Source organism: Pseudomonas sp. Marseille-Q8238 (assembly GCF_965111915.1).
Genome location: NZ_CBCOPI010000001.1, coordinates 1,424,886 through 1,480,673, shown reverse-complemented (window position 1 = coordinate 1,480,673; position 55,788 = coordinate 1,424,886). Strand labels below are relative to the sequence as shown.

The following is a 55,788-nucleotide window of genomic DNA, read 5'->3' as shown; positions in this document are numbered from 1 at the left end:
CCAGAAACTGTTCGTCTTGGTAGACCACATTGGCGGGCATTTGGCCGGCAGCGATGGCACAGAACACACAACTCATGGGCACCCCTTGGGCAACAGGCTGAGCATCTCGGCAGGCATGGACAGCCACCGGGACTTATAGGCGGGGCTCGATACGCAGGCGACGGTCGCCATTGCCATCAATGCGGGTATCGGTCTGCTGGCCGTCGTTGCGCGCCATCAGGTCGCGCAGCGTCGGTTCATCCTCGACGGTGGCAGTCGGCGTCTCGCCCTTGCGCGCGCGCCACCAGCGTTCCACCGGCCAGCGCAGGGCAGCGAAAATCAGCCACACGGAGAAGGCAATCAGCATATACAGCGACAGATCAGCCACCGCACGCCAGGCGTTGTTGCCAACCTTGAACAGCAGGTCCAGCGCCGTGACTGCAATGGCCGGGGCAAACAGCTCGCGAGCCGGGTCGACGATGGTCGGGGTCAGCAGCAATACCGCCACCAGCACCCGCAGTGGTTCGCGCAGCCAGCGCCAGATCCAGCTGGTGAGACGAAACCACACCAGCAGGCAGCCGAGCGCAGCAATGGCATAAGCGCCCCAGGCAAGCAGATAGTCTTGTTCAGTCATGCGTTCATGGCTTGGCCGGTAAATGGGCGCTTATGATAGCGGCTTTTGCGCAACCCGGCGCGCCCGCCGTCAAGCCCTCAACCCCGCGAGATTACCGATGCCCAATGCCCCGATCGCCCGTCGTGATGCCGCCACCGACCCGTACCAGTGGCTGGAACAGCGCGACACCGCAGAGGTACTCGACTACCTGAAGGCCGAAAACACCTACCTGGAAGAACAACTGGCCGGGCAACGTGAACTGCGCGAAACCCTGTTCCAGGAGATCAAGGGGCGTATCCGCGAAACCGACCTATCACTACCCACGCCGTGGGGCCCCTGGCTGTACTACCAGCGCACCACCGCAGGCGACGAATACCCGCGCCACTATCGCAGCCCACGCCCGACAGACGGCTCGCTGCGAGTGGATGAAAACGCCGAGCAGCTCCTGCTCGACCCCAATGCCCTGGCCGGCGGCGAGTACCTGTCGCTTGGCGCTTTCAGCATCAGCCCTGACCACAATCTGCTGGGCTACAGCCTGGACACTTCGGGCGACGAAACCTATGACCTATTCGTCAAGGACCTCAGTACGGGCGCCATCACCGCCCTGCCCTTCGACGACTGCGACGGCAGCCTGACCTGGGCCAACGACAGCCGCACGCTGTTCTTCGCCACCCTCGACGATACCCATCGCCCCTACCGCCTGCACCGTTTCCACCTTGGTGAAACAGCCGCCCAGCAGGTATTCGAGGAAACCGACGGGCGCTTCTTCCTTACCTGCTACCGCTCCAGCTCGGAACGGCAACTGATCCTCCTGCTCGGTAGCAAAACCACCAGCGAGAACTGGGTGCTGGACGCCGACCTGCCACAAGGTGACTTCGCCTGCCTGGCAGCGCGCGAAGACGACCATGACTACCACGTCGACCATGGCCTGCTCGATGGCGCCTGGTGCTGGTTCATCCGCAGCAACCAGAGCGGCATCAACTTCGCCCTCTACAGCCTGGCCGAAGGCGCCGGCGGCCGCGAACAGTGGCGCGAACTGATCGGCCATGACCCGCAGCGCATGCTCGAAGGCATCACCCTCAACCGCGATGCATTCATCCTCAGCCTGCGCGAAGGGGGTCTGCCGGTAATCGACGTGCATGGCCGCGATGCCTCCCCCTACACCGTGCAACTGCCCGATGCCGCCTACAGCCTGTACGTGCAGGACAGCCTGGAGTTCGACAGCCCGGTCATCCGCCTACGCTATGAAGCCCTCAACCGTCCGGCGCAGGTACGCCAACTCGATCTGCGCAGCGGCGCCCAGCAGGTGCTCAAGCAGACTCCGGTGGAAGGCCCGTTCGATCCAGACGCCTTCGAAAGCCGGCGCCTGTGGGCCACTGCGGCAGATGGCACCCAGGTGCCGGTCAGCCTTGTAGCGCGCCGCGACGTACTCGCCAGTCAGCAGCCTGCACCGCTCTACCTCTATGGCTATGGCGCCTATGGCGAGAGCCTTGATCCGTGGTTCTCCCATGCCCGCCTGAGCCTGCTCGAACGCGGCTATATCTTCGCCATTGCCCATGTACGCGGCGGCGGCGAACTCGGCGAAGCCTGGTACCGCGCCGGCAAGCTGGAGCACAAACAAAACACCTTCGACGACTTCATCGCCTGCGCCGAGCACCTGATCGGAGAAGGCCTGACAAAGCCGAGCCAGCTCGCCATCAGTGGTGGCAGCGCCGGTGGATTGCTGATCGGCGCGGTACTCAACCAGCGTCCGGAGCTGTTCGCCGCGGCCATCGCCGAAGTGCCCTTCGTCGACGTGCTCAACACCATGCAGAACCCCGACCTGCCACTGACCGTCACCGAATACGATGAATGGGGCGATCCCAACCAGCCCGAGGTCCATGCGCGCATCAAAGGCTACGCGCCCTATGAAAACGTGCGCGCCCAAGCCTACCCGGCCATTCTTGCGGTGGCCGGCTACAACGACAGCCGTGTGCAGTACTGGGAGGCAGCCAAATGGGTGGCCAAGCTGCGCGCTACGCGCACCGACAGCAACCTGCTGCTACTCAAGACCGACCTCGGCGCCGGCCACGGCGGCATGAGCGGGCGCTATCAGGCCTTGAAAGACGTAGCCCTGGAATACGCCTTCGTCTTCAAGGTACTGGGAAGCGATACACGGCCCTGAATCCGCCCCGCATCGGGTGAAAACGGGCGCTTCGGAGCAGCCCTGCACGCCCATCTTGGCAAGTCGGCTCGGCGCGTTTATTGTCCCGACCTTGCCAAGACCGCTTGGCAACCACCAACCGCTCTGCGCGCCTATTTTCTGCACAAGGGATTTCCAGAATGCCTGGCTACCGCCACCTGCTTCTCCTTGCCCTCGCCGTGAGCCTGCCGGGCCACGCTCAGGTCTACAAATGGGTAGATGCCAACGGCCAGACGCACTTTGGCAGCCAACCGCCCACGCCTGAGCAGCCATTGGAAGAAGTAGAGTTGCGCTCAGGCTATCAAGGCACGCCGGTCCCCGAGCCGACCTTTTCCACGCCCAATGCTGGTGGTGAATCACGTGGCAGCGAGAGCGCCTCGCAAGAGGCTCCGCCCTCGGCCCGTACCATGTGCGGGGAAGCCGTACGCTGGACTGCCATCGACATTCCCAACCTCAAGGAAATCGGTCAGCAACGCCAGAAAGACGGCAAGATCACCCGCGAGCAGTATCGGCAGGTCGAAAAAGCGCTGAACCAGGTCAAGTCGTCGATTACCGTCTCCGACTGCATGGCCAGCAAGGGCAAGGACCGCGAGCGCTACGAATGCCTGTCTCGGGGCGCGGGCATCATGGTGTGCTCCGGCGCCATGGAAGCCGCCCTCAAGGAAGCCTTCAAGGGACTCTAGCGCTCCGGCTGCGCCTTTTGTCGCTCCCGATTACGGCGCAACTGCTCTTCAAGCGCGGGGATCGGCGGGTCCGGGCGCGTTTCTCGCACGTTTGGCTGTACTCGCCGTTGCTGGCCAGTATCGAGTAGCGGTGGGCTGTCACGCGGTACGCCGAGCGGCCTGACCTGCGGCAGCACATAAGGCTGCGGCGTGGCATTTCCCGGCGCGACCGGTTGTGGCGAGCGCAGCAATTCCTGGGCAGACACCACCTGCACCAAGGACGCCCCTGCCAGCAACAGTGCCAATCGGATAAAACCCATCGTGGGCCTCCATGAACAAGCAGCTTTCGTTCTATTCTGGCAACGTATCCACCCAAGCGTTCGTCATCCGATAACAGGTTCTGTCATGAGTACCAGCAACAACCCCTATTACCTGTCCGCCCAGGCCGAAGAAGGCTACCGGCAGAAAGCCCTGAAAATGTATCCCCACGTCTGTGGCCGCTGTGCCCGCGAGTTCTCCGGCAAGCGCCTGAGCGAACTGACCGTGCACCACCGCGACCACAATCACCACAACAACCCGGCCGACGGTTCCAACTGGGAGTTGCTGTGCCTGTTCTGTCATGACAACGAACACTCGCGCTACACCGATCAGCAGTACTTCGCCGAAGGCTCCACCGCCAGCCCCCAGGCCGCCAAGTCGACGTACAAAGCCTTTGGCGACCTGGCCAGCCTGCTGAAAAAGGACTAGAAAAAGGGCCGCTGCCGTATAATCGCGTCTTTTTTGCGAGTGCGACCGTGGCCAACAAACGCTATGCCTGCATCGGCCTGTTCAATCCCAAGTCGCCGGAGAATGTAGGCTCCATCATGCGCGCGGCGGGTTGCTATGGCGTCAGCTCGGTGTTCTACACCGGCACCCGCTACGACCGCGCCAAGGACTTCGTCACCGACACCAAGAAGGTCCACCAGGACATTCCCCTGATCAATATCGACGACCTGCGCAAAATCCTGCCGCTGGGCTGCACCCCGGTAGCGGTGGAACTGGTCGACGATGCCCGTGCCCTGCCCACCTACACCCACCCTGATCGGGCGCTGTACATCTTCGGTCCGGAAGACGGCTCGCTGAACCAGGAGATTCTCGACTGGTGTGGCGATGAGGTGGTGTACATCCCTACCCGGGGCTGCATGAACCTGGCCGCCACGGTCAACGTGGTGCTCTACGACCGCCTGGCCAAGGGCAACAACACCCGGTCGGGGCCGCTTTTCTAGAGCCGTTCCTGACCGGCGGCTCGCTTGCAGGGTGCACCCTGCGCATGAGCAGCCCGTACAGTGCCTCGGTGCGTAACTGCAATCCACCCGGCTCAGCGCAGTAGCTTGCTGTCCAGCACGGCGGATGACCGACCCATCACGTTTTCGCTGATGCTGATGAAGTCCCGGGTGCTGACCTTGTCCATGCGCATCAGGCCGCGGGTGACATCGTCCAGCGAGCGCTGATTGTCGGTTGCCTTGCGAATTTCCCGGTCCAGTTCCTGCAACAGCAGCACGGCACGCGCGGTGGTCGCACCCGTAGAGTTTTCCGTGCGCAGGGTGTCGACCTTCTTGCTCCAGCGAATCAGCTTCTTGCGTACCGCCTGGTAACGGTCCTCGCTCATACCGCCAGCGCGGCGCACCAGCTCGATGGCGTAGTACTCGGCCATGCCTTCGCTGATCCAGTCGCTCCTGTCGGTATCGCGCACCCGGCTGAACACATGGACCAGTTCGTGCACCAGGGAGCTGGTGCCGTTCTCGCTGACCAACGGCCGCGCACTGTGCATGAACAATGAATTGGACGCCGATAGGCCACCGCGCCACATCGGATCGCCCGCGCCGACGATCAGCAGCTTGGCCGGATCGCGCGGGAACACCGCCTGCACCTCCGGCCAGATGAAGGTCAACAATGTGAGCATGTCCATCCGGCGCATGCCCTCGCCCACCGGGGCGGCTACCGTGACATCGGTATTACCGAGCTGGGCGCGGCGGCTGCCGATCTTGCCGGCTACTATCCAGCCGGTAGGCCGGTCGAACAGGCGCGACGGGGTGTCGATCCGGAAGCGGTTCTTGCCAATGCGCGGCCAGCCGGTTTCGACGCTTTTCCAGCCCTTCGGCAGCTCGAACTGCAGACGTGCGACCAGGTCGACGCCGTCTTCCTTATTAAGGTGCGCACTCGGCACCAGGTCATCCCCACGCAAGAGCGCCCAGTCCGGGGTCATGCGCGCATCGTAGCCCCCAGACTCGCGCGGATGGCTGACCCGAACCTTGTAGGTGAGCTTCGCCACGCCCTTGCCCGGCACCCAGGTGCCACGCTGAGCACTATCCAGCTGCCAGGTGCCAGTCGCCGTGGCGAAGTCACTGTAGTAGCCCTTGTCACCCAGGTCGAAACGCAGGCTGCGCACCACCTCGCCTCGCTCCAGCACCAGGCTGACCTCGGCCTGGTCACTGTCCGGCAGAAAGCGCACCTGATAATCCAGATCGACTTTGCGGGCCGCCCATGCAGGGCTGCTCAGGCACAGCAACAGGGCGCACAGCAACAGGTTGAGGCGAGCGGACATTACGTTGGCTCCATGCGTTAACGGATATCGGCCTTTGACCGGCGTAAAGCGGGATCGCTCAACCGGCGCGGAAAATCAGGTAATCCTCCCAATCGTCCTCGGCCACGCTGCTTTCGCTGAGCATGCGACCGGATTGGGAAATGCGTTCATGGTGAACCGCGTCGCGATCACCGCACACCAGATGGTGCCAGAGTGGCAGGTCCTTGCCTTCACTGACCAGGCGGTAACCGCAGGTTGGCGGCAGCCAGCGGAATTCGTCGGCCTGCGCCGGGGTGAGCTGGATGCAGTCGGGCACCTGTTGACGGCGGTTGGCGTAGTCGCTGCACTGACAGGTCTTCAGGTCCAGCAGTTTGCAGGCGATGCGTGTGTAATAAACACTGCCATCATCCTCGTCTTCGAGCTTCTGCAGACAGCACAGACCGCACCCGTCGCACAGCGACTCCCACTCGTCCTGATCGAGCTGGGCGAGGGTCTTGCGTTTCCAGAAGGGTTCGACCTTGGCAGCCATGGCACACATACGAGGTAATAAAGGCCGGCAGTCTAGCCGCAAGCCCTCAACGGGCCAAGCGCTGGCAGACGAGCTAATACCCGCGACTGAAATCCACCTGTCCACGCAGGACTTCCCCGCGCTGCCAACGTCCCAGGTTATCGAGGAACAGGGCCACCATGGCCGTCGGATCGGTCGGCGCCGAGGTGTGCCCGGTCAGCAACAGGCGCGGCGCATCCCAGAACGGGTGGCCAGGCGGTAGCGGCTCCTGCCGGCAGACGTCGATCACCGCGCCAGCCAACTGCCCTTGCCGCAGCGCAGCGACCAGCGCCTCGTCGACCACCGCAACGCCGCGGCCCACGTTGATGAACAAGGCATCGGCCTTCATCCGCGCGAACAGCGCGGCGTCATATACATCCTGCGTGGCCGGGGTATCCGGCAGCAGGTTGACCAGTACATCGGCCCAGGCGGCCTGCTCGGCCAGCGCCGGCATGCCATGCACGTCGGCAAAGGGCTCCAGTGCACGAGGCTCACGGGCGATGCCATGCAATACCACACCGAATGGCGCGAGAAACGCAGCGATCTGCCGACCGATCTCGCCCGCTCCCACCAGCAGCACCTTGAGCCCGCGCAGCGTACCGGGAAGCCGCTCGTCCCAATTCTCGGCAACCTGGCTGGCCAGGCGACCAAGCACCTGGCGCTGATGTGCCAGCAGATAGGTGAGCACGTACTCCGCCATGACCTGGCCAAACACGCCCACGGCACGACTCAGGCGATAGTCGGTTGGCAGATCGGATGCCAGCAACGGTGTGATACCCGCCCAGGTCGACTGCAGCCAGTCGGGCTTCAGGCCCTGGCGCAGCAGGGGAGCCAGCACATCGGGCTGCCCCAGCCAGATGTCGCAGGTCGCTGCCTGCTGGAGATCATCCAGCCACTGCACCTGCGGTGCCGCTGCCTGCAACAGATGCAGGTAGCGAGACGACTCCTGCTCGGCAATCAGGACACGGGTCATACCGGGTCGTTGCGGCGCAGCAGCTCTTCCGGCAGGTGCTCGATGTAATCATCCTCGGGAGGCGGCATCTGCAGGTGGTAACCCTGCTTGTCGAGGTTCTCCAGCACCTGGTGGATATCCTCGCGGGCGAGTGGTTTCTCCGGCGTCAGCACCAGGCTGAACGCCAATTGCGGCGGACCGAAGGCAGCCAGCAGGCCCTCGGGTACGCGCTTGAGCTCGTCGCTCTTGAGCACGTAGAGGTACATCTCGTTCTTGCGCGGGCTGCGGTAGATCGAACAGATTTTCTTCATGTCAGGCTTCCAGGGCGGCCAGCAGGGCCTCGCCCATCAGAGTACGGCGCCAGCCCTTGAGGTTGTCCGGCAACTGGTAAGGGCCATCCGGGTAACCGCTCTTGAGCAGGGCTTCGAGGGATTTCTTGCGCAGCATCAGTTCCGGGGCGATTTGCAGGCGTTCGGCTTCGCGCTGGCCGACCGCACGCAGCTTCTTCAGCAATACGGTGGACTCCAGTGGCAACGGCTGCGGCAGTGCTTCCGGCCACTGCGCCGGAGGCAGGGCGCCGGCTTCGCGGATCAGTTGCAGCAGAGTCTCGCCATCCTGGCGCACGGTCTTCGGGTGCATCTCTTCGATCCGCGCCAGATCCACCAGGTTGTCCGGCTGGGTACGTGCCAACGGCCAGAGCGAGTGTTCGCGAATGATGCGGTTGCGTGGCTGGTTGCGCTCGCGGGCCTGACGCTCGCGCCACGCACACAGGGCGCGCAGCACGGCGAGTTGCTGGCGCGACAGCTTCCAGGCCAGCTTGGCCTCGCGATAGGCCTCGTCCGGGTCGATCTCGCGGCGCAGGTTGGCCACCAGTTCGGCGCCATCTTCCAGCACCCAGGCCTGTTTGTCCGCCGACAGCCTGGGCTGCAGCACGCGGTATACCTCAGCCAGGTGCTGGGCATCCTCGGCGGCATAGCTGATCTGGGTCGGCGACAACGGGCGCTGCAACCAGTCCGAACGCGTCTCGCCCTTGGGCAGCTCGATATCAAGCACCGCCTGTACCAGCCGCGAGTAACCCATGGAGAAACCGAGGTTGAGGTAACCGGCCGCCAATTGGGTGTCGAATAACGGCACCGGCAGGCTGCCGGTCAGACGCAGGAACACTTCCAGGTCCTCGCTGCAGGCGTGCAGCACCTTGACCACGTTGGGATCTTCCAACAGGTCGGCGAACGGCGACCAGTCACGGATCTCCAGCGGATCGATGAGAAATGCCCGTTCGCCGTCGCCCACCTGGACCAGGCCGGCGATCGGATAGAAGGTATCGACCCGCATGAACTCGGTATCGAGGGCAACGAACGGCAGGCGCCGCCAGTCGGTGCAATGACGGGCCAGGCTGGCGTCGTCGAGAATCCAGTGAATGTCGATAGCCACGCGGTACTCCTTGGGCAATGCCGCGCAGTATATATCGCCAGCAGCCCTGACCATGCACCTTGCGTCACTCCTGCCCCATGTGGCGTGCACATGGGGTGGCGTGACTGACCTTAGACCAACTGCTCGCGCAGCCGCTGCACCAGCGCGGCGGAGCTGGCCTGCATCGGTGGACGCAGCCCATCGCTGATCAGCCCCTGCAAGGCCAGCAGGCTCTTTACCGGCGCCGGATTAGGCTCGGCGAACATCAGCCGGATCAGCGGCAGCAGTTGATAGAAGATCGCCCGCGCTGCCTGCAGCTCGCCGGCGGCAACACACTCCACCAATCGCACGAACTGTTCCGGCTGAACATGCGCCGAAGCGGCAATCGCCCCGCTGCCGCCCAGGCACAGGGTGGTGAACAGCTGAGCGTCCTCGCCTGCCAGGACGTCCAGCAGACCTTCGGCAAGCAGCGCCTGGGTCTTGTCGGGGTCGCCGCCACAATCCTTGATCGCCACCACACGCGGGTGCCCGGCCAGCTCGCGCAGGGTTTCCAGCTCCAGGCGTGCGCCGGTGCGGTAAGGAATGTCGTAGATAATCAGCGGCACGCTGGCGGCCTCGGCAATGGCACCGAACCAGGTCAGCAACCCTTGCTGCGAGGGACGAATGTAGTACGGCGCGGCGACGAGCAACCCGGCCAGGGGGCGGCGCTGTATTTCACGCTGCTGGGCCAGTACCTCATCGAGGTTGTTGCCCGCCAGGCCCATTACCAGGCGTTCGCCGGGTACCCATTCGAGCAAGGCATCGAGTATCGCCAACTGCTCGCCCTTGCTCAGGGCTGCCGCCTCACCGGTCGAGCCGCAAACCACCAGGCCGGCGACACCCGCCGCGAACATGCGCTCGGCCACACGACGTAGTGCGGCGAAATCAACCGCGCCATCGGCAGTGAACGGCGTGACCAGCGGAACCCAGACTCCAGAAAACACAGGCATTGCATATCTCCTTCAGGCTGACCGTAAACGTCACCGTCGGAGGGATGCAGGGAGTTGTCGTGCAAGAAAGGTTCGACCTTCGCGCCTACTGTCCTGTCAGCCCATCTGACGGGACAGCGCGCCCCGGTCAAATGAGCGACTGTTTCTTCGATTTACCTGCACCAGCGCCACGCACCAGCGCCTGGGCCAGAAAGGCCAGGTCGAGGGTCGATGAGTGGGCAGTGGCGGGCATGTACAACTCGGGGAAAACACGTGATGAAGGCCTGAATACTGCGAAAGCCGTACCACGCTTGTCAACCACGCTGACGTGAAACCTGTGTCATTCAGCAAACCTGCAATCCTGGCATTAGCCGTCTGCGGCTGCTAAAACCCCAGTCAAACAAAAAACGAGCCTTCACAGGCACCACACACGGGGAACCTTCCATGAAAAAACTGCTGGGCCTGCTCGGCCTGTTGATCGCGCTGGCGGTCATCTACCTCGCCATCACCCCAAGCCCTGTCGACCCCGCCGCCTGGAAACCACCTGTAGCGCCCCTGCTGACTGGCGTCCTGGAACCCAATGACACGCTGATGAAGGCCGAACTGCTGGGCCGTGGCGAAATCCATGGCCCGGAAGACACCGCCGTCGACGCCCAGGGACGCGTTTATGCCGGCCTGCATGATGGCCGCATCGTGCGTATCGATGCCGAAGACAATGTCGAGACGTTCGCTGAAACCGGCGGTCGCCCACTGGGCCTGGATTTCGATGCCCAGGGCAACCTGATCGTCGCCGACGCGTACAAGGGCCTGCTGCGCATCGACCCGCAAGGCAAGACCGAAGTGCTCACTACCAGCGCCGACGGCATCCCCTTCGCCTTCACCGACGACCTCGACATCGCCAGCGACGGGCGCATCTACTTCAGTGATGCCTCGAGCAAGTTCCAGCAACCGGAGTACCTGCTCGACCTCTTCGAAGGTCGCCCCCATGGCCGCCTGCTGCGCTACGACCCGGCCACCGGCAAGACCGAAACCTTGCTCAAGGACCTGTACTTCGCCAACGGCATCGCGCTGTCGCAGAATGAGGACTTCGTCCTGGTCAACGAAACCTACCGCTACCGCATCACCCGCTACTGGCTCAAGGGCGACAAGGCCGGCACCCACGATGTGTTCATCGACAACCTGCCGGGCATGCCCGACAACCTCCAGGGAGACCGTGCCGGTACTTTCTGGGTGGCCCTGCCAACGCCACGCAATCCCGCTGCCGACTTCCTGCAGGACAAGCCTTTCCTCAAGGCCCAACTGACCAAGCTGCCCCAGTGGATGTGGCCGAAACCGCAGGCCTATGGCTTCGTCATCGCCCTCGACGAGCAGGGCCAGATCGTCCGCAGCCTGCATGACACCAGCGGTAGCCACCTGCGCATGATCACCTCGGCCAAGCCGGTAGGCGACTTCCTCTACCTGGGCAGTCTGGACAACGACCGCATCGGCAAGCTGAAGATTCACTGAGTGCCTGAGCCAGGCGATGCGTCTGCATCGCCTGGCAAGTTCAATCCACCGCGTGCACCCAAAGCGCTCGCGGCAAAACCTCCACCCGCCTCAAACAGCCGGCATCGGCGCCGAAGCCATTGCTGCCGACGCCGGTTCGCCCAGCAACGCCTGCATGCGTGAACGCACTTCGGCCATCAGCTCCGGCAGTTGCTCGGCACTGTACTTGCTGGCATCGATGGGTTCGCCCACGTGCAGCTCCACCGGCTGGCCCAGGTTGAAACGCCAGGTGCGAGCCGGCAGCACATGATGAATGCCACGGAAGGCAATCGGCACGATCAGCGCCCGGGTATCCAGGGCCAGATGGAAGCAACCCTTCTTGAACGGCTGCAACTGCCCATCCTTCGAGCGGGTGCCCTCGGGCGCCGCCCACAGGACGATGCCGCTTTCCATCATCTGCCGGGCGACTTCCAGGTCCTGGCGCGCCTGCTGGGGATGGTGGCGGTCGATGGAGGGGAACTCGGCCTTGCGGATCGTCGCGCCGAACAGCGGAATCCGGAACAGCTCCTTCTTCGACAGCATGCGGATCGAACCCGGCAACGCGGCGAACGTAGCCGGGATGTCGTAATGACTGGCATGGCTGCTGAGCAGGATGTAGCGCCGCCCGTCGTTGAATGCCGGCACCGCGCCATGCACGCTCAAACGCATGCGCACCAGCCGCAGCAACAGGCCCGACCAGGTACGCGTATAACGGTCGATATGCGCACGCTGCAGGCGCCCGCACGCGGAGCGCAGCAGGATCAGCACACAGAAATATTGGGTCACCAGCAGCGTCCCCAGTACCACGCCAACACGGCGGGCCAGGTTGGCGCTCTCTATGGCTGGATGCAGGCTCAGCATGGGAACTCCTTGTGGGGTGCGCCACGCTGAACCGGGGCACCCTTCTCGTACTGTAAAAAATGGGGTGATCATTGAACCCTGTTCCGTATCGTCCATCCACGGACGACCACGTTGCAAGCGTTCACAGGGCGCTGGCACTACCGACACGCACCGCTCGCCAGACACCGGGCAGGTTCTTATGATGCCCAGAGCCAGGCAATCGACACAGGAGTTCTCATGCCACTCGCTCAACTGCTCACCGCCACCGAACTGCACGCTCGCCTGGGCCAGCCCGATCTGGTCATCCTCGACTGCCGCTTCGCCCTCGATGACCCGGGGCTCGGTGCCCGCAGCTATGGGCAAGGGCATATTCCCAGCGCTCACTTCGCCGATCTCGAGCGCGACCTTTCCGCCCCCGTACGCAAGGGCGTGACTGGGCGGCATCCCCTGCCGGAGGTGCCCCTGCTGATCGAGAAACTGAAGGATTGGGGCATCGGCGCCGACTCCACCATCGTGCTCTACGATGATGGCCCCGGCGCCTTTGCCGCACGCGCCTGGTGGCTATTGGCGTGGCTGGGCAAGCGGGACGGCGTGTTCCTGCTCGATGGGGGTCTCAAGGCCTGGAAAGACGCGGGCCTGCCGCTCGATGAAGCCATTCCGTCAACACAGCGCGGCACGTTCAGCGGCCAACCCGACCCGTCCCTGTTGCTGAGCGCCGAGCAGTTGCAACAACGCCTGAATACCCCTGCGCTGACCCTGCTCGATGCCCGCGCTCTGCCGCGCTTTCGGGGTGAAGTGGAACCGCTGGACCCGGTTGCTGGGCACATTCCCGGCGCCCAATGCGCAGTATTCACCGACAACCTCGGCAGCGATGGGCATTTCCTGCCCGCCGACCAATTGCGTCAACGCTTTGCGGCGCTGCTGGGTGGCAAGCCGGTGGAGCACCTGGTGGCCTATTGTGGCTCCGGCGTGACGGCCTGCCACAACCTGTTCGCCCTGAGCCTTGCGGGCTATCCGCTGGCGCCGTTGTATGCGGGTTCCTGGAGCGAATGGATTACCGATGCCACACGCCCGGTGGCAACCGGAGACTGAGGGGCTCGAACAGCTGTGCAGAACCTGGGCTCTGCACGCCGTTTGGCACTTCATGTGCGGGTCGCTTTCGAGCGCCCTGTACAGCATCCGCCTCCGTCCGCGCGGTGCGCAGGGCGCCCCCTGACGTAATAAGGCTATCCCCTTGCTGATGGCAGGTGCACCCTGCTCCCTGCCACACGGGTGGCAGATTCTCGTCCCGTCGGAAGAAACGGTGGAGGACAGTCAGCAACCCTGGAGGCTGCGCAGCCGCTTTGGCGTCAGCCCCAGGTAGCGGCGCATGGCGGTGGTCAGCGCACTCTGGCTGGAAAAGCCGCACTCTTCGGCAATCCGCACCAGCGGTAGCGGGGTTTCGCGCAGCAGCCGCGCGGCGCGATCGAGGCGGGCTTTCAACAGGTATTGGTGGGGCGTGAAGCCCACGCTGTCCTTGAACTGCGCATGGAAATGGCTGGGACTGAGGCAGGCAACCTGTGCCAACTCGATCACCGTGATGCGCCGGGCCAGGTGCTCGGCGATGTAACGGTCCAGCTTTTCGATATCCAGCACGCCGCCGACTGGCTGTGCCTGCTCGCCAAACAGGCGCAGGTGCAGGGCACGAAGCAAGACACCACCCAGCGCGCGCGCCAGATGAGGGTCACTGCCGTAGCGCGCCAGTTCGGCACCGGCGTAGCTCAGCAGGTTCTGGAAGTCGGCATCCAGCGCGGGGAAGCGTGGATTCTCGAACAGTTGCTCAAGTAGAAGCAGATCCTCGGGAGACGTGCCCTGCTCGTCCAGATCGAGAATCAGCATGCGGTTGTCGCCCATACCGGCGAACTGGTGTTCCGCATCGCCCGGCACCAGACAGGCGCGCATGCGACAAACCTCGCCACCATTGCCGTTGACCTCGAATTCCGCACGGCCAGCCAGCGACATGACCAACTGGTGGAAGTCGTGGGCGTGTTCATGGGCCTGGGTATCGAGGCGCGCGAGGCGGGCTTTGAGCATGCTGTCTTCTGAGCAAATTTTGCGCACTTTACTGCAATCCTCCCAAGCCTGCCCAACCGAGCCGCCGGACGGACACGGCCTGCAAAAAGTTGGAGGATTGAAATCACCGCCGTGGCGTCCCATTAAAGGAAGAGGAATTGAGCCAAGGTGCCCCATGAGCGAAGACAACACCGCCGAATTCATCGAAGCGCAGGCCAGCAGCCTCGCTCTACCCGGCCAGACACTGCCGGACAAGCTGTACATCATCCCGATCCACAACCGTCCGTTCTTCCCCGCGCAGGTGCTGCCGGTGATCGTCAATGAAGAGCACTGGGCGGAAACCCTGGAGCTGGTCAGCAATACCGATCATCACAGCCTGGCGCTGTTCTACGTCGACCAACCGGTGACCGATCCGCGTCACTTCGACACTGCGAGCCTGCCGGAGCACGGCACCCTGGTACGCATCCACCACGCCAGCCGTGGCGACGGCAAGCTGCAGTTCGTTGCCCAGGGCCTCAATCGCGTGCGCATCCGTGGCTGGCTCAAGCGCCACCGTCCACCCTACCTCGCCGAAGTGGAATACCCACAGAACGCCGACGACAGCCGTGACGAGGTCAAGGCCTACGGCATGGCGCTGATCAATGCGATCAAGGAACTGTTGCCGCTCAATCCGCTGTACAGCGAAGAGCTGAAGAATTACCTGAACCGTTTCAGCCCCAACCAGCCCTCGCCGCTGACCGACTTCGCCGCCGCGCTGACCACCGCAGCGCCCAAGGACCTGCAGGAAGTGCTCGACACCGTGCCCATCCTGCAGCGCATGGAGAAGGTGCTGCCGATGCTGCGCAAAGAGGTCGAAGTCGCGCGTCTGCAGAGTGAGCTGTCCGCCGAGGTCAACCGCAAGATCGGCGATCACCAGCGCGAGTTCTTCCTCAAGGAACAGCTGAAGATCATCCAGCAGGAACTGGGCATCACCAAGGACGACCGCAGCGCCGATGCCGACGAATTCCGCGCGCGCCTGCAGGGCCGTACGCTGCCGGCGCAGGCGCAGAAACGTATCGACGAGGAACTGGCCAAACTGGCGATCCTGGAAACCGGCTCGCCGGAATACGCCGTGACACGCAATTACCTGGACTGGGCCAGCAGCGTGCCGTGGGGCCTCTTCGGCGCAGACAAGCTCGACCTCGGCCATGCCCGCCAGGTGCTCGACAGCCAGCACGCCGGCCTCGACGACGTGAAGAGCCGCATCCTCGAATTCCTCGCCGTGGGGGCCTTCAAGGGCGAGATCGCCGGCTCCATCGTGCTGTTGGTCGGCCCACCCGGCGTGGGCAAGACCAGCATCGGCAAGTCCATCGCCGAATCCCTCGGCCGGCCGTTCTACCGTTTCAGCGTCGGCGGCATGCGCGACGAGGCGGAGATCAAGGGCCACCGCCGTACCTACATCGGTGCCATGCCCGGCAAGCTGGTGCAGGCGCTGAAGGATGTCGAGGTGATGAACCCGGTGATCATGCTCGACGAGATCGACAAGATGGGCAGCAGCTTCCAGGGCGACCCCGCCTCGGCCCTGCTGGAAACCCTGGACCCGGAACAGAACGCCGAATTCCTCGACCATTACCTCGACCTGCGCCTGGACCTGTCCAAGGTGCTGTTCGTCTGCACCGCCAATACCCTCGACTCCATCCCCGGCCCGTTGCTCGACCGCATGGAAGTGATCCGCCTGTCCGGCTACATCACCGAGGAAAAACTGGCCATCGCCAAGCGCCACCTGTGGCCCAAGCAGTTGGAGAAGGCCGGCGTGCCGAAGAACCGCCTGGCCATCAGCGACGCTGCCCTACGCCTGGTGATCGAAGGCTACGCCCGCGAGGCCGGCGTGCGCCAACTGGAGAAGCAGTTGGGCAAGCTGGTGCGCAAGGTCGTGGTCAAGCTGCTGGAAGACCCGCAGGCGAAGATCAAGATCACACCCAAGGACCTGGAGAGCTACCTGGGCATGCCGCATTTCCGTACCGAGCAGGTGTTGTCCGGCATCGGCGTGATCACTGGCCTGGCCTGGACCAGCATGGGCGGCGCCACCCTGCCTATCGAGGCCACACGCATCCACACCCTCAATCGCGGCTTCAAGCTCACCGGCCAACTCGGCGAGGTGATGAAGGAATCGGCAGAAATCGCCTACAGCTACATCAGCTCGCACCTGAAGACCTTCAAGGGCGACCCGACCTTCTTCGACCAGGCCTTCGTCCACCTGCACGTACCGGACGGCGCCACACCGAAGGATGGCCCCAGCGCCGGGGTAACCATGGCCAGCGCCTTGCTCTCCCTGGCGCGCAACCAGGCCCCGAAGAAAGGCGTGGCGATGACCGGCGAGCTGTCGCTGACCGGACAGGTGATGCCGATTGGTGGTGTGCGTGAAAAGGTAATCGCCGCCCGCCGGCAGAAAATCCACGAGTTGATCCTGCCGGAAGCCAACCGCGGCGACTTCACTGAGCTGCCGGAGTACCTCAAGGAAGGTCTCACCGTGCATTTCGCCAAACGCTTCGCCGACGTGGCCAAGGTGCTGTTCCCGTAGTACGGCCTGACGAGCCCTTTTGCTCGTCGGTCTCCAGCGGCCGGCAATCAGTCCTTCGCGAGCAGGACGCGCTCCCCCGGCAAACGCTTGTGGGAGCGCGCCACGCGCGCGAAATGAGCGATGCAAGGCTTTGTCACGGCAGAGCCCAGCCGGCTATGCTGCCGGCATTCGCCAGATACAGGAGTTGACCATGACCATCACCCCCCGCCTGCTGCTGCCCGCTGCTCTGGTCCTGCTCGGCGCCTGCGCCCAGCAGCCGCCGAGCAGCGTGACCGTGCAGGAAAAACAGCTGGGCCACTGCCCATTGCAGCTGCATGCCGGACAGACACTGACCATCAGCCTGCCGAGCAACCCGACCACCGGCTATCGTTGGGCCGTGGTCGATGCGGCGCCCAGCGTATTGCGCAGCCTCGGGCCAGAGGTCTACAGCCCCGAGCAGAGCGGTGAGGTGGTCGGCAGCGGCGGCAAGTCGACCTGGCGCTACCGTGTGCTGCAGGCCGGCAGCGGCCGCCTGCTGATGCATTACCAGCAGCCCTGGCAGACCGACGTGGCACCGGCGCAAAGCATCGACTGCCAACTCGTCGTGCAATGACGGTTGGGTCGCGCCGGCCACTTGGATAAAATGCCGGCCTTTTCGCCAGACCGCCCGGAATTGCCGTGAGCCAACAACCCGACCGCCTCTTCGCCCAGCCCCTCGCCGAACCGCAGGACTTTGTGTTCAACGAGGACGTGGTGCGCGTGTTTCCCGACATGATCAAGCGCTCGGCGCCCGGTTACCCGACCATCGTCGAGAACATCGGCGTGCTCGCCGCCCAGTTTGCCCAGCCCCACTCCACCCTGTACGACCTCGGCAGCTCGCTGGGCGCGGTGACCCAGGCCCTGCGCCGGCATGTGCGCCAGGATGATTGCCGGGTCATCGCCGTGGACAACTCGGCAGCCATGGTCGAGCGCTGCCGCGAATACATGAACGCCCAGGACTCGATGTTTCAGGAGCTGCTGCCGGTCGAGGTGATCGAGGCCGACATCCTCGCCCTGGAGTTCCAGCCCGCCTCGCTGGTGGCACTGAACTTCACCCTGCAGTTCATCCCGCCGGAGCAGCGTCTCGGCCTGTTGACCCGTATCCGCCAGGCGCTGCTGCCGGGCGGTGCGCTGATTCTCTCGGAAAAACTGCGCTTCGAGGACGAGCAGCAACACGCCCTGCTCACCGACCTGCATATCGCCTTCAAGCGGGCCAACGGCTACAGCGACCTGGAGATTGCGCAGAAACGCAGCGCCATCGAGAACGTGATGAAGCCGGACAGCCTCGAGCAACACCGCGAACGCCTGCTCACGGCCGGTTTCAGCCAGGTCGTGCCGTGGTTCCAGTGCATCAACTTCGCCTCGCTGATTGCCCTGCCATGAGTAGCGGCCAGCTGCAAACCCGTGCGCTGCACCTCGACGCCTTGCAACGAACCCTGGCAGGTACGCCCTTGCAAGCCTGGGGCGCCGACCTGCCCCGGCAGATCGACGCCAAGCTGGAGATCGGCCACGGCGACCTGCAGCGTTGGTACGCCGCGGTACAGGCCCTGCCTGACCTGGCCGTCGAACAGCAGGACCTGGTCGACCACTTGCGCCTTGACGGGCCCTGCGACGAAACCACGCGCGCCACGCTGAAAAGCGCCCTGCAAGGGTTGATTCCCTGGCGCAAGGGGCCTTTCGACCTGTTCGGCGTGCATGTCGACACCGAGTGGCGCTCGGACTGGAAGTGGCAACGCGTCGCCGCGCATCTGGATCTGCGCGGCAAGCGCGTGCTGGATGTCGGCTGCGGCAATGGCTACTACCTGTGGCGCATGCTGGGAGCCGGCGCGGGCAGCGTGGTCGGCGTCGACCCCAACTGGCTGTTCCTCAACCAGTTCCTCGCGGTGAAACGCTACCTGCCCGACCTGCCTGCCTGGCACTTGCCGCTGGCCCTGGAAGAGCTGCCACCCAAGCTGGAAGGCTTCGACACGGTGTTTTCCATGGGCGTGCTTTACCACCGCCGCTCCCCGGTGGACCACCTGCTGGACCTGAAGGATTGCCTGCTCAAGGGTGGCGAACTGGTGCTGGAAACATTGGTAGTCGAGGGCGATGCCCAGCAGGTGCTGGTGCCCGAGGATCGCTATGCGCAGATGCGCAATGTCTGGTTCCTGCCCTCGGTGCCGGCACTGGAGCTGTGGTTGCGCCGTGCCGGGTTCATCAACGTGCGCTGCGTGGATGTATCGGTCACCAGCATCGAAGAGCAGCGCAGCACCGAGTGGATGCGCTTCCAGTCACTGCCCGAGTTCCTCGACCCGAACGACCACAGCCGCACCGTCGAAGGCCTGCCCGCGCCAATGCGCGCCGTGCTGGTGGCACGCAAGCCGTAGGCCTTAATGCGCGCCGCGAAATGTCACGGCGCGCATGACCTCACACCAGCTCGATACGGTCGTCGTGAATGACGATCTTGCCCTGTTTGAACAACCCGCCGATGGCCTTCTTGAACGTGCCCTTGCTGACGCCAAAGGCCTGGGCGATGACTTCGGGCGGGCTCTTGTCGCTGAGTGCCAGGCTGCCGCCCTGCTCGCGCAGGCGAGCCAGGATCTGCTCGCCCAGGCTGCCTGTTGCTTCCTGGCCAACCGGTTGCAGGCTGAGGCTGATCTTGCCGTCGGCACGCAGCTCCTTGATGAAGCCTTTCTCCTGCATGCCATTGCGCAGGAACTTGAACACTTCGTTCTTGTGGATCAGCCCCCAATGCTGGCCATTGATAATGGCCTTGAAGCCCATGTCGGTTTTCTCCACCACCAGCAGGTCTACGGCCTGCCCCACGGCATAGCGTGGTGGCATCTTGTCCAGGTAGCGATCCAGGCGTGCGGTGGCAGTGATGCGTTTGGTGCGTTTATCCAGGTACACGTGGACCACGCAGTAATCGCCCACCTGCAACGGACGCTTCTCTTCCGAATGCGGCAGCAGCAGATCCTTGGGTAGGCCCCAGTCGAGGAACAGGCCGATCCGGTTGATTTCGACGACCTTGAGGCTGGCGAAGCCGCCCACCTGGACCTTGGGCTTTTCCGTGGTGGCGATCACCCGGTCTTCGCTGTCCAGGTAAACGAATACGTTCAGCCAATCACCGATCTCGTGGGGTTCGCCCTTGGGCACGTAACGATTGGGCAGGAGGATCTCGCCGTCGGCATCGCCGTCCAGATAAAGACCGAAGTCGGTCTCCTTGACCACCTGCAATGAGTTGTAGCGCCCGATCAGAGCCATGTTCACCACCTTGTCTGCAAGGTTGCCATTCTACCCGTTGCCGCCGTTTGCCGCTGCCGCGACGACGCATGCGTTACAACCTGCAGCCATTCAGTGCTGGCGCCTTGCACATCCTTGTTTCAGAATCATGACAAGCCGCGACCCCGGCTCTCCCACCCAGTCTTAGGTTCTGTACGAAAAGTGCCTGCGCTCGGTGATGCATCGTTAAAAATCGATTCGGAATGCTCATTTACTACTCGTAAATTCCGCTTCCTCACCGCTTTTTGCCTTGCCTGACCTTCGCTCGGCGACTTTTCGTACAGAACCTAGTTACATGGATTCTCACTGCCTGATCTCAGGAGTTCCTGTGCGCAGCTCCACTCGCTGGTCGTTGTCCCCTGTCGCATCGCTTGCTGCGCTCAGCCTGTTGTTCATCGCATTGCCCATGGCCAGCCGTTACGGGCTTGGCTGGTCCGATGTTTCCGGTTATCTCTCCGACCTCGCCATCGGCAGTCTGCTGGTGCTGCTCAGCTATCGCCGGCCGTGGCTGGCCATCCCGCTGATGCTGGCATGGGCCGTGATGCTACTGGGCAGCGCGGAACTGGTAACAGCCGTTGGCCGCCTGCCGGAGCCGGGCGACCTGAAATACCTGACCGACCCGCAATTTCTCAGCCACTCGACCAGCGGCGCCGGCATTACCTATCCGTTGCTTGCAGCAGGCCTGGGTATTGGCACATTGGCCTGCCTGCTGACCGGACGCCGGCGCTGGCGAGCACTGCCGCGCTACAGCTACGCCCTGCCCGTGGTACTGCTGCTCGCCCATGCCACCGACCAATACCTTGCGCCCAGCGAGGCAGACCAGTGGAAGCAGTTCAACCTGCCGCACAAGCTGTTGGCCGAAAGCAGCAACGCGGCGCAACTGACCCTGGAGAACTGGCTGGACGGTGATACCGCAACCCCGCCGGACATTCGCGGCCTGGCACAGCTCGACCTCGACGGCACGTCCCTGCTGGCCAATGGAGGCAAGGCGCGCAACGTGTTGATCATCGCGATGGAAGGCATTCCCGGCGCCTATATCGCCGGTAACCGCGAAGCGCTGCACAGCAGCTATGACGAAGACCTGATGCCGCGCCTGAGCCAGTGGGCCGAACGCAGCATGTCCACACCCGACTACGTACTGCACGCCCACCAGACCATTCGCGGCCTGTACGCGATGCTGTGCGGCGACTACGACAAGCTCAACTCGGGCACGCCCAAGGGTGTCGAGCTGCTCAACAACCAGACCCGTAACGAGCAATGCCTGCCCGCGCAACTGCGCTCGCAGGGGTTCAGCACGCACTTTCTGCAGGGTGCCGGGCTGCGTTTCATGGCCAAGGACCAGATCATGCCGCACATGGGTTTCCAGCAAACCCATGGCCGCGAATGGTTCCGCAACAAACCCTATGTGGAATTCCCCTGGGGCATGGACGACAAGGCGTATTTTGAAGGCGCGCTCGGCTACGTGAAGCAGCTGCGCCAGAAGAAACAACCGTGGATGCTGACCCTGCTCACGGTCGGCACCCACCAGCCCTACTCCGCGCCACGCGACTACCTCGAGCGCTATTCAAGCCCCAAGCTGGCAGCAATCAGCTACCTGGACGATGCCATCGCCGACTTCCTTGCCGGCCTGGAGAAACAGGGTGCTTTGAAAGACACCCTGGTTATCCTCACCTCCGACGAATCCCACGGCATCGAGAATGTCCGCCTGGCCTCGGCCTGGGGGTTCAACCTGGTCCTGGCGCCGGATCAAGCCGCGCTACCCGGCATCAAGACCGGCGTTTACGGGCATGTTGACCTGGCGGCCTCGGTGCTCGACTACTTTGCCCTGCCCGTGCCGGACAACATCAGCGGTCGCTCACTGTTTCGCGACTACAGCACGCCACGCCAGATCATCTCCTACACCAACGGCTTGCTGCGCCAGCATGACGGCAAGGTTCTCACCGAGTGCAACTTCCAGCAGGTCTGCCGACGCTACAGCAGCACCGGTTTCATCGCCGACAGCGCGCCTTACATTGGCCGCATCAGCGGCAAGCAGGCACGTCTGGTCAGCCAGAAAGCGGACTTGCTCGACCAATCGATCAGCGGCGGCCAGATCGGCCAGCGCTATCAGTTCGCCAACCGCGAACGCATCGACCTCAAAACGGACGACAGCAATGACTGGGCCGACAACCTGATCGGCGCGCAGTACCTGGAAATGCCCAAGGGCACCCGAACCCGCGTGACCCTGAAGATCGATGCCCTGCGCATGGATCACCAGGGCGCCGTGCTGCACCTGAAAACCAAGGAGTTCGATCGCGACGTGACGCTGGCTATTCCCGAGTTGCCAGCCCTGAAACGTGGGCAGAGCATCGAGCTGAGCTTCGACTTCGACAACCTCGAAACCCGCAAGGCATTCTCCTTCCACCTGACCGGCAAGGGGCGGGGCAGTATCCGCATCAGCGACTTCAGCGTGATCACCGAGCCGCTACCCCTGGAGCTGGTTGCGACCCAGACCGACGAGAGCGGGGAAACGTTGCTGCCGTAACCCACAAGTACCGGCGGCTTCTCCTGTTCCAGGTGTGCAGGCGCGGGCCCGAACATCCAGCGCGCCTCACGACCTCGCGGCCATGGGCCGATCCCACGGAAGCCCTGTCGAACCGACCTTTCATGGCTGACACGGCCAAACCTGGACGCTGCCAGCAGACCGTCAGGGCTTGAGCCCCAGGCGCAGCAATTTGCCATTGCGCTCGTCGGTCAGCACATACAGGTAGCCGTCCGGCCCCTGGCGCACATCGCGGATGCGCCAGCCCTGCTTCGTCAGCAAGCGTTCCTCGTGTACCACCTTGTCACCCTCGAGCTGCAGACGGATCAAGGACTGGTCCGCCAGGGCACCGACGAACAGGCTCTTCTGCCAGGCGGGAAAACGCTCGGCGGAATAGAACGCCATGCCACTCACGCCCGGCGACTTCTTCCACACATGGTGAGGTGCTTCGGTGCCCGGCACGGTTTCGCCCTTGGCCTCGGGAATCGGCAGCATGCTGTAGTTGATGCCGTGGGTCGCCAGTGGCCAGCCATAGTTCTTGCCGGGCTGGGGAATGTTGATCTCGTCACCACCCCGTGGGCCATGCTCATGCAGCCACAGCTGGCCACTCTGTGGATTGATCGCCGCGCCCTGCACGTTGCGATGACCGTAGGAGTAGATTTCGCCACGCGCCTCGTCCTTGCCCACGAATGGGTTGTCTGGCGGGATGCTGCCATCGGGGAAGACCCGCACCAGCTTGCCCTGCAGCTTGTCCAGATCCTGTGAGGCGGCACGTTGGCCGTTTTCGCCCAAGGTAATGAACAGGTGTCCACTGCGGTCGAAAATCAGGCGCGAACCGAAGTGTTGCCCCGTGGAAAGCTTGGGTTGCTGGCGGAAGATCACCTGAAAGTCCTCCAGCCTGCTCTTGTCCTCGCTCAAGCGGCCACGGCCGACGGCGGTTCCCGCCTTGTCGCCGTCGGCATCCGCCTCGGCATAGCTCAGGTAGACCAGGCGATCCTTGGCAAAATCCGGAGACAGCTGCACATCGAGCAGCCCGCCCTGACTGCGGGCGAACACGGCCGGGACACCCTTTATCGCGGCAGACAATTGCCCCTCCCCGCTCAGCCAGCGCAAGCGCCCGGGCCGTTCGGTGATCAGACTACCCTGCCCCTCCGGCAGGAACGCCACGCCCCACGGATTCTCCAGCCCGTCCACCACCTGCTCCACCTGCAGCGCCCCCAGCTCGCTGGGCTCCTCACTCGCGTGGGCCAGCAAGGGCAAGCTCAACAACAGGCCACACAGCCCGGCACGCATTCGATCATGGCTCATGAAATTCTCCTTGCGGTTCATGCACACGCTCATCGCGCGTGCCGTTCGACGTCAGACAATCTTGTAGCGCAATCCCGCGATACTCGGCTGTACGGGTACAATCGCCGATCATTTCATTTTGTGACGACCGACCATGAGCGAAGCCGAACGCCTGTCCAAACGCCTGACACAACTGCTGCCCTGTTCGCGGCGGGAGTCGGAGCTGTACATCGAGGGTGGCTGGGTCACCGTCGACGGCAAGGTGATCGAGGAACCGCAACACAAGGTACGTGACGAAAAGATCGAACTGCTGCCCGGCGCGGTCGCGCAAACCCTGCCGCCGGTGACCATCCTGCTGCACAAGCCGGCCGGCATCGGCTGCGGCCTGGGCGCCAACTCAGCGATGCAACTGCTGACCCTGGCCAACCGCGCCAGTGACGACGCCAGTGGTATCCGTCCATTGCAACGCCACTTCCAGCGCCTCGACATGCTCACCCCGCTGGAAACCGATTCCAGCGGCCTGGTGGTCTTCAGCCAGGGACGCAGCATGATTCGCCTGTTCAAGGACGACGGACAGACGCTCGAACACGAATACCTGGTCGAAGTCAGCGGCCAGATCATCGAACACGGCCTCAAGCGTATCGCCCATGGCCTCGGCTACAAGGGCACCATCCTGCCGCCGTGCAAGGTCAGTTGGCAGAACGAGACCCGCCTGCGCTTTGCCCTCAAGGCCGTGCAGCCGGGGCAGTTGCGCTTCATGTGCGAAAGCGTCGGCCTGCAGGTCGTCAGCATCCGCCGCCTGCGTATCGGCCGGCTGGCCATGGCCAAGCTGCCGGTCGGCCAGTGGCGGTACCTGACCCAGCACGAGCGCTTCTGAGTCGAAAGGAAAGCACGAGGGCCCATCACTCGGACGTATGCCAAGCAATTACTCCGCAACCGGTCGGACCGGGCTAGACTCCATGACCTTACTGCCCATGGAGAACTGACATGCTCAAAGCCGAATACCAGCGTCGCGGCCCGGTGCCGCAGGACGTCATCGAAGCTGTCGACCTGACCCTGCCGGTGCTGCAAGCCGGCCAGGTGCTGATCAAGGTTCTGGCTGCACCGATCAACCCCTCCGATGTTCTCACTCTGACCGGGGAATACGGCATGCTGCCGCCGCTGCCGGCGATTGGCGGCAATGAAGGTGTCGGCCGGGTCGAGGAGCTGGGCGAAGGCGTCAGCAAACTCAAGGTCGGCCAGAATGTGCTGCTGCCGGTCGGTAGCGGTACCTGGGTCACTCACCTGATCGCCGATGTCGACAAGCTGATCCCGCTGCCGGATGCCGACCCACAGCAACTGGCCATGCTCACCGTCAACCCGCCGACCGCCTCCCTGCTGCTCAGCGAATTCGTCGACCTCAAGCCGGGGGACTGGGTAATCCAGAACGCCGCCAACTCCGGCGTCGGCAGCTACCTGATTCAGTTGGCGAAGATCCGCGGTTTCAAGACCGTCAACGTGGTACGCCGCGAATCAGCCGCCGAAGCCGTGCGTGCCGAAGGGGGCGACGTGGTATTGGTGGATGGCCCCGATCTGCACAAGCGCGTGCGCGAAGCGACCGGGAGCGCCCCGATCCTGCTGGCCATCGACGCCGTGGCCGGTACCGGCACCGAGCACCTGGCCAACTGCCTGAGCGACGGCGGCGTGCTGGTCAACTACGGCCGCATGAGTGGCCAGCCCTGCCAGATCACGCCCAGCGCGTTCGTCTTCCGCGACATCACCATGCGCGGCTTCTGGCTGGCCAAGTGGTTCCGCACCGCCAGCCAGGCCGATCAGTTCCGCGTGTTTGGTGAGTTGATCCAACTGATTGCTGCTGGCCGCCTGAAAGCCCGCATCGGCGCGACCTACAACATCACGCAGATCAAGGAAGCCGTGGCCGCAGCCGCCAGTGGTGAGCGTGACGGCAAGATCGTGCTGGTGCCCTGACCGGGCAGGCAGTGATGCAGGAGCCTGGGCGGGCTCCTGCATGTCAGTCACTCGGCAGTCGGCTTCTTGCGCTTGAGCGGCGCCATGCCGTCCTGGCTCACCACCGCTGAGGGCGCGTTGTTCGGCCGAGCGGTTGGCTTGCGCTTCGGTGCGGCCTTGGCAGTGGCTTTCTTGCCATCCTTGCCGACCACCTTTTTCTTCTTCACACCCGCGGCCTTACCCGACGCCTTGACGTTCTTCGGCCCCTGGTAGCTGCCCTTGAGCTCCTTGATGACGCGGCGCTCGAAATGCTGCTTCAGGTAGCGCTCGATACTCGACATCAGGTTCCAGTCGTTGTGGCAGATGAGCGAGATCGCCAACCCTTCACCACCGGCACGGCCAGTACGCCCGATGCGGTGCACGTACTCGTCACCGGAACGCGGCATGTCGAAGTTGATGACCAGGTCCAGGCCTTCCACGTCCAGGCCACGCGCGGCCACGTCGGTCGCGACGAGAATCTTGGTGCCACCCTGGCGCAGACGCTCGATGGCCAGCTTGCGGTCCTTCTGATCCTTCTCGCCGTGCAGTACGAACACCTTGAACTCGTCTGCCACCAGATGCCCATACAAGCGGTCGGCCTGGGCTCGGGTATTGGTGAAGATGATCGCCTTCTGATAGGTCTCGTGGGTCAGCAGCCACTGCACCAGGCGCTCTTTGTGCACCGGATCGTCGGCCGTGATGATCTGCTGGCGGGTTTTCTCGTTCAGCTCGCTGACGCTGTTGAGCTTCAGGTGCACCGGGTTACGCAACACCTTGCCAACCACGTCGCGCAGGCCCGCGCCGCCGCTGGTGGCGGAGAACAGCAGGGTCTGCTGGCGATTGGCACATTCCTGGGTGAGGCGTTCGAGGTCTTCGGCGAACCCCATGTCGAGCATGCGGTCCGCTTCGTCGAGGATCAGCACCTGCACCGCCTTGAGGCTCAAGGTGCCGGCATTCAGGTGTTCGATCAGACGCCCTGGCGTGGCGATCAGCACATCCGGCAGCTTGCGCAGCAACGCGGCCTGGACCTTGAAGTCCTCGCCACCGGTGACCAGCCCGGACTTGATGAAGGTGAACTGCGAGAAGCGCTCGACTTCCTTCAGCGTCTGCTGCGCCAGTTCACGGGTCGGCAGCAGGATCAGCGAACGAATTTCCACCCGCGGCTTGGCGTCGCCGATCAGGCGATTGAGCAACGGCAGGAGGAAAGCCGCGGTCTTGCCGCTGCCAGTCTGCGCCACCACCCGCAGGTCGTGCCCTTCCAGCGCCGGCGGAATCGCCGCCTGCTGCACCGGAGTCGGCTCGGTGAAGTTGAGCTCGGTCACGGCCTTGAGCAGGCGTTCATGCAGGGCGAATTGGGAGAACACGGGGCTTACCTCGACAGAATCAGCAAAACAGCTGCATAGGTTACCGGTTCTGCCGGGCAAAAGCCCGATTGGCAATAGCAGAACAATCCGAACGTCAAGCCAGGATGCCTGGCCGGAGCAGAGATCACTCACCAGGTGATGACCAATACGTATGCTCCCGGTAGAAGCTCGACGCCACAATCTCACTAGCCCTGTGTTGGTAATCCTAAGAATGGCTCAGCCGATCTATCCAGCTTCCTGATTACGCTATCCGTGACACCGAACACTTCGACAATTACGCAATACCCGAAACGAAGACCCAAACCCTGACAGCCTGGACAATACGTCACCATCCCCAAAGATGGTGCGCCGCTCAAACTCGACCCATACGGTCAATTCCGGGACACTATTCCCACTGTTACTTTCCGCCGCTCACGCCTGACAACCAATGTATTCCGATGGTATTCAACCTTCAGGGGGGCAATACGGCCGCTCTGCTGGGTACCAGGCTCTATCCACGCAATGACAGGACGAGCAGCCAGTTTCTTAAATTGAATTAGCCCACTCATCCAGCTGGAGACCTTGTAATGACCCTGCACGCTACCAATCCAACATGGCGCCGCTATTTGATCGCCCTGGTACAAACCGCCGGCCTCTTGGCCTTGCGCGCGCTTCTCGTTGTACTCGGCTTGGTGGTCGTACCTCTTGCTCTCCCCTTCCGTCGCACCGATGAATCAACGCGACAACCTTTCACAGCCAGCAATGGGGATTGGGTGTTGGTGACCCTGCCACAATGGGCTTGGTTGTGGAGCAATGATCGTGACGGTGCAGTGGGTGATAAAAGAGGCTGGTGGCACACCAATGCCCCATTTGGTCTGGGAGCCCACCATTGGCTTTCGATGCTGATCTGGCTCGCATTCCGCAATCCAGCAAACAATGCCCGATTCACCCGATTGATGGGATGCCCCGTTACAGAATGCGATTTCGAGTTCTGGGGCGATGAAGTCGTCAAGGATAGAGTCGGTCAAGGCGGCCGGCGCTTCTTGGTGGCTACCCATCGGAATACCGGCAGGCGCTATAGCGGGCTGTACTGGGTAAAAACATGGAGCAGCAAACGAGCACTGGTCGTACAGATTGGCTTCAAAGGCGAACCATCCGACTGGGCCGAAGATTACAGTAACGATCCGAGTCGCCAGTGGAAGGGACTGACCTTTGAGGTCAACCCCTGGAAAAACATTGCCTGAGCATTTCAAAACATAGACTAGCGGCCCGCAGGGCCGCATATTCCTGAGGATTACCTCACCTCCCGTCAGACAGCTACTCAAGCTCACCGCCACGCCGGTAGAATGCGCGCCGTCGTTCAATACCGGACGCCATGGGTTCCCTAACCCCATCCATCAAAAAGGCACGACCATGATTCTGCTCCCCGAGCCGCGCCAGCGCATGGCGTTGGCTGTGCTTATCGCATTCCACATTCTGATCATCATCGCCAGCAACTACCTGGTGCAGTTACCGATCATCCTGTTCGGCTGGCACACCACCTGGGGCGCGTTCAGTTTCCCGTTCATCTTCCTCGCCACCGACCTCACCGTGCGCCTGCTCGGCAAACATCAGGCGCGCCAGGTCATCGCGCGGGTCATGCTGCCTGCGCTGCTGGCGTCCTATGTGGTCTCGGTGCTGTTCCAGGAAGGGGTCTTCCATGGCCTGGAAGCGCTGGGCCAGTTCAACGAGATCGTGCTGCGTATCTCGATTGCCAGCTTCCTCGCCTATACGGTCGGGCAATTCCTCGATATCCAGGTCTTCGACCGCTTGCGCCGCCTGCGCCAGTGGTGGGTCGCACCGACGCTGGCGACAGTCGTCGGCAGCTTGGTGGATACTTTCGTGTTCTTTTCGGTCGCCTTCTGGCACAGCAGCGACCCGTTCATGGCCGAACACTGGGTGGAGATCGCCACCGTCGACTACGGCGTCAAGCTAGCCGTCAGCCTGCTGCTGTTCGTGCCGCTGTACGGCGTGCTGCTCAATGCCATCCTGCGCGTGCTTGCGGGCCGGGAGAAGGCCGCAGCCTGAAGCGATCTTTAGCCAAGGATGGTCACCACAAGCTGGTTGGCCATCCTTCGCTGATCGTTCCCACGCTCTGCGTGGGGATGCCGCCTGTGGCGCTCTGCGCCGCGCTTTTGGAGTAGGCCGCACGGTCGCGGACGCGGAGCGTCCTGGGGTGCGTTCCCACGCGGAGCGTGGGAACGATCAAATCAAAAGCAACTAGCGCCCCTTACTTCACCTCGAACGACAGCGTCGCCACATGGGTCACGCTGTCGTACTGCTTGCCGTCCACTGTCGCCGAGCCGTTGATCTGCGCGGCAACTTCCAGCACATAACGGCCGGGGAATGGCGTATCCAGCGCCACGCTGCCATCGGCTGCCGGTTTGAGCACGCGCGACCATTCTGCCGAGGTATGCACGTTGACCTGCGAGGCCGACACCACGGTGCCTTTCCAATGCAGCTTGAACACATTGCCGCCTGACTCGATGGGCACCAGTTCCAGGTCGTTCTGCGCCTTGGTCTCGCTACGCCCTTCACGTGCCTCGTAGATGGTCAGCGCCGTACCGTCGGGTTTCTTCGCCAGTAGACGCAGGTCACCAGTCACGACTTGCGGCACGCCATAGGCATCGCCCGAAGGTGCCAGCGTCTGAAACTTGCCCCCAGCCAGGCGCAACTGAGGCTCCAATAACGTGGACAGGCTCAGGCGTTCGCTTGGCTGGAAATCACTGAGATACGCCTTCCCCGGCTGGTCGGCGCTACGCTCGATCCACAAGTAATCGGCCTGTGCCAAAGACGCGCTACCCAGCGCCAGCACGGCCACCAGGGCATGACGGGAGGAACATGAAAACATGGGGATTCCTTTCTGTGGGGTTACGAAAAGCCCGGTGAAAATACATCGTTCATCTTTAAAGACGAATGAGTTGGGAAAAACCTGCATCAGTGATGCGTTTTTCTGAGCGGCCGCCCTGGCGGCTACACCACAGCCCGTTGCAGGCGATGCGAACAATGGCGCCCGGTCATTTCTGCCCTTAATCGTTGCAAAAATTCGTCTCCATTCCCGGTAAGCCCATGATTTACCTATTCTTGACAGTTCTTACCCCACCCTTACCCAACACCGGCAACTCGCTCTCTATAGTGGGCACCCTCCCACTTCGCCACAGTGCATGCCGATGTCCAGATTTCGCCCCCGCTACCTATTGCCCGCCGTCATCGCCCTCGCCATCGGTGCCTATGCCATCAAGACCTGGGTACTCCCGGCGCCTGCCAACACGGGCCTGCTGACGGCCGAGGTGCGCAAAGCCGATATCGAGCAGACCGTCATCGCCACCGGCACGCTGGAGGCTTTCAAGCAGGTCAGCGTCGGTGCTCAGGTCTCCGGACAGATCACCCGGTTGCATGTCGATTTCGGTGATCAGGTCAAACAGGGCGACCCGATTGCCGAGATCGACTCGCTGACGCGCCAGAACGACCTGGCCAACGCCAAGGCCTCTCTCGCCAATGTCAGGGCTCAGCGTGCGGTACAGGCTGCGACGCTGAAGAAGGTCCAGCTCGCCTTCGCCCGGCAGAAGGCGATGCTCGCGCAGAACGCCAGTTCTCGCGAAGACTACGAAAATGCCGAGGCCGACCTGGCCACCGCCAAGGCCCAGGTCGCCGCCCTTGACGCCCAGATCCAGCAGGCGCAGATCCAGGTTTCCACCGCCGAAGTGGACCTCGGCTACACGCGCATCACCGCGCCCATCGATGGCACCGTGGTCGGCGTGGTGGTCAAGGAAGGTCAGACGGTGAACTCGGCGCAGTCGGCACCGACCATCGTCAAGGTCGCCCAGCTCGATCAGATGACCGTGCGCGCGGAAATCTCCGAGGCCGACGTGGTCAACCTCAAGCCCGGCCTGCCGGTGTACTTCACCATCCTCGGCGAGCCGGGCAAGCGCTACAACGCCACCCTGCGCATGATCGAACCGGCTCCCGACTCGATCAACACCAGCGACAGCGGCACCAGCAGCTCATCCACCAGCAGCTCGACCGATACGGCCGTCTATTACATCGGCGTGTTCGACGTGCCGAACCCGGATGGCAAGCTGCGCATCGCCATGACCACCGAAGTGAACATCGTGCTCGACAGCGCCAAGGGCGTGCCGAGCCTGCCGGTCTCCGCCCTTGGCACCGCCAATCGTGATGGCAGCTACACCGTGCGGGTGCTGAAAGGCGGCAAGGTCGAACCACGGGATATCCGCACCGGGCTGGAAAACTCGATCAACGCCCAGGTGCTCGATGGCCTGCAGGTCGGCGACAAGGTGGTGCTGGGTGACGCCGCGGCGGGGTCCTCCACGACCGTGCGCATGCGCGGCGGGCCGATGAGGCTCTGACATGGCACTTCTCGAACTGCGCGGCCTGCGCCGCGAATTCCCGGCGGGCGAACAGACCATCGCCGTGCTCAAGGACATCGACCTGAGCATCGAGCAAGGCGAGATGGTCGCCATCATCGGCGCCTCTGGCTCGGGCAAGTCGACCCTGATGAACGTCCTCGGCTGCCTCGACCGTCCCAGCGCCGGGACCTACAAGGTCGCGGGTCGCGAAACCGGCAGCCTGATCCCTGATGAGCTGGCCGAGCTGCGCCGCGAATACTTCGGTTTCATCTTCCAGCGCTACCACCTGCTGGCCGATCTGGACGCCGTGGGCAATGTGGAAATCCCTGCCATCTATGCCGGCAAGGACGCCGCCAGCCGCCACCAGCGCGCCGAGGCCCTGTTGCAGCGCCTGGGCCTGGGCGAACGCCTCGGCCACAAGCCGAGCCAGCTTTCCGGTGGCCAGCAGCAACGCGTGTCCATCGCCCGGGCGTTGATGAATGGTGGTCAGGTGATTCTTGCCGACGAACCCACCGGCGCCCTCGACAGCCACAGCGGCGAAGAGATGCTCAAGCTGCTGCGCGAGCTGCATGCCGCCGGGCATACGGTGATCATCGTCACCCACGACATGAAGGTGGCGGAAACAGCCGACCGCCTGATCGAGATCAGCGACGGCTGCATCATTGCCGACCGCCGCCTGCGCGACGGTGATGAAGCGGTGCGCGCCCTCGACGAGCCAGCTCCCGCACGCGGAGCCAATGCGCTGCGCGCCAGCTTCGGCCAGTTCCGCGAAGCCTTTCGCATGGCCTTGCTGGCGATGCTGTCGCACAAGCTGCGCACCTTTCTGACCATGCTCGGCATCATCATCGGCATTGCCTCGGTGGTCTCGGTGGTGGCACTCGGTCAGGGTTCGCAACAGCAGATCCTGCAGAACATCAGTGCCATCGGCACCAACACCATCGACATCTACCCCGGCAGTGGCTTCGGTGACCGCCGCTCGGCACGCATCCAGACCCTGGTACCCGCCGATGCTGAGGCGTTGGCCGGCCAGGACTTCGTCGATAGTGTCACGCCCTCGGTGTCCAGCTCCGGCACCCTGCGCTACCGGGAGCAGGCCCTGTCCGTATCCATGAGTGGCGTCGGCGAGCAGTTCTTCCGCGCCAAGGGCTATACCTTCGCCCAGGGGCGCGCGTTCGACACCAAGGCCGTGCGTGAGTCGGCGCAGAGCGCGGTGATCGACAACAACACCTACAAGAAACTGTTCACCGGTAAACGGGCGCTCGGCCAAGTGATCTTGCTAGGCAACGTACCGGTACGCATCGTCGGTGTGCTCGAGCCGATCCAGAGCAACTTCGGTGGCAGCGAGCAGCTACGTGTGTACCTGCCGTACACGGCCGTGATGAACCGCATGCTCGGCCAGTCGTACCTGGAAAGTATCACCGTGCGGGTCGACGACAGCGTCTCCAGCGATGCCGCCGAGCAGGGCATTATCCGCCTGCTCAAGCGTCGCCACGGAGTGCAGGACTTCTTCGTGATGAACACCGATACCATCCGCCAGACCATCGAGAAAACCAGCCAGACCATGACCCTGCTGATCTCGGCCATCGCCCTGATCTCGCTGCTGGTCGGCGGCATCGGCGTGATGAACATCATGCTGGTGTCGGTTACCGAGCGCACCCGCGAGATCGGCGTGCGCATGGCGGTCGGTGCGCGGCAGAGCGACATCCTTCGCCAGTTCCTAATCGAGGCGGTGCTGGTGTGCCTGATCGGCGGTGCGCTTGGCGTGCTCTCGGCATTGGCTTTTGGTGCGGTCTTCAGCCGTCTCACCAGCGAGTTCAACCTGATCTTCTCCGCCGGTTCCATCGTCGCCGCGTTCCTTTGCTCCACGGTCATCGGCCTGGTGTTCGGCTACCTGCCGGCCCGCAACGCCGCCCGCCTGGACCCCGTCGATGCCCTTTCCCGAGAATAGAACCGTGACCCGATTTTCCCTCAAACCTCTCCCCCTGCTGGTTCTTGCCCTGGCGCTCGGCGGCTGCGGCTCGCTGATCAGCACGCCTTATCAGCAGCCAGCCGTCAACGTGCCGGCGAACTGGCAGCAACTCGCCGCACAACAGGCCGGCAGCAGTGCCGACTGGTGGAAAGCCTTCGGCGATCCGCAGCTCGATCGCCTGGTGGAACAGGCGCTGGCGCGGAACAACAACCTCGGCAGTACCTTGCTCAACACCCGCCGCGCCCGCCTGCTCGCTGGCCTGGCCCGCGATGCCCAGTGGCCGCAGACCAGCAGCGGCCTCAGCGCCGACCGCACCCGCGCCCTGCGAGGCGAAGGCAGCACCGCCCACAGCTATTCACTGACCGGCTCGGTGCGCTGGGAAGCAGATCTGTGGAACCGCCTCGGCAGCGCCACCGACGCCGCCGAGCTGGAAGCCCTGGCCACCGAACAGGATTACGCCGCCACGCGCCTGTCGCTGATCGGTACCGTCGCCACCCTGTACTGGCAGATCGCTTATCTCAACGAACGCCTTGCCGCCAGTGCCGCCAGCATCGGCTATGCCCGGCAGACCCTGGCGCTGGTTCAGGTGCAGTACGACGCCGGCAAGGCCTCCTCGCTGGAGCTGGCCGAAGCGCGACAGAGCCTGGAAAGCCAGCTCGCCAGCGAAGTGGACCTGCGCCAGCAGCGGGTGGAGCAACGCAACGCCCTGGGGGTTCTGTTCGATGGCGCCACGCCGGTGGAGATGGACGAACCCCGGAGCCTGGTCCAGACCAGCCTGCCGCCCGTCGACGCCGGGCTGCCTGCCTCACTGCTGGCAAGGCGTCCCGACCTGCGCGCTGCCGAACTGCGCCTGCGCAGTTCGTTGAAGAATGTCGACGCCACCCGCGCCAGCTACTACCCGGACCTCAGCCTCACCGGCACCCTCGGCTATTCCAGCGACGCCCTGGGCAACCTGCTGCGCAACCCGGTCGGCGCCCTGGGGGCGGGAATCACCCTGCCCTTCCTGCAGTACCGGCAGATGCAGTTGAACATCGATGTATCGAAGACCGACTACGAGCTGGCCGTGACCCGTTTTCGCCAGACGCTCTACGAAGCCCTGGTCGACGTGGAGAACAACCTCGCCGGACGCCGCCACTACGCCGAACAGGCAGGCATGCGCACGCGCGCGCTGGAGGCGGCGCAGGAGGCCGAACGCATCTACCGCATCCGCTACCAGTCCGGTGCCGAAACGCTGCAGTCCTGGCTCAATGCCCAGGAAACCCGGCGTAGCGCGGAAATCACCCTGGCCGAGAACCACCTCAACCAGTTGCTCAATTTCATCACCCTCAACCAGGCACTGGGCGGCGATGCGCAGGTGCCGGAAGGCTGATAGCGGAGCCAGCAAAACGCGCGCAAATGTCTCGAGCACGTGAGGGGCGTTGGCGTCTCGAGAGGATGGCGGTGCGAGGCAGTTGCAGACATCGCTACGGTGGGCTGAAGCCCACCCTACAAATACTGCACCCCGCGTAGGGTGGGCTTTAGCCCACCAATCGGCGCGTCATGAAACGCAAAGTCGAGCGTCCGCAACTGCCTTAAAGAAGCCTGTTTGAAATACATTCCCATCGCATTCAATGCTTAAAAAGCCCCGAGCAAGCAGGCCTATTGCAGCCGTTCGGTCAGCAGTGATAACGAGGTCGCCACTCGTCGGAGAATGCTTCTCATGGTGAACTCATGTCGTCTTTGCACAGTCCGTGAACGAGGCGCGAGGAACAGGCGCTTCGTTTTTTAGTGTCCGAGGTGCTGTTTTCAGAATGGACTCACGGCGCCCTGGAATCTTTCAGGTCATCTGTGTGAATAAACTATTGCTCTCACTGTTCATCGGTGGCGCGCTTTGCCTGGGCGTCACCAGCGAAGTCAACGCCTCCTTCCGTGTCCACCTCGCCAATGGCGAAATTCGTGACATCACCCCAGCCAAGATCGAAGCCAGCCCGACCCAGGAAGTCCTGGGACGCGCCATGAGCGCACTCGGCAAGCCCTATCGCTGGGGCGGCGCCAGCCCCAAGCGGGGTTTCGACTGCAGCGGCCTGGTCAAATATGCCTTCGACGATGTCGAGGATCTCGACCTGCCACGCACCTCGCGCGAACTGTCGCGCATCGACGGGCCGAAAGTCGCCCGTAATGACCTGGAGCCCGGAGACCTGTTGTTCTTCAAGGTCCGCAGCCGCACTGTCGATCACGTAGCAATCTACCTGGGCGAGGACCGTTTCATTCACGCCCCGCGTCGTGGCAGCAACGTACGCATCGACAAACTCGATAACAGCTACTGGCAGAAGCGCTTCCAGTTGGCACGGCGCGTCATCCCCAACCCGGAAATAGTCGCCAATAACTGAGCCTGCAGCGGGGCACGACTCGTGCCCCGCTGCAGGCTCACGTGACGATGCTCTAGAGCAGGCTCAGGCAACCTTGGCCAACTGTGCACGGGCGGCACTCAGGCCTTTTTCCTGGAACTCGGCCCCCATGTTCAACCCTTCGGCATGGATGAAGGTCACGTCGTGAATGCCGACGAAAGCCAGCGCCTGGCGCAGGTAGGGTTCCTGATGATCCAGCGCACCGCCCACATACAGGCCACCGCGCGCGGTCAGCACATAGGCGCGCTTACCGACCAGCAGGCCTTGCGGACCGGTCTCGGTGTATTTGAAGGTCACCCCGGCACGCAGCACGTGATCGAGCCAGGCTTTCAGTGTGCTGGGAATGGCGAAGTTGTACATCGGCGCAGCCAGGACCAGGACATCAGCGGCAACCAGCTCGGCTGTGAGGAGGTCGGAGCGAGCGGCGGCCGCCTTCTCCACGGCGCTCTGCTGGTCGGCAGGCTTCATCCAGCCACCCAGCAGGTCGCTGTCCAGATGCGGCACCTGTTCGGCGGCCAGATCACGGACCTTGATCGAGTCTTGCGGATTGGCAGCCTGCCAGGTGGCAATGAAGTCGGCCGTCAGTTGGCGGGAGACGGAACCTTCGGTGCGGGCGCTGCTTTCGATAACCAGGACATGGGACATGACGAATTCCTCCATCGGGATGTTGTGCGTCGATGGAGGCAGGTTATGGTGACATTGATCGATAAAAAAGCGTAAAAAATCACCTATATCAATCGACTAATTTGATTTATCAACAACCCCGCATTAGGCTGTTCGCCGTAGCCTGATTACTTCTGCACGCAGGTCAGGCTGATGCGCAGCTTGATGATGTTGCGGGCGAATTTCACCGTCAGGTTACTGGTCTGCCCTGGCGCCAGTTCGGTCCTGCGGGTACGCGGCGCTTCTGGGCCATTGCGGAAGATCGCCGTGCAGCTGGCAGCCTGGCGCCCATAGTTGTAGAGCATGATGGAACCGATATCGCTGTCCACGTCCTGGCCGGTTGCCGACACTTCAGCGCCGTTGAGCTGCTTTTCCACTTCGATGGGATAAGCAAAAGCCGTCAGGGGCAACAGGGCGATCACGGCTATACAGAGTTTTTTCATTGGGCAGTCTCCTTCGAGGGACGACCAGAGTAGAGAAGAGGAAGCGACGATGAAAGCGCCCCGTGTCACGCTGGATCAATGGCGTACGTTGCAGGCGGTGGTCGACAACGGGGGTTTCGCCCAGGCGGCCGAGGCCCTGCATCGCTCCCAATCCTCGGTGAGCTATACGGTGGCACGCATGCAGGAGCAGCTCGGCGTGCCGCTGCTGCGCATCGACGGACGCAAGGCCGTGCTCACTGAGGCCGGTGACGTGCTATTGCGCCGCTCGCGGCAACTGGTCAAGCAGGCCAGCCAGTTGGAAGACCTCGCCCACCACATGGAACAAGGCTGGGAGGCCGAGGTACGCCTGGTGGTGGATGCCGCCTACCCCACCGCACATATCGTCCGCGTGCTCTCCGCCTTCATGCCACAGAGCCGTGGCTGTCGCGTGCGCCTGCGCGAGGAAGTGCTCTCCGGTGTCGAGGAAGTCCTGCTGGAAGGCACGGCCGACCTGGCCATCAGCGGCCTGACCATTACCGGGCACCTGGGTATCGAACTCAGCGCCGTGGATTTCGTCGCCGTGGCCCACCCGGAACACGCCCTGCATCGCCTGCAACGTCCCCTGACCTTCCAGGACCTGGAGGGCCAGATGCAGGTGGTCACCCGGGATTCCGGTCGCAAACAGCCCCGTGACGTCGGCTGGCTCGGTGCCGAACAGCGCTGGACGGTAGGCAGCCTGCCCACCGCCCGCACCTTCGTCAGCAGCGGCCTGGGCTTCGCCTGGCTGCCCCGTCACCTGATCTGTCGCGAGCTCAAGGAAGGCCTGCTCAAGCCCCTGCCCCTGGACCAGGGCGGCAGCCGTTCGCCGCACTTCTACCTATACAGCAACAAGGACCGCGTACTCGGCCCCGCCACACAGATTCTCATCGAGCTGATCAAGAACTTCGATACCGCACCACTCGACGCGCCCTTCGCTGCACCGCTCTCGGCCAACTGAGGATTTCGTCATGTCGTATTTCGAACACGCCGGCTGCCAGATCTATTACGAGGATTACGGCCAGGGCGAACCCATCCTCCTGGTGCACGGGCTCGGTTCCAGCACGCGGGACTGGGAATACCAGGTGCCAGCCCTCAGCGCCGGGCGCAGGGTGCTGGCCATCGACGTACGCGGCCACGGCCGCTCCGGCAAACCGAAGGAGGCCTACAGCATGCAGGCCTTCGCCGGCGACGTGGCAGCGCTGATCGAACACCTCGGCCTGCCGCACGTGCACCTGGTCGGCATCTCCATGGGCGGCATGATCGGCTTCCAGCTCGGTGTCGATCGCCCGGAATTGTTGAAAAGCCTGACCATCGTCAACAGCGCGCCGGAAGTGGTGGCCAGAACCCTCAACGAGCGCTGGCAACTGCTCAAACGCTGGACCCTGGCTCGCCTGTGCAGCCTGGAAACCATCGGCAAGGCCCTGGGCCAGAACATGTTCCCGCGCCCGGAACAGGGCGAACTGCGCGCCAAGGTCGAACAACGCTGGCCGGAGAACGACAAGCGCGCCTACCTCGCCAGCCTCGACGCGATCATCAACTGGAGCGTGCGGGAACGCCTGCACGTCATCACCTGTCCTACCCTGGTGGTCACCGCCGACCGTGACTACACCTCCGTGGACTACAAGAAGAGCTACCTGGGCGAACTGCCCAACGCCCGCCTGGTGGTGATCGAGAAATCACGCCACGCCACCCCGATGGATCAACCCGAACGCTTCAACAGCACCCTGATCGAGTTTCTCGATACCGTCGACAACACCTGAGCCACAACAACAAGGACTTACCATGCTTAAACGACTTGCCCTCGCCGCCTTTGGCCTGCTGCTGACCGCCAACCTGTTTGCCGCCACGCCGAGCGAGAAACCTCACGTCCTGCTCACCACCAGCCTGGGCGAGATCGAAATCGAACTGGAAGCCGACCGGGCGCCGATCAGCGTGCGCAACTTCCTCGGCTATGTGGATGCCGGCTTCTACAACGGCACCCAGTTCCACCGCGTGATCCCGGGGTTCATGGTCCAGGGCGGCGGCTTCACCGCCAGCATGGACGAGAAGGAAACCGAGAAGCCGATCCGCAACGAGGCCGACAATGGCCTGCACAACGTACGCGGCACCCTGGCCATGGCCCGCACCCGCGACGTCGACTCGGCCACTAGCCAGTTCTTCATCAACCACAACGACAACGCCTTCCTCGACCATGGCGGCCGTGACTTCGGTTATGCCGTGTTCGCCAAAGTCGTGCGCGGCATGGATGTGGTCGACAAGATCGCCCAGGTGCCGACCGGCAACCGTGGCATGCACCAGAACGTACCGCGCGAGCCAGTCCTGATCATTTCCGCCAAACGCCTCTGACGCTTGTACCCCATCGCCCCCAACTGCCAGCCCGGCAGTCGGGGGCTGACCGTTTTCTCTCTTCAGGCAGATAGTCCGCCATGTTGTTTCGCCGCTTCGAAGCTCTGATCGACGCCTTCAAACCCAGCCCGGACGTCGAGCCCCCGCAAGGCATCGTGCGCTTCTATCTCCACTATGCGCGCCAAGTCTGGCCGTTGATGCTCGCCGTCCTGGTGATCGGCTTCTTCGCCGCGCTGATCGAAGTGGCCCTGTTCAGTTTTCTCGGGCAACTGATCGACATGACCCAGGCCACGCCGGCCAACGAATTCTTTGCCCAGCACCGCAACGAATTGCTGTGGATGCTGCTGGTGGCACTGGTCTTGCGCCCGTTGCTGTTCGGCCTGCACGACCTGCTCAACCACCAGGCCATCAGCCCCGGGCTGACCAACCTGATCCGCTGGCAGAACCACCGCTACGTGCTGCGCCAGAGCCTGAGCTTCTTCCAGAATGATTTCGCCGGGCGTATCGCCCAGCGAGTGATGCAGACCGGCCCATCGTTGCGCGATTCGGCCATGCAGATCATCGATGCGTTGTGGCACGTAGCGGTCTACGCCGGCAGTGCCCTGTACCTGTTCGCCGAGGCCGACTTGCGCCTGGTGATTCCGCTGTCCGTCTGGATCGTCTGCTACTGCACCGCGCTCTGGTATTTCGTACCGCGCATCAAGAACCGCTCGGCAGCCGCCTCGGCAGCCCGCTCCAAGGTCATGGGCCGGGTCGTCGATGGCTACAGCAACGTGGCCACCCTCAAGCTGTTCGCCCACAGCCGCGTCGAGGAAGGCTACGCCCGTCAGGCCATGGAAGAGCTGCTCGGCAAGATCCGCCTGCAGTCGCGCACCATCACCAGCCTGAACTTCACCATCACCGCCATGAACGGCGTGTTGATCGTCGTCACCGGCGGCCTGGCCCTGTGGCTCTGGAGCCAGGGCCTCATCAGCGCCGGCGCGATTGCCCTGTCGCTGGGCCTGGTAATCCGCATCAACAACATGTCGGAATGGATCATGTGGGTGGTCAACGGCATCTTCGAGAACGTCGGTACCGTGCAGGACGGCATGAGGACCATCGTCCAGCCGCGCCATGTGCTCGACCGCGACAACGCCCCGCCGCTGCGCATCGAACAGGGTGACGTGCGTTTCGACAGCGTGCATTTCAACTACGGCAGCGACAAGCCGGTGATCCAGGGGCTCAACCTGCATGTGCGTCCCGGCGAGAAGATCGGCCTGGTCGGCCCATCCGGCGCCGGCAAGTCGACCCTGGTCAACCTGCTGCTGCGTCTGTACGACCTGCAGAGCGGGCAAATTCTCATCGACGGACAGAACGTCGCCGAAGTCGCTCAGGAAAGCCTGCGCGCCAGCATCGGCGTGGTGACCCAGGACACCGCGCTGCTGCACCGCTCGGTGCGCGACAACCTGCTGTATGGCAAACCTGATGCCAGTGAGGAAGAACTGCAGCGTGCAATTCGCCAGGCGCGTGCCGACGAGTTCATCCCCAACCTGAGCGACAACGATGGCAACCTCGGGCTCGACGCCCTGGTCGGCGAGCGCGGGGTAAAACTCTCCGGCGGTCAGCGCCAGCGCATCGCCATTGCCCGCGTGCTGCTCAAGGACGCGCCGATCCTGATCCTCGACGAGGCCACCTCGGCGCTGGACTCGGAAGTCGAAGCCGCCATCCAGGAAAGCCTCGACGTGCTGATGCAGGGCAAGACGGTGATCGCTATCGCCCACCGCCTGTCAACCATCGCGCGCATGGATCGCCTGGTGGTGATCGAGCACGGGCGCATCATCGAAAGCGGCAGCCACGCCGAACTGATCGAGCGGGGCGGCTTGTATGCCCGGCTGTGGCAGCACCAGACGGGCGGTTTCGTCGGCGTCGACTAACGCTCCGACCAGACCGCCAGCTCATTGCCATGGGGGTCGGCGAACTGGAAGCGCCGGCCACCGGGAAAGCTGAAAATCCCCTTCAGAATCTGCCCGCCATGCGCCCTCACCCGGGCTTCGGTCTCCTCCAGGTCCGTGGCGTACAACACCACCAGCACCGAGCCATTGGCCGTCGAGGCTCGCAACTCGCTGCGGTAAAAACCACCGTCGAGGCGACCATCGTTGAATGCGCAGTAGTCGGGGCCGTAATCGACGAACTGCCAACCGAAGGCGTCCGTGTAAAACGCCTTGGCAGCGGCCAGGTCGCTGGCAGGCAGTTCGAGGTAATCGATCTTGCGGTCTTCGGGCATGTCACCCTCCTTGAGAAAGCGGAACTGCAGGCAGGATACGCCCATGTCGGCGCCCGAGGCAGGCACAGGATGCCCATCACCAATGCCACAGGGGGCGCTGTACGCACCGGGATAATGCGCAGGGCCTGCTGGCGCACCCTGCGACATGGGCACACAGGGTCATGGCACGCCGTCATAAAAAGCCAGCCATAAAAAAGGCAGCCCGAAGGCTGCCTGACATCACACAGAACCGTTTCGATCAGTGCGCCACTGCACCACTGGCACCCAGGCCGGTTTGCGAGCGGACGAACTGCGAGTAGAAGCGTGCACGTTCTTCGGTGGCCGCAGCCGACTTGTCGGTGATCGAGAAGAACCAGATACCGATGAAAGCCACGAGGATCGAGAACAGCGCCGGGTACTCGTAGGGGTAGATCGCCTCGGCGTGACCGAGGATCTGCACCCAGATGGTTGGGCCGAGGATCATCAGGCCCACCGCGGTGATCAGACCCAGCCAGCCGCCGATCATGGCACCACGCGTCGTCAGCTTCTTCCAGTACATGGAGAGGATCAGCACCGGGAAGTTGCAGCTCGCCGCGATGGAGAAGGCCAGGCCGACCATGAACGCGATGTTCTGCTTCTCGAACGCGATGCCGAGGAGGATGGCGAGGATACCGAGGGCCACAGTGGTGATCTTCGATACACGCAGCTCATCCTTCTCGTTGACGCGGCCCTTGCGAAACACGCTGGCATACAGGTCATGGGACACCGCCGAGGCACCGGCCAGGGTCAGGCCCGAAACCACCGCGAGGATGGTCGCGAAGGCCACCGCCGAGATGAAGCCGAGGAACCAGCTGCCGCCCACTGCATTGGCCAGGTGCACCGCCGCCATGTTGTTGCCGCCCAGCAGGGCGCCATTACCGTCCATGAAGGCCGGGTTGGTGCTGACCAGCAGGATCGCGCCGAAGCCGATGATGAAGGTCAGGATGTAGAAGTAGCCGATGAAACCAGTGGCGTAGAACACCGACTTACGCGCTTCCTTGGCATCGCTGACGGTGAAGAAGCGCATCAGGATATGCGGCAGGCCAGCGGTACCAAACATCAGGGCCAGGCCGAGGGAGATCGCCGAGATCGGGTCTTTCACCAGGCCGCCAGGGCTCATGATGGCCTCGCCTTTCGGGTGCACGGCGATGGCTTCGCTGAACAGGCGGGCGAAGTTGAAATCAACGTGTTTCATCACCATCAGCGCCATGAACGAGGCACCGGACAGCAGCAGGACCGCCTTGATGATCTGTACCCAGGTGGTCGCCAGCATGCCGCCGAACAGCACGTAGAGCACCATCAGGATGCCGACCAGCACCACCGCGATGTGGTAGTTGAGGCCGAACAGCAGCTCGATCAGCTTGCCCGCGCCAACCATCTGCGCGATCAGGTAGAACGCCACTACCACCAGCGAACCACAGGCGGACAGGGTGCGGATCTGCGTCTGACCAAGGCGGTACGAGGCGACGTCAGCGAAGGTGTACTTGCCGAGGTTGCGCAGGCGTTCGGCGATCAGGAACAGGATGATCGGCCAGCCAACCAGGAAGCCAATCGAATAGATCAGGCCGTCATAGCCAGAGGTAAAGACCAGCGCGGAAATCCCGAGGAACGAGGCCGCCGACATGTAGTCCCCGGCAATCGCCAGGCCGTTCTGGAAACCGGTGATGCTGCCACCCGCGGTGTAGAAGTCGGAGGTCGAGGTGTTGCGCTTCGACGCCCAGTAGGTGATGTACAGCGTGGCGCCGACGAAAGCGAGGAACATGACGATGGCCGCGGTGTTCAGCGGCTGACGCTGCACATCGCCAGTCAGGGCATCCGCCCAGGTCATGCTGGAAGCGGCCATCAGGCCAAGGGCAGTGAGGATACGGGCGATCATTTCTGCACCTCGTCGAGAATGGCCTTGTTCAGGTCGTCGAACTCGCCATTGGCGCGTTTGACGTAGATGCCGGTCAGGATGAAGGCAGAAAGAATCAGGCCAACGCCGAGGGGAATCCCCCAGGTGATGGGTGAGTCAGGGCTGATACGCGCGCCGAGCAACTGCGGCTCGAAGGCGATGAGCAGGATGAATGCCACATACAGACCGAGCATGATGGCAGATAAGATCCAGGCGAACCGTTCGCGCTTGGCGACCAGTTCCTGGAATTGCGGATTTTGCTCGATCCGCTTGTAGATGCTGTCGTTCATTGTTGTTGTCCTCCGCAGCATGAGTTGCTGGTGAGTTCACTCTAGATGGCCCACAAGCCGGTGACAGACGACCTTAGTCGTAGCAACCGGCCATTCTCGACGAAAGTCTTATAAGCGGCGTTCGCCACGAATCGGGTCGCCAACGCGTGGCCTTCACCCCCTATCGGCGCCGCAACCGACAGCACGCATTCCATCGTGTTAACAGCCGCCACTACACGCCCGGCATCCTGCGCGCTACCCTGTGGTCATTCGTTGGAGAAGATCGTTATGCAGACCGCTTACACCGTGCTCATTCTGTTGATGCTGGTCGGTGTTTCGCGGTTGCTCGGGCGGTTACTGCCTCTCCCGCTGCCGCTGGTGCAGATCCTCGCCGGTGCTGCCCTGGCATGGCCAACCCTGGGTCTGCACGTCGCCCTCGACCCCGAACTGTTCTTGCTGCTGTTCCTGCCACCCCTGCTGTTTTCCGACGGCTGGCGCATGCCCAAGCGCGAGTTGTGGCAATTGCGCGGCTCGATCCTGCTGCTGGCCGTGGGCCTGGTGTTGTTCACCGTGGTCGGCGCGGGCTATTTCATCCACTGGCTGATGCCCGCCATTCCGCTGCCTGCCGCCTTTGCCCTGGCCGCCCTGCTTTCGCCCACCGATGCAGTGGCCGTTTCGGCCATTACCCGCGACCGTCTGCCCGCACCGCTGATGCATGTGCTCCAGGGCGAGGCCCTGATGAACGATGCCTCTGGCCTTGTGACCTTCAAGTTCGCCCTCGCCGCCACCCTGACCGGGATTTTCTCCCTCGCCGACGCCAGCCTGATCTTCCTGCTGGTGGCCGTTGGCGGCCTGGCCGTCGGGGTCGTGCTCAGTTGGCTGCTCGGCTACCTGCGCGCCTGGATGATCCGCCGCGGCTGGGACGAACCCGCACCGCACGTGATGTTCATGTTGCTCCTGCCCTTCGCCGCCTACACGGTCGCCGAGCGCATGGGCGTGTCTGGCATCCTCTCCGCCGTGGCCGCCGGCATGATGCAGAGCCGGCTGGACCTGCTGCCGCGTCAGACCAGCACCCGCCTGCTCAATCGCAGCGTCTGGTCACTGCTGGAATTCACCTTCAACGGCCTGATCTTCCTGATGCTCGGCCTGCAACTGCCGGACATCCTCAAGGCCGTGGTCAGTGAAGAGCACGACCTGTGGCCCGCGCTGCTCTGGCAGGTATTGGAAGTGGTGGCGGTGTTCATCGTCCTGCTGGTGCTGCGCTACATCTGGGTGCAGAGCAACTGGCGCCTGCTGCGCGGCCTGCGGCGGCTGCGAAAACGGCCTACGGACGACATTCCCAGCGATCACCGCTCAGCCTGGCTGCTGACCCTGGGCGGTGTGCGCGGGGCGGTCACCCTGGCAGGTGTACTGTCGATCCCGCTGCTGATCGACAGTGGCCACGCCTTCCCCGAGCGCGACCAACTGATTTTCATCGCCGCCGGGGTGATCCTGCTGTCGCTGGTTACCGCCAGCGTGGCCTTGCCGCTGCTGCTCAAGGGCGTGGTGCCGGAAGACGACCATCAACGCCGCCAGGAGGTTCGCGAAGCCTGGCAACGCACGGCCGAAGCCGCGATCCGCGTGCTCGAAGCGGATGACGAAGGCGCGGGTGTGCCACCGGATGACGCGGCACAGGCGGCGCTGGCCGCCGAAACCAAGGCCCGCATCATGGCCGAATACCGCCGCCAACTGGATGTCTTCAACGACTCGCTGGAAGCCCAGGCGCTGGCCTCGCAGGTCGAGCAACTGGAGGATCGCCTGCGCCTCAAGGCCCTGCGCGCCCAGCGCCTGGAACTCTACCGCCTGCGCCGGGAAGACCTGATTGGCGATATCGCCCTGCGCGAGGTACTGGCCGAACTGGATATCACCGAGGCGACGCTGGGCAAGGTTTCCAACTGAACCACGTGAGCACTCGCCATCGGGGCACCAGACGCCACCTGAAACATACGCTCTCAACGGCGCGGCTACGGTCTAGCAGATGGGCTACAGGCCGGTACTTTCGCGCACTCACGCACTGTCCGCCGCGGCCTGCAATCCGCTAAGATGCCGGGCTTTGCAGCCAAGTGTCCTTCATCACCATGACCCAGCGCTCGCCCTTCCCCGTACTGCCTTACCTGCTTGCCCTGCTCTTTGCCTGTGCAGCACTGATTGCGCTCTGGTACGGCATTGGCCGCCCTGTGGTGCTCCCCGATGCCGCCACCCCGACCCACAAGCTGCAATGTGCGTCGTACACACCGTTTGGCAAACACCAGTCGCCGTTCGACAAGCCACTGAGCATCGACAGCGCGCAAATCGATACCGACTTCACCCAATTGGCCAAACGCTTCGATTGCGTGCGCACCTATTCGATGACCGGCCTAGAAGCCGTGCCTGAACTGGCGCGCAAGCATGGGCTGAAGGTCATGCTCGGCGCCTGGGTCAACGCCAACCCGGTCGACACCCAGACCGAAGTGGATGCCCTGGTGCAGTCCGCCAACGTCAATGCCGATGTGGTGACCGCCGTGATCGTCGGCAACGAAAGCCTGCTGCGCAAGGAAGTCACCGGCAAGCGCCTGGCGCAACTGGTGGGCGAGGTGAAGGCTCAGGTCAAACAACCGGTCACTTATGCCGATGTCTGGGAGTTCTGGCTCAAGCACCCCGAAGTGGCGCCCGCCGTGGACTTCATCACCATCCACCTGCTGCCGTACTGGGAAGATGATCCCAGCGGTATCGAGCAGGCCCTGGACAAGGTTGCCAGCGTTCGCCAGACCTTCGGCAAGACTTACGACAAGGACATTCTCATCGGCGAAACCGGTTGGCCAAGCGAAGGCCGCCAGCGCGAAACCGCCGTGCCTAGCCGGGTCAACGAAGCCCTGTTCATCCGCGGTTTCGTGCACATGGCCGAAGCCAACGGCTGGCACTACAACCTGATCGAAGCCTTCGACCAGCCCTGGAAACGTGAAAGCGAGGGCGCGGTGGGCGGCTACTGGGGGCTGTTCGATGCAGATCGTCAGGACAAGGGCGTACTCGCCGGGCCGGTTTCCAACCTGCCGAACTGGCCATTCTGGCTGGGCCTGAGTGGCCTGCTCGCCGCCGCAGCCCTGGTACTTGGCGGCCGACCAGCCTCATCTCGTGCGGCAGTGCTGCTGCCCGTGACGGCCGCCATCGGTGGCGCCTGCATCGCGGGCTGGGCCGAGCTGGCCACCATCACCAGTCGCTTTCTCGGCGAATGGCTGTGGACAGCGGCCTTGCTGGCACTGAACGTTATCGTCCTGGCGCATGCGGCGCTGGCGCTGTCTGCCCGCCGCGGCTGGCGCGAGCGTCTGTTCGCCTGGCTTGAAGCACGTGGTGGCTGGTGGTTGGCATTCGCGGGATTTGCCGGTGCGGTGCTGATGCTCGGCCTGGTGTTCGATGCCCGTTACCGCAGCTTCCCGAGCATGGCCCTGCTACTGCCAGCGCTGGCCTACCTGTATCGCCCGGTCAGCGGGCCACGCCGCGAGCTCACCCTGCTCATGTGGATCATTGCGCTCGGTATCGTTCCGCAACTGGCTCTCGAAGGCCTGTTCAACCTGCAGGCCATTGGCTGGGCCGCAACCAGCCTGCTGCTGGTGGGTGCGCTCTGGCGCGGAGTAAGCCAGCGCACCTGAGCCTGTTCGAATCCTTGAAATAACCAGGGCTCGCTACGCAGGGTGCACCTGCCACTGCGTAGCGCACCTCCTTCAATACTGAAAAAACCTCAGGCGTGTCAGGCTGCCGCACGGGGCGCACGTACCAGGCGCAAACCCGCCAGCACCAGGGCAAATACCGCCAGGCTCGCGCTGTACAGCACCAACGCCGGCAGCCCGACGATCAGGGCCAGCAGCGCCGTCGCCCAACCAAGGCGCCCCGGGATAACGAAACCCAGCACGGCCAGCGCCAAGGCCGTCCAGGCGATCACCCGAAAGTGGATCAACAGGCCCAGGCTCGAACGCACCTGGCATTCCCAGCGCGCCGCCTCGTCCACACACAGCCCGACCCACTGGCTGTCTTCCATCAGAGCAAAACGCACACCGTAACTGGCAGCCAGCCACAACAGCAGAGCCAGCAACAGGGCAATCAAGGGCACATGGCGCGACATAACGGTACTCCGATAGTCAAAATCGGCGGTCAGCTTAATCCGCTGCTAGGTTTATGCAAGCCACCCCTGTATACGAGGTGATCCCGAATCAGTACAAGTGAACAACTGCCATGTGGAGCCGTCTTATTTCGCCGATAACCCGCATGACAGCTAACCTGCGTTGAATGATCCGCACTCTTTAGACTTGCACTTGTCATAGCGTCGTTATTCACTCAGCAACTCCTCGCAAAAGGATTTGGCCATGCCCCGTTTGCCTGCCCTTGCCGTGCTGCTCGCCAGTCTGTTGTCGGCCCCAATATTACGGGCAGCCGATATCGATGCAGCCAGTTATGGCTACCCGATCACCAACCCGTTCGAAGCCACCATTCTCACCACGCCGCCCGAACTGCGCGCCCAGGTGCCGAGCGACGAGGATATCGACCAGTCCGACTACAGCCTCAAGCTGCGCCCCGAGCGCGAATTCGAGCTGCCGAAGAACTTCTGGCCAGTCACCTCGCTGCGCTATCGCCTGGCGCAACAGAAAGGCCCGGCGCCACTGGTGTTCATTATTTCCGGCACGGGTGCCAACTACGCCAGCGGCAAGACCGAAGACCTCAAGCGAGTGTTCTACGGCGCCGGCTATCACGTGGTGCAACTGTCGTCCCCGACCAGCTATGACTTCATGAGCGCCGCCTCGCGGGCAGCCACACCGGGCATCTCTAGCGAAGATGCCGAAGACCTGTACCGCGTGATGCAGGCAGTGCGAGCCCAGCACCCGCGACTGCCGGTCACCGACTTCTATCTGACCGGCTACAGCCTGGGCGGCTTGCAGGCGGCCTTCGTCAGCCAGCTCGATGAAACCAAGCGCAGCTTCAACTTCAAGCGCGTGCTGCTGCTCAACCCGCCCGTCAACCTGTACACCTCGGTGACCAACCTCGACCGCCTGGTGCAAACCGAGGCCCGCGGGGTCAACAGCCACACCACCTACTTCGAACTGCTGCTGGGCAAGCTCACCCGCTACTTCCAGCAAAAGGGCTATATCGACCTCAACGATGCCCTGCTCTATGACCTGCAGAGCTCCAAGCAGCAACTGACCAATGAGCAACTGGCCATGCTGGTGGGCAGCTCGTTCCGCTTCTCGTCGGCCGATATCGCCTTCACCTCCGACCTGATCAACCGCCGCGGCCTGATCACCCCGCCCAACTACCCGATCAACGAAGGCACGCCACTGGAGCCCTTCTTCAAGCGCGCCCTGCAGTGCGACTTCGATTGCTACATGGCCCAGCAACTGATCCCCTACTGGCGTGCGCGCTTTGGCGGCGGCAGCCTGACCCAGTTGATCAACCAGGTCAGCCTGTACAAGCTGGAAGACTACCTGCGCAATAGCGGCAAGATCGCCGTGATGCACAACGCCGATGACCTGATCCTCGGCCCTGGCGACCTCGGTTTCCTGCGCCGCACCTTTGGCAATCGCCTGACGGTCTATCCGCACGGCGGCCACTGCGGCAACCTCAACTACCGCGTCAACAGCGACGCCATGCTGGAGTTCTTCCGTGGTTAAGAAAGCCTTCCTGCTCGCGTTGCCGCTGTTCGCCAGCCTGGCCCATGCCCAGGTCGACGAGGATGGTTTCACCAATCCGCTCGACCAGTTGAAGTTCAACCCCGCGCTGGACCAGCACGAATTCGAACGTTCCACCATGGTCGCGCTCAACGTGTACGACCCCTGGGAATCCTGGAATCGCCGGGTCTATCACTTCAACTACCGCTTCGATGAATGGGTGTTCCTGCCGGTGGTCGATGGCTACCGCTACGTCACCCCGCGCTTCGTGCGCACCGGGGTCAGCAACTTCTTCAGTAACCTGGGTGACATCCCCAACCTGCTCAACAGCCTGTTGCAACTCAAGGGCAAGCGAGCAATGGATACCACCGGGCGGCTGCTGCTCAACACCACCATCGGTGTTGCCGGCCTGTGGGATCCGGCTACGATGATGGGCCTGCCCCGGCAGAGCGAAGACTTCGGCCAGACCCTGGGCGTCTACGGCGTGCCCTCTGGTCCTTATGTGATGCTGCCGTTGCTGGGCCCATCCAACCTGCGCGACACCGGTGGCCGGGTCTTCGATTTCGTCGCGGAAAGCCAGATCAACTTCCTGAACGTGCCCAAGGAAAGCCTGCACCACCCGGAGATTACCGCGCTAAGGGTCGTCAATACCCGTTACAACACGGGCTTTCGCTACGGCCAACTGAACTCGCCATTCGAGTACGAGAAGGTGCGCTACATCTACAACGCGGCGCGTAAGCTGCAGATCGACGAATGACCGCTGCTGGGGTGCGGTAGCGCCTGCTACTGCACCTCTGCCAACCCGAGAAAGCGTGTCAGCGCGCCCTTCTGCGCCATCGCATCCTGATAGCCCAGTTCGATCAGTTCGTTGCAGTAACCCGGTTCGAACAGCAGATAGCTGAGCACACCGGCACCGCTCGCGCGCGTAGCGCCAGGCCCACGCAGGAAGAAACGCATCGTGCGTGGCAGCTCGTGACGATGACGGGCCGCGATCTGATCCAGTGGCTGGCTGGGCGAAATCACCAAGACCTCCACCGGTTTCAGACTCAACCCGCGCTGGTTGATACCGGACGGAATCAGGCTGCTCATATGATTGAGCCGCTGCAACTGTTCGATATCCCCCTCCAGACTGTCGATGAAGGTGCTGTTGAGCATATGCCCACTGATCTGTGCCAGGGTTGGCGGCTTGCCGCTGTTGGGGCGTGGAATCACTCGATTGGCATCCGCGCCCTGCGGATTGCCACTCACACCAATCACCAGCACACGGCTCGCCCCCAGGTGCAGTGCCGGGCTGATGGGTGCCGACTGACGTACCGCACCGTCACCGAAATATTCGCGATTGATCCGTACCGGCGGAAAAATCAGCGGAATCGAAGCACTGGCCAACAGGTGCTCGAGGTTGAGACGGGTCGGCACCCCAACCCGGCGATGGCGAAACCAGGGGTCAATAGTCGCGCGCCCCTGGTAGAACGTCACCGCCTGGCCGGACTCGTAGCCGAAGGCACTGACTGCCACAGCCCTCAGTTGCCGCATGCGCACCGCCGCGGCAATACCGGTGAAGTCCAGCTCGCGCTCGAGCAACTCGCGCAACGGCGAGCTGTCGAGCAGCGCCACGGGCTGGTCTTTGCCCAAGCCCATCAGGCTGTGGCCGAAGAAACGCCCAGCCTGGCGCAGCACGCCGGGCCAGTCGCTACGGTAGATGCTCGCGCAATGAAAACTCTTCCACACCTCGCCCAGGCGCTTCACCGCATCGGAGAAATGCATGGCGCCGCAGGCCAGCCCCACCGCATTGATCGCCCCGGCCGAGGTGCCGACAATCACCGGGAACGGGTTATCCAGGGAGTCCCCCAGCAGATCGGCGATCGCTCTCAGCACCCCCACCTGATACGCCGCACGCGCACCACCACCGGAAAGGATCAGCCCGGTAATAGGGCTGGCGGCTGAGGCGGCGTGAGGCATGGCAGAGCTCCGCAGGTCGAGGGGATGCTGGTCTATTTCTTGGCGTACAGCTTCGGCTCACCTGGCGGGCGCGTCTTGAAACGCCGATGGGCCCACAGGTATTGCTCGGGATGCTGGCTGACCGCCTGTTCGATCCAGTGATTGATACGCAGGCAATCCGCCGCCTCGCTCTCGCCGGGAAAGTCATCCAACGGCGGATGGATGACCAAGCGATACCCGGAACCATCGGCCAGGCGCTCCTGAGTGAAGGGCACCACACGGGCCTTGCCCAGGCGGGCGAACTTGGTGGTGGCAGTCACTGTCGCGGCCTGCACACCGAACAGCGGCACGAAGATGCTTTGCTTGGGACCATAATCCTGATCCGGTGCATACCAGATGGCTCGCCCGGCCCGCAGCACCTTGAGCATGGCGCGGATGTCCTCGCGCTCGATGGCCGTGGCGTCATGGTTGTGTCGCTCTCGGCCACTGCGCTGGATGTAGTCGAACACCGGGTTCTTGTGCTCGCGGTACATGCCATCAATGGTCTGGCGCTGCCCGAGCAAAGCTGCACCAATCTCCAGCGTGGTGAAATGCAACGCCATCAGAATCGCCCCTTGCCCTTCTGCCTGAAGCTGCTGAAGGTGCTCCAGACCCTCGATATGGGCCAACCTGGCCAGGCGCTCACGCGGCCACCACCAACTCATGGCCATCTCGAAAAAGGCGATGCCGGTTGATGCAAAGTTTTCCTTCAGCAACTGCTCGCGAGCAGCCTCGTCGAGCAGGGGAAAACACAGCTCGAGGTTACGTCGGGCAATTCGCCGCCGGGAACCCGCCACCCGATACATCAGCGCACCCAGTAGACGGCCAAGCCGCAGCAGCAGGCGATAGGGCAACTGCACGATCAGCCACAACAGCCCCAACCCCAGCCATAGCGGCCAGAAACGCGGATGCAGGAAGTAGGCTCGAAAATGCGGACGATCCATGACTGATTCCGGACAAACGACAAAGCCGGCGATTCTACAGCAGTCCCCGCGGCTTGCGGCCGTGCAGGCTTATCGTTATAAGTCGTGCCCATTCAGTGTGATGGGCAGACCATGAGCCAAGCCGACCTACTCGACCAAGACCCCGTGTTCCAACTCAAGGGCAGCATGCTTGCCATCACGGTATTGGAGCTGGCGCATAACGACCTCGAACGCCTGGATCGCCAACTGGCCGATAAAGTCGCTCAGGCGCCGAATTTTTTCCAGAACACCCCGCTGGTCCTGGCTCTGGACAAATTGCCAGACGGTGAAGGCAACCTCGACCTCGGCAAGCTGATGCAACTGTGCCGCAGCCATGGGCTGCGTACCCTGGCGATTCGCGCCAACCGCGAAGAGGATATCGCCGCGGCCAACGTCCTCGATTTGCCCGTACTACCGCCATCCGGCGCACGTGAGCGCCTGGTGGAACCGGTAGAGGCCCGTAAGAAAAGCGAAAAACCGGAAAAACCGGCCGAGCCCGCGTTCAAACCGAGCAAGATCATCACCACCCCCGTGCGTGGCGGCCAGCAGATCTATGCCCAGGGCGGCGACCTGATCGTTCTGGCCGCGGTCAGCGCCGGTGCGGAACTTCTCGCCGATGGCAATATCCATGTTTACGGCCCTATGCGCGGCCGCGCTCTGGCTGGCGTCAAGGGCGACGGCAAGGCACGGATTTTCTGCCAGCAGATGGGCGCCGAAATGCTGTCCGTGGCAGGCCAGTACAAAACCGCCGAAGACTTGCGCCGCGACCCGTTGTGGGGGCAGTCGGTACAGGTCAGCCTGTCGGGCGACGTGTTGAACATCACCCGTCTTTAACGGATACTGCGGCCAATTTTCAGGGACCAAAAAGGGCATCCGGAAGCCAGCTTGAACCGGCTTTGGATTGCCCATTTTTTCATTTATTTGGGGTGAAGCACCTTGGCCAAGATTCTCGTAGTCACTTCCGGCAAGGGCGGCGTGGGTAAAACCACCACCAGCGCCGCCATCGGTACCGGCCTCGCACTGCGCGGGCACAGAACCGTCATCGTCGACTTCGACGTCGGCCTCCGCAACCTCGACCTGATCATGGGTTGCGAGCGTCGCGTGGTGTATGACTTCGTCAACGTCATCAATGGCGAAGCGACCCTGACCCAGGCCCTGATCAAGGATAAACGCCTGGAGAACCTCTACGTCCTGGCTGCCAGCCAGACCCGTGACAAGGACGCCCTGACCAAGGAAGGCGTCGGCAAGGTCATTGACGAGCTGTCGAAAAACTTCGAATTCGTCATCTGCGACTCACCCGCCGGTATCGAAGTCGGTGCCCACCTGGCCATGTACTTCGCCGACGAAGCCATCGTCGTAACCAACCCGGAAGTGTCCTCGGTCCGTGACTCCGACCGTATGCTCGGCCTGCTGGCAAGCAAATCGCGCCGCGCCGAGAACGGCGAAGAGCCGATCAAGGAGCGCCTGCTGCTCACCCGCTACAACCCGGAGCGCGTGACCAAGGGCGAAATGCTCGGCGTGGAAGACGTCGAGGAAATCCTCGCCATCAACCTGCTGGGCGTGATCCCCGAGTCCCAGGCTGTGCTGAAAGCCTCCAACCAGGGCGTGCCGGTGATTCTCGACGAACAAAGCGACGCAGGCCAGGCCTACGGTGACGCCGTTGACCGCCTACTGGGCAAGGACGTGCCTCACCGCTTCCTTGATGTGAAAAAACAAGGCTTCCTGCAACGGCTCTTCGGAGGTCGAGAATGAACCTCTTCGATTTCTTCCGCGAACGCAAAAAAGAAACCCCGGCGTCGATCGCCAAGGAACGCCTGTCGATCATCGTCGCCCACGAGCGCGGCCAGCGCAGCCAGCCGGACTACCTGCCGGCCCTGCAGAAGGAACTGGTCGAGGTGATTCGCAAGTACGTCAACATCGAACAGGATCAGGTACAGGTCGCGCTGGAAGACCAGGGCAGTTGCTCGATTCTGGAACTCAATATCACGCTTCCCGATCGTTGATCGAGTAAGCGCATGCAACGGCGGCCCAGGCCGCCGTTGTCATTTGTGGAATACCCATGCCGCTGTCGAATGTCGAAATCCTCCATCAGGACGCCGCCCTGCTGGTAATCAACAAGCCCACTCTGCTGCTCTCGGTGCCCGGCCGCGCGGAAGACAACCGTGACTGCCTGGTGACCCGCCTGCAGGAAAACGGCTACCCGGAAGCGCGCATCGTGCACCGCCTGGACTGGGAAACGTCCGGCATCATCGTCCTGGCTCGCGACGCCGACAGCCACCGCGAGCTGTCTCGCCAGTTTCACGACCGTGAAACCGAAAAGGCCTATACCGCGCTGTGCTGGGGCCAGCCCGAGCTGGACAGCGGCAGCATCGATCTGCCCCTGCGCTACGACCCGCCGACCAAGCCACGCCATGTCGTCGACCATGAGCAGGGCAAGCACGCCCTGACCTTCTGGCGGGTGCTCGAACGCTGCGGCCACTACAGCCGCGTGGAACTCACCCCCATCACCGGCCGCTCACACCAGTTGCGCGTGCATATGCTGTCCATCGGTCACCCGCTGCTCGGCGACGGTTTGTACGCCCACGAGCAAGCCCTGGCCGCCTGGCCACGCCTGTGCCTGCATGCCAGCATGCTCAGCCTGACCCATCCGCAGACCGGCGAACGCCTGCGCTTCGAGTGCCCGGCGCCGTTCTGACCGCAAGGCAAGCGGCGCCACACGGCCGTGCGCGGCTGAACTTGCGCATACAGGTGCTCAACAGTGACCGGATAGATGCCCCGAGGCCGCCCTTCCCGGCACAGCCGGATACAAATTGGTTACACTCGCGCCATCGCTGTCCGGAGTCCCTATGCGCGAAGAACTGAATCAGGGCCTGATCGAGTTTCTCAAGTCCTCGCCAACCCCCTTCCATGCCACCCGCACGCTCGCCGAACGCTTGCAAAGCGCCGGTTTCCGCCCGCTCGACGAACGCGATAGCTGGACCACCGAACCTGGTGGCCGCTACTACGTCACCCGCAACGACTCGTCGATCATCGCCTTCCGCCTGGGCAAACGCGCGCCATTGGAAGGCGGTCTGCGCCTGGTTGGCGCGCACACCGACAGCCCGTGCCTGCGCGTCAAGCCGCAACCGGAGCTGCAACGCCATGGTTTCTTCCAGCTCGGCGTAGAAGTCTATGGTGGCGCCCTGCTCGCCCCCTGGTTCGACCGCGACCTGTCACTGGCCGGGCGCGTGACCTTC

Annotated in this window: 55 protein-coding genes (2 of these 55 running past the window's edge); 32 read left to right on the top strand and 23 right to left on the bottom strand. The window is 63.1% G+C overall.

All coding sequences use genetic code 11. The annotated features are described in order from the left end of the window. Both ACWPW0_RS06820 and ACWPW0_RS06815 read right to left on the bottom strand, forming a co-directional pair. A protein-coding gene (locus ACWPW0_RS06820; RefSeq protein ID WP_454254823.1) for an HIT family protein crosses the window boundary here: on the bottom strand, positions 1-76 show its 5' portion. It extends 371 nt beyond the left edge of the window; 76 of the gene's 447 nt are visible here — the first part of the coding sequence; the start codon lies at positions 74-76; the stop codon falls past the left edge of the window. 57 nt (positions 77-133) lie between these two features. After that, positions 134-613, bottom strand: coding sequence for an MFS transporter (locus tag ACWPW0_RS06815; RefSeq protein ID WP_454254822.1), 480 nt, complete (start codon positions 611-613; stop codon positions 134-136). Between the two features lie 97 nt (positions 614-710). Here ACWPW0_RS06815 and ACWPW0_RS06810 point away from each other — a divergent pair, with 97 nt between their 5' ends. Both ACWPW0_RS06810 and ACWPW0_RS06805 read left to right on the top strand, forming a co-directional pair. Beyond that, complete coding sequence (locus ACWPW0_RS06810) at positions 711-2,756, top strand: S9 family peptidase (RefSeq protein WP_454254821.1); 2,046 nt, start codon at positions 711-713, stop codon at positions 2,754-2,756. Positions 2,757-2,914: 158 nt separating this feature from the next. After that, entirely contained in the window at positions 2,915-3,457 is a 543-nt protein-coding gene (locus ACWPW0_RS06805; protein ID WP_454254820.1) for a DUF4124 domain-containing protein, read from the top strand. Here ACWPW0_RS06805 and ACWPW0_RS06800 read toward each other — a convergent pair. Beyond that, on the bottom strand, positions 3,454-3,756 hold the full coding sequence (locus ACWPW0_RS06800; protein ID WP_454254819.1) for a hypothetical protein: 303 nt from the start codon (positions 3,754-3,756) through the stop codon (positions 3,454-3,456). The two genes, ACWPW0_RS06805 and ACWPW0_RS06800, sit on opposite strands and share 4 nt — an antisense overlap. 85 nt (positions 3,757-3,841) lie before the next feature. On the opposite strand from ACWPW0_RS06800, the gene ACWPW0_RS06795 reads away from it, so the two are divergent. Continuing rightward, positions 3,842-4,183, top strand: a complete 342-nt coding sequence (locus ACWPW0_RS06795) for a YajD family HNH nuclease (RefSeq protein WP_099525302.1) — start codon at positions 3,842-3,844, stop codon at positions 4,181-4,183. 47 nt (positions 4,184-4,230) lie between these two features. Then, positions 4,231-4,701 carry an RNA methyltransferase gene (locus ACWPW0_RS06790; RefSeq protein ID WP_454254818.1) on the top strand — a complete coding sequence of 157 codons (471 nt, stop codon included), beginning with the start codon at positions 4,231-4,233 and terminating at the stop codon, positions 4,699-4,701. A gap of 92 nt (positions 4,702-4,793) precedes the next feature. On the opposite strand, the gene ACWPW0_RS06785 is transcribed toward ACWPW0_RS06790, so the two are convergent. The 6 genes from ACWPW0_RS06785 to dapA all read right to left on the bottom strand — a co-directional run bounded on the left by ACWPW0_RS06785 (position 4,794) and on the right by dapA (position 9,897). After that, positions 4,794-6,020 carry a hypothetical protein gene (locus ACWPW0_RS06785; protein ID WP_454254817.1) on the bottom strand — a complete coding sequence of 409 codons (1,227 nt, stop codon included), beginning with the start codon at positions 6,018-6,020 and terminating at the stop codon, positions 4,794-4,796. A gap of 58 nt (positions 6,021-6,078) precedes the next feature. Next, positions 6,079-6,528, bottom strand: a complete 450-nt coding sequence (locus ACWPW0_RS06780; protein ID WP_447590330.1) for a YcgN family cysteine cluster protein — start codon at positions 6,526-6,528, stop codon at positions 6,079-6,081. A 73-nt stretch (positions 6,529-6,601) separates the two neighbouring features. Further along, positions 6,602-7,519 (bottom strand): D-2-hydroxyacid dehydrogenase, encoded by a 918-nt coding sequence (locus ACWPW0_RS06775; RefSeq protein ID WP_454254816.1) that lies wholly within the window; start codon positions 7,517-7,519, stop codon positions 6,602-6,604. After that, positions 7,516-7,809: a YcgL domain-containing protein gene (locus tag ACWPW0_RS06770; protein ID WP_447590327.1), complete on the bottom strand. Its 294-nt coding sequence runs from the start codon at positions 7,807-7,809 to the stop codon at positions 7,516-7,518. Before ACWPW0_RS06770 ends, ACWPW0_RS06775 begins: the two co-directional genes overlap by 4 nt. A gap of 1 nt (position 7,810) precedes the next feature. Beyond that, on the bottom strand, positions 7,811-8,929 hold the full coding sequence (gene rnd, locus ACWPW0_RS06765) for a ribonuclease D (protein ID WP_454254815.1): 1,119 nt from the start codon (positions 8,927-8,929) through the stop codon (positions 7,811-7,813). A gap of 110 nt (positions 8,930-9,039) precedes the next feature. Continuing rightward, positions 9,040-9,897 carry a 4-hydroxy-tetrahydrodipicolinate synthase gene (dapA, locus tag ACWPW0_RS06760; RefSeq protein ID WP_454254814.1) on the bottom strand — a complete coding sequence of 286 codons (858 nt, stop codon included), beginning with the start codon at positions 9,895-9,897 and terminating at the stop codon, positions 9,040-9,042. A 423-nt stretch (positions 9,898-10,320) separates the two neighbouring features. Here dapA and ACWPW0_RS06755 point away from each other — a divergent pair, with 423 nt between their 5' ends. Beyond that, entirely contained in the window at positions 10,321-11,382 is a 1,062-nt protein-coding gene (locus tag ACWPW0_RS06755; RefSeq protein WP_454254813.1) for an SMP-30/gluconolactonase/LRE family protein, read from the top strand. A 90-nt stretch (positions 11,383-11,472) separates the two neighbouring features. Here the strand turns inward: ACWPW0_RS06755 and ACWPW0_RS06750 are convergent, their stop codons facing one another. After that, a complete protein-coding gene (locus ACWPW0_RS06750) occupies positions 11,473-12,261 on the bottom strand; it encodes a lysophospholipid acyltransferase family protein (protein WP_454254812.1) in 789 nt (262 codons plus the stop codon). A gap of 216 nt (positions 12,262-12,477) precedes the next feature. Here ACWPW0_RS06750 and ACWPW0_RS06745 point away from each other — a divergent pair, with 216 nt between their 5' ends. Further along, the gene (locus tag ACWPW0_RS06745) at positions 12,478-13,332 is read left to right on the top strand and encodes a sulfurtransferase (RefSeq protein ID WP_454254811.1); all 855 of its coding nucleotides are present in this window, start codon (positions 12,478-12,480) and stop codon (positions 13,330-13,332) included. Positions 13,333-13,554: 222 nt separating this feature from the next. On the opposite strand, the gene ACWPW0_RS06740 is transcribed toward ACWPW0_RS06745, so the two are convergent. Continuing rightward, positions 13,555-14,313, bottom strand: a complete 759-nt coding sequence (locus tag ACWPW0_RS06740; RefSeq protein ID WP_454254810.1) for a helix-turn-helix domain-containing protein — start codon at positions 14,311-14,313, stop codon at positions 13,555-13,557. A 154-nt stretch (positions 14,314-14,467) separates the two neighbouring features. Here ACWPW0_RS06740 and lon point away from each other — a divergent pair, with 154 nt between their 5' ends. The 4 genes from lon to cmoB all read left to right on the top strand — a co-directional run bounded on the left by lon (position 14,468) and on the right by cmoB (position 19,236). Beyond that, complete coding sequence (gene lon, locus ACWPW0_RS06735; RefSeq protein WP_454254809.1) at positions 14,468-16,852, top strand: endopeptidase La; 2,385 nt, start codon at positions 14,468-14,470, stop codon at positions 16,850-16,852. A gap of 190 nt (positions 16,853-17,042) precedes the next feature. Continuing rightward, entirely contained in the window at positions 17,043-17,444 is a 402-nt protein-coding gene (locus ACWPW0_RS06730) for a protease inhibitor I42 family protein (RefSeq protein ID WP_454254808.1), read from the top strand. A 65-nt stretch (positions 17,445-17,509) separates the two neighbouring features. Next, complete coding sequence (gene cmoA, locus ACWPW0_RS06725; RefSeq protein ID WP_454254807.1) at positions 17,510-18,253, top strand: carboxy-S-adenosyl-L-methionine synthase CmoA; 744 nt, start codon at positions 17,510-17,512, stop codon at positions 18,251-18,253. After that, positions 18,250-19,236 carry a tRNA 5-methoxyuridine(34)/uridine 5-oxyacetic acid(34) synthase CmoB gene (gene cmoB / locus ACWPW0_RS06720; RefSeq protein WP_454254806.1) on the top strand — a complete coding sequence of 329 codons (987 nt, stop codon included), beginning with the start codon at positions 18,250-18,252 and terminating at the stop codon, positions 19,234-19,236. The genes cmoA and cmoB overlap by 4 nt, the downstream gene beginning before the upstream one ends. Positions 19,237-19,276: 40 nt before the next feature. On the opposite strand, the gene ACWPW0_RS06715 is transcribed toward cmoB, so the two are convergent. After that, positions 19,277-20,113 carry a CvfB family protein gene (locus ACWPW0_RS06715; protein WP_454254805.1) on the bottom strand — a complete coding sequence of 279 codons (837 nt, stop codon included), beginning with the start codon at positions 20,111-20,113 and terminating at the stop codon, positions 19,277-19,279. 346 nt (positions 20,114-20,459) lie between these two features. On the opposite strand from ACWPW0_RS06715, the gene ACWPW0_RS06710 reads away from it, so the two are divergent. Continuing rightward, complete coding sequence (locus ACWPW0_RS06710; RefSeq protein ID WP_454254804.1) at positions 20,460-22,655, top strand: LTA synthase family protein; 2,196 nt, start codon at positions 20,460-20,462, stop codon at positions 22,653-22,655. 162 nt (positions 22,656-22,817) lie between these two features. Here the strand turns inward: ACWPW0_RS06710 and ACWPW0_RS06705 are convergent, their stop codons facing one another. Beyond that, on the bottom strand, positions 22,818-23,945 hold the full coding sequence (locus tag ACWPW0_RS06705; protein ID WP_454256703.1) for a PQQ-dependent sugar dehydrogenase: 1,128 nt from the start codon (positions 23,943-23,945) through the stop codon (positions 22,818-22,820). Positions 23,946-24,093: 148 nt separating this feature from the next. On the opposite strand from ACWPW0_RS06705, the gene ACWPW0_RS06700 reads away from it, so the two are divergent. Both ACWPW0_RS06700 and ACWPW0_RS06695 read left to right on the top strand, forming a co-directional pair. Beyond that, positions 24,094-24,816, top strand: coding sequence for an rRNA pseudouridine synthase (locus ACWPW0_RS06700; RefSeq protein ID WP_454254803.1), 723 nt, complete (start codon positions 24,094-24,096; stop codon positions 24,814-24,816). 110 nt (positions 24,817-24,926) lie between these two features. Next, the gene (locus ACWPW0_RS06695) at positions 24,927-25,904 is read left to right on the top strand and encodes a zinc-dependent alcohol dehydrogenase family protein (RefSeq protein ID WP_454254802.1); all 978 of its coding nucleotides are present in this window, start codon (positions 24,927-24,929) and stop codon (positions 25,902-25,904) included. A gap of 47 nt (positions 25,905-25,951) precedes the next feature. Here ACWPW0_RS06695 and ACWPW0_RS06690 read toward each other — a convergent pair whose 3' ends face one another. Then, on the bottom strand, positions 25,952-27,286 hold the full coding sequence (locus ACWPW0_RS06690) for a DEAD/DEAH box helicase (protein ID WP_447590298.1): 1,335 nt from the start codon (positions 27,284-27,286) through the stop codon (positions 25,952-25,954). A 566-nt stretch (positions 27,287-27,852) separates the two neighbouring features. Between ACWPW0_RS06690 and ACWPW0_RS06685 the strand changes: the two genes are divergently transcribed. Then, a complete protein-coding gene (locus ACWPW0_RS06685) occupies positions 27,853-28,509 on the top strand; it encodes a DUF7338 family protein (RefSeq protein ID WP_454254801.1) in 657 nt (218 codons plus the stop codon). 169 nt (positions 28,510-28,678) lie between these two features. Continuing rightward, on the top strand, positions 28,679-29,332 hold the full coding sequence (locus ACWPW0_RS06680) for a 7-cyano-7-deazaguanine/7-aminomethyl-7-deazaguanine transporter (protein ID WP_454254800.1): 654 nt from the start codon (positions 28,679-28,681) through the stop codon (positions 29,330-29,332). A 202-nt stretch (positions 29,333-29,534) separates the two neighbouring features. On the opposite strand, the gene ACWPW0_RS06675 is transcribed toward ACWPW0_RS06680, so the two are convergent. Beyond that, positions 29,535-30,155 carry a hypothetical protein gene (locus ACWPW0_RS06675; RefSeq protein ID WP_454254799.1) on the bottom strand — a complete coding sequence of 207 codons (621 nt, stop codon included), beginning with the start codon at positions 30,153-30,155 and terminating at the stop codon, positions 29,535-29,537. A gap of 313 nt (positions 30,156-30,468) precedes the next feature. Between ACWPW0_RS06675 and ACWPW0_RS06670 the strand changes: the two genes are divergently transcribed. The 4 genes from ACWPW0_RS06670 (at position 30,469) to ACWPW0_RS06655 (ending at position 36,009) form a co-directional block, all read left to right on the top strand. Further along, on the top strand, positions 30,469-31,671 hold the full coding sequence (locus ACWPW0_RS06670; RefSeq protein ID WP_454254798.1) for an efflux RND transporter periplasmic adaptor subunit: 1,203 nt from the start codon (positions 30,469-30,471) through the stop codon (positions 31,669-31,671). 1 nt (position 31,672) lies between these two features. Next, a complete protein-coding gene (locus ACWPW0_RS06665) occupies positions 31,673-33,619 on the top strand; it encodes a MacB family efflux pump subunit (RefSeq protein ID WP_447590288.1) in 1,947 nt (648 codons plus the stop codon). A gap of 4 nt (positions 33,620-33,623) precedes the next feature. Beyond that, entirely contained in the window at positions 33,624-35,009 is a 1,386-nt protein-coding gene (locus ACWPW0_RS06660; RefSeq protein WP_454254797.1) for an efflux transporter outer membrane subunit, read from the top strand. Positions 35,010-35,469: 460 nt separating this feature from the next. After that, complete coding sequence (locus tag ACWPW0_RS06655; RefSeq protein WP_447590284.1) at positions 35,470-36,009, top strand: C40 family peptidase; 540 nt, start codon at positions 35,470-35,472, stop codon at positions 36,007-36,009. Between the two features lie 63 nt (positions 36,010-36,072). On the opposite strand, the gene ACWPW0_RS06650 is transcribed toward ACWPW0_RS06655, so the two are convergent. Continuing rightward, positions 36,073-36,672, bottom strand: a complete 600-nt coding sequence (locus ACWPW0_RS06650) for an FMN-dependent NADH-azoreductase (RefSeq protein WP_454254796.1) — start codon at positions 36,670-36,672, stop codon at positions 36,073-36,075. A 146-nt stretch (positions 36,673-36,818) separates the two neighbouring features. Then, positions 36,819-37,133 (bottom strand): 3-phosphoglycerate kinase, encoded by a 315-nt coding sequence (locus ACWPW0_RS06645; protein ID WP_447590281.1) that lies wholly within the window; start codon positions 37,131-37,133, stop codon positions 36,819-36,821. Positions 37,134-37,182: 49 nt separating this feature from the next. Between ACWPW0_RS06645 and ACWPW0_RS06640 the strand changes: the two genes are divergently transcribed. The 4 genes from ACWPW0_RS06640 (at position 37,183) to ACWPW0_RS06625 (ending at position 41,410) form a co-directional block, all read left to right on the top strand. Continuing rightward, complete coding sequence (locus ACWPW0_RS06640; protein WP_447590279.1) at positions 37,183-38,109, top strand: LysR family transcriptional regulator; 927 nt, start codon at positions 37,183-37,185, stop codon at positions 38,107-38,109. A gap of 10 nt (positions 38,110-38,119) precedes the next feature. Then, positions 38,120-38,911 (top strand): alpha/beta fold hydrolase, encoded by a 792-nt coding sequence (locus tag ACWPW0_RS06635; RefSeq protein ID WP_447590277.1) that lies wholly within the window; start codon positions 38,120-38,122, stop codon positions 38,909-38,911. A 22-nt stretch (positions 38,912-38,933) separates the two neighbouring features. Continuing rightward, entirely contained in the window at positions 38,934-39,497 is a 564-nt protein-coding gene (locus ACWPW0_RS06630) for a peptidylprolyl isomerase (protein ID WP_447590275.1), read from the top strand. A gap of 80 nt (positions 39,498-39,577) precedes the next feature. Continuing rightward, on the top strand, positions 39,578-41,410 hold the full coding sequence (locus ACWPW0_RS06625) for an ABC transporter ATP-binding protein (RefSeq protein WP_447590273.1): 1,833 nt from the start codon (positions 39,578-39,580) through the stop codon (positions 41,408-41,410). Here the strand turns inward: ACWPW0_RS06625 and ACWPW0_RS06620 are convergent. From ACWPW0_RS06620 to ACWPW0_RS06610, 3 genes are all read right to left on the bottom strand, one after another. Then, complete coding sequence (locus ACWPW0_RS06620) at positions 41,407-41,760, bottom strand: VOC family protein (RefSeq protein WP_454254795.1); 354 nt, start codon at positions 41,758-41,760, stop codon at positions 41,407-41,409. The genes ACWPW0_RS06625 and ACWPW0_RS06620 overlap by 4 nt on opposite strands. A 238-nt stretch (positions 41,761-41,998) precedes the next feature. Beyond that, the gene (locus ACWPW0_RS06615; protein ID WP_447590271.1) at positions 41,999-43,654 is read right to left on the bottom strand and encodes a cation acetate symporter; all 1,656 of its coding nucleotides are present in this window, start codon (positions 43,652-43,654) and stop codon (positions 41,999-42,001) included. After that, complete coding sequence (locus ACWPW0_RS06610; RefSeq protein ID WP_447590269.1) at positions 43,651-43,962, bottom strand: DUF485 domain-containing protein; 312 nt, start codon at positions 43,960-43,962, stop codon at positions 43,651-43,653. The genes ACWPW0_RS06615 and ACWPW0_RS06610 overlap by 4 nt, the downstream gene beginning before the upstream one ends. A 267-nt stretch (positions 43,963-44,229) precedes the next feature. Here ACWPW0_RS06610 and ACWPW0_RS06605 point away from each other — a divergent pair, with 267 nt between their 5' ends. Both ACWPW0_RS06605 and ACWPW0_RS06600 read left to right on the top strand, forming a co-directional pair. Further along, entirely contained in the window at positions 44,230-45,879 is a 1,650-nt protein-coding gene (locus ACWPW0_RS06605) for a Na+/H+ antiporter (RefSeq protein WP_447590267.1), read from the top strand. A gap of 179 nt (positions 45,880-46,058) precedes the next feature. Next, a complete protein-coding gene (locus ACWPW0_RS06600) occupies positions 46,059-47,606 on the top strand; it encodes a glycoside hydrolase family 17 protein (protein ID WP_454256702.1) in 1,548 nt (515 codons plus the stop codon). 98 nt (positions 47,607-47,704) lie between these two features. Here ACWPW0_RS06600 and ACWPW0_RS06595 read toward each other — a convergent pair whose 3' ends face one another. Beyond that, positions 47,705-48,076, bottom strand: a complete 372-nt coding sequence (locus tag ACWPW0_RS06595; RefSeq protein WP_454254794.1) for a hypothetical protein — start codon at positions 48,074-48,076, stop codon at positions 47,705-47,707. Between the two features lie 241 nt (positions 48,077-48,317). On the opposite strand from ACWPW0_RS06595, the gene ACWPW0_RS06590 reads away from it, so the two are divergent. Together ACWPW0_RS06590 and ACWPW0_RS06585 are read left to right on the top strand one after the other, a co-directional pair. Then, positions 48,318-49,616: a serine/threonine protein kinase gene (locus ACWPW0_RS06590; protein ID WP_447590263.1), complete on the top strand. Its 1,299-nt coding sequence runs from the start codon at positions 48,318-48,320 to the stop codon at positions 49,614-49,616. Next, positions 49,609-50,370: an MlaA family lipoprotein gene (locus ACWPW0_RS06585; RefSeq protein WP_447590261.1), complete on the top strand. Its 762-nt coding sequence runs from the start codon at positions 49,609-49,611 to the stop codon at positions 50,368-50,370. The genes ACWPW0_RS06590 and ACWPW0_RS06585 overlap by 8 nt, the downstream gene beginning before the upstream one ends. Positions 50,371-50,396: 26 nt before the next feature. On the opposite strand, the gene ACWPW0_RS06580 is transcribed toward ACWPW0_RS06585, so the two are convergent. Both ACWPW0_RS06580 and ACWPW0_RS06575 read right to left on the bottom strand, forming a co-directional pair. Beyond that, entirely contained in the window at positions 50,397-51,572 is a 1,176-nt protein-coding gene (locus ACWPW0_RS06580; RefSeq protein ID WP_454254793.1) for a patatin-like phospholipase family protein, read from the bottom strand. A gap of 32 nt (positions 51,573-51,604) precedes the next feature. Continuing rightward, positions 51,605-52,534: a lipid A biosynthesis lauroyl acyltransferase gene (locus tag ACWPW0_RS06575; protein ID WP_454254792.1), complete on the bottom strand. Its 930-nt coding sequence runs from the start codon at positions 52,532-52,534 to the stop codon at positions 51,605-51,607. Between the two features lie 111 nt (positions 52,535-52,645). Here ACWPW0_RS06575 and minC point away from each other — a divergent pair, with 111 nt between their 5' ends. The 5 genes from minC to ACWPW0_RS06550 all read left to right on the top strand — a co-directional run. Further along, positions 52,646-53,386 carry a septum site-determining protein MinC gene (gene minC / locus ACWPW0_RS06570; protein WP_454254791.1) on the top strand — a complete coding sequence of 247 codons (741 nt, stop codon included), beginning with the start codon at positions 52,646-52,648 and terminating at the stop codon, positions 53,384-53,386. A 102-nt stretch (positions 53,387-53,488) separates the two neighbouring features. Then, the gene (minD, locus tag ACWPW0_RS06565) at positions 53,489-54,304 is read left to right on the top strand and encodes a septum site-determining protein MinD (protein WP_447590254.1); all 816 of its coding nucleotides are present in this window, start codon (positions 53,489-53,491) and stop codon (positions 54,302-54,304) included. Further along, the gene (gene minE / locus ACWPW0_RS06560) at positions 54,301-54,555 is read left to right on the top strand and encodes a cell division topological specificity factor MinE (RefSeq protein ID WP_447590252.1); all 255 of its coding nucleotides are present in this window, start codon (positions 54,301-54,303) and stop codon (positions 54,553-54,555) included. The genes minD and minE overlap by 4 nt, the downstream gene beginning before the upstream one ends. 56 nt (positions 54,556-54,611) lie before the next feature. Next, positions 54,612-55,247, top strand: a complete 636-nt coding sequence (locus tag ACWPW0_RS06555; RefSeq protein ID WP_454254790.1) for an RluA family pseudouridine synthase — start codon at positions 54,612-54,614, stop codon at positions 55,245-55,247. Between the two features lie 151 nt (positions 55,248-55,398). After that, a protein-coding gene (locus tag ACWPW0_RS06550) for a M18 family aminopeptidase (protein WP_447590248.1) crosses the window boundary here: on the top strand, positions 55,399-55,788 show its beginning. The gene runs 900 nt beyond the window's last position; 390 of the gene's 1,290 nt are visible here — the first part of the coding sequence; its start codon is at positions 55,399-55,401; the stop codon falls past the right edge of the window.

What these genes read in the sequence shown, in the direction of transcription:
- ACWPW0_RS06815 (WP_454254822.1), bottom strand. Translation starts at nt 613, where the DNA reads ATGACTGAACAAGACTATCTGCTTGCCTGGGGCGCTTATGCCATTGCT.
- ACWPW0_RS06810 (WP_454254821.1), top strand. Translation starts at nt 711, where the DNA reads ATGCCCAATGCCCCGATCGCCCGTCGTGATGCCGCCACCGACCCGTAC.
- ACWPW0_RS06805 (WP_454254820.1), top strand. Translation starts at nt 2,915, where the DNA reads ATGCCTGGCTACCGCCACCTGCTTCTCCTTGCCCTCGCCGTGAGCCTG.
- ACWPW0_RS06800 (WP_454254819.1), bottom strand. Translation starts at nt 3,756, where the DNA reads ATGGGTTTTATCCGATTGGCACTGTTGCTGGCAGGGGCGTCCTTGGTG.
- ACWPW0_RS06795 (WP_099525302.1), top strand. Translation starts at nt 3,842, where the DNA reads ATGAGTACCAGCAACAACCCCTATTACCTGTCCGCCCAGGCCGAAGAA.
- ACWPW0_RS06785 (WP_454254817.1), bottom strand. Translation starts at nt 6,020, where the DNA reads ATGTCCGCTCGCCTCAACCTGTTGCTGTGCGCCCTGTTGCTGTGCCTG.
- ACWPW0_RS06780 (WP_447590330.1), bottom strand. Translation starts at nt 6,528, where the DNA reads ATGGCTGCCAAGGTCGAACCCTTCTGGAAACGCAAGACCCTCGCCCAG.
- ACWPW0_RS06775 (WP_454254816.1), bottom strand. Translation starts at nt 7,519, where the DNA reads ATGACCCGTGTCCTGATTGCCGAGCAGGAGTCGTCTCGCTACCTGCAT.
- ACWPW0_RS06770 (WP_447590327.1), bottom strand. Translation starts at nt 7,809, where the DNA reads ATGAAGAAAATCTGTTCGATCTACCGCAGCCCGCGCAAGAACGAGATG.
- dapA (WP_454254814.1), bottom strand. Translation starts at nt 9,897, where the DNA reads ATGCCTGTGTTTTCTGGAGTCTGGGTTCCGCTGGTCACGCCGTTCACT.
- ACWPW0_RS06755 (WP_454254813.1), top strand. Translation starts at nt 10,321, where the DNA reads ATGAAAAAACTGCTGGGCCTGCTCGGCCTGTTGATCGCGCTGGCGGTC.
- ACWPW0_RS06750 (WP_454254812.1), bottom strand. Translation starts at nt 12,261, where the DNA reads ATGCTGAGCCTGCATCCAGCCATAGAGAGCGCCAACCTGGCCCGCCGT.
- ACWPW0_RS06745 (WP_454254811.1), top strand. Translation starts at nt 12,478, where the DNA reads ATGCCACTCGCTCAACTGCTCACCGCCACCGAACTGCACGCTCGCCTG.
- ACWPW0_RS06740 (WP_454254810.1), bottom strand. Translation starts at nt 14,313, where the DNA reads ATGCTCAAAGCCCGCCTCGCGCGCCTCGATACCCAGGCCCATGAACAC.
- lon (WP_454254809.1), top strand. Translation starts at nt 14,468, where the DNA reads ATGAGCGAAGACAACACCGCCGAATTCATCGAAGCGCAGGCCAGCAGC.
- ACWPW0_RS06730 (WP_454254808.1), top strand. Translation starts at nt 17,043, where the DNA reads ATGACCATCACCCCCCGCCTGCTGCTGCCCGCTGCTCTGGTCCTGCTC.
- cmoB (WP_454254806.1), top strand. Translation starts at nt 18,250, where the DNA reads ATGAGTAGCGGCCAGCTGCAAACCCGTGCGCTGCACCTCGACGCCTTG.
- ACWPW0_RS06715 (WP_454254805.1), bottom strand. Translation starts at nt 20,113, where the DNA reads ATGGCTCTGATCGGGCGCTACAACTCATTGCAGGTGGTCAAGGAGACC.
- ACWPW0_RS06705 (WP_454256703.1), bottom strand. Translation starts at nt 23,945, where the DNA reads ATGCGTGCCGGGCTGTGTGGCCTGTTGTTGAGCTTGCCCTTGCTGGCC.
- ACWPW0_RS06700 (WP_454254803.1), top strand. Translation starts at nt 24,094, where the DNA reads ATGAGCGAAGCCGAACGCCTGTCCAAACGCCTGACACAACTGCTGCCC.
- ACWPW0_RS06695 (WP_454254802.1), top strand. Translation starts at nt 24,927, where the DNA reads ATGCTCAAAGCCGAATACCAGCGTCGCGGCCCGGTGCCGCAGGACGTC.
- ACWPW0_RS06685 (WP_454254801.1), top strand. Translation starts at nt 27,853, where the DNA reads ATGACCCTGCACGCTACCAATCCAACATGGCGCCGCTATTTGATCGCC.
- ACWPW0_RS06680 (WP_454254800.1), top strand. Translation starts at nt 28,679, where the DNA reads ATGATTCTGCTCCCCGAGCCGCGCCAGCGCATGGCGTTGGCTGTGCTT.
- ACWPW0_RS06675 (WP_454254799.1), bottom strand. Translation starts at nt 30,155, where the DNA reads ATGTTTTCATGTTCCTCCCGTCATGCCCTGGTGGCCGTGCTGGCGCTG.
- ACWPW0_RS06670 (WP_454254798.1), top strand. Translation starts at nt 30,469, where the DNA reads ATGCCGATGTCCAGATTTCGCCCCCGCTACCTATTGCCCGCCGTCATC.
- ACWPW0_RS06665 (WP_447590288.1), top strand. Translation starts at nt 31,673, where the DNA reads ATGGCACTTCTCGAACTGCGCGGCCTGCGCCGCGAATTCCCGGCGGGC.
- ACWPW0_RS06650 (WP_454254796.1), bottom strand. Translation starts at nt 36,672, where the DNA reads ATGTCCCATGTCCTGGTTATCGAAAGCAGCGCCCGCACCGAAGGTTCC.
- ACWPW0_RS06645 (WP_447590281.1), bottom strand. Translation starts at nt 37,133, where the DNA reads ATGAAAAAACTCTGTATAGCCGTGATCGCCCTGTTGCCCCTGACGGCT.
- ACWPW0_RS06640 (WP_447590279.1), top strand. Translation starts at nt 37,183, where the DNA reads ATGAAAGCGCCCCGTGTCACGCTGGATCAATGGCGTACGTTGCAGGCG.
- ACWPW0_RS06635 (WP_447590277.1), top strand. Translation starts at nt 38,120, where the DNA reads ATGTCGTATTTCGAACACGCCGGCTGCCAGATCTATTACGAGGATTAC.
- ACWPW0_RS06630 (WP_447590275.1), top strand. Translation starts at nt 38,934, where the DNA reads ATGCTTAAACGACTTGCCCTCGCCGCCTTTGGCCTGCTGCTGACCGCC.
- ACWPW0_RS06625 (WP_447590273.1), top strand. Translation starts at nt 39,578, where the DNA reads ATGTTGTTTCGCCGCTTCGAAGCTCTGATCGACGCCTTCAAACCCAGC.
- ACWPW0_RS06620 (WP_454254795.1), bottom strand. Translation starts at nt 41,760, where the DNA reads ATGCCCGAAGACCGCAAGATCGATTACCTCGAACTGCCTGCCAGCGAC.
- ACWPW0_RS06615 (WP_447590271.1), bottom strand. Translation starts at nt 43,654, where the DNA reads ATGATCGCCCGTATCCTCACTGCCCTTGGCCTGATGGCCGCTTCCAGC.
- ACWPW0_RS06610 (WP_447590269.1), bottom strand. Translation starts at nt 43,962, where the DNA reads ATGAACGACAGCATCTACAAGCGGATCGAGCAAAATCCGCAATTCCAG.
- ACWPW0_RS06605 (WP_447590267.1), top strand. Translation starts at nt 44,230, where the DNA reads ATGCAGACCGCTTACACCGTGCTCATTCTGTTGATGCTGGTCGGTGTT.
- ACWPW0_RS06600 (WP_454256702.1), top strand. Translation starts at nt 46,059, where the DNA reads ATGACCCAGCGCTCGCCCTTCCCCGTACTGCCTTACCTGCTTGCCCTG.
- ACWPW0_RS06595 (WP_454254794.1), bottom strand. Translation starts at nt 48,076, where the DNA reads ATGTCGCGCCATGTGCCCTTGATTGCCCTGTTGCTGGCTCTGCTGTTG.
- ACWPW0_RS06590 (WP_447590263.1), top strand. Translation starts at nt 48,318, where the DNA reads ATGCCCCGTTTGCCTGCCCTTGCCGTGCTGCTCGCCAGTCTGTTGTCG.
- ACWPW0_RS06580 (WP_454254793.1), bottom strand. Translation starts at nt 51,572, where the DNA reads ATGCCTCACGCCGCCTCAGCCGCCAGCCCTATTACCGGGCTGATCCTT.
- ACWPW0_RS06575 (WP_454254792.1), bottom strand. Translation starts at nt 52,534, where the DNA reads ATGGATCGTCCGCATTTTCGAGCCTACTTCCTGCATCCGCGTTTCTGG.
- minC (WP_454254791.1), top strand. Translation starts at nt 52,646, where the DNA reads ATGAGCCAAGCCGACCTACTCGACCAAGACCCCGTGTTCCAACTCAAG.
- minE (WP_447590252.1), top strand. Translation starts at nt 54,301, where the DNA reads ATGAACCTCTTCGATTTCTTCCGCGAACGCAAAAAAGAAACCCCGGCG.
- ACWPW0_RS06555 (WP_454254790.1), top strand. Translation starts at nt 54,612, where the DNA reads ATGCCGCTGTCGAATGTCGAAATCCTCCATCAGGACGCCGCCCTGCTG.